Origin of the sequence: Flavobacterium tagetis, assembly GCF_016735615.1 — a bacterium.
Lineage (GTDB): Bacteria > Bacteroidota > Bacteroidia > Flavobacteriales > Flavobacteriaceae > Flavobacterium > Flavobacterium tagetis.
Genome location: NZ_JAERSF010000005.1, coordinates 1 through 57671 on the forward strand (window position 1 = coordinate 1; position 57671 = coordinate 57671).

The window sequence follows — 57671 nt, forward strand, 5'->3', positions numbered from 1 at the left end:
CCTTTTTCCGCTTCTGCAATACTTTTTATCCGCTTTTTTAAATCTTTTTTCAAGTTATTTCTTAACGCACTGATAACGGATGCTTTACATTTTAAGATTTTTCAGTCTTGCGTAAGGTTTTTCCTTGCATGTCCGCATTTTTGATATTTTCCTAAGGCTTGAGCTTTCCGTTTTTAGGGAATTTTCAGCTCTTCCCTCTTCTTTCTGCCGATTTTCCATTCTTTTTAAGAGGCCTCTCTGTGAAAAATTTCTTCCGAAAACCGAGGCCATAGCCCCGATAGGAGCGGAAATCCTTTTGGGGCCGGGGTTCGGCCCTAAAAGATTGGAGCGCATAGCGGGATTAAGCTCCTTATTAATATTAAAACTGCAATGCTGGAATTCCAGATCCCAAAACTGGATCCGCTTAATTCCGATCAGCTTCACATTTTCAATTACACATCAACCATACATATATAAGTATATCTATATATACTAAATGTACTTATATATTATTATGTAATAACAAAACCCAACCAATTAGAAACCTTTCACACGAGATACATATTATATATGTCAATATAAATCGAATTTCTAAATCTTCTCTAGCGTACATTCTATATCAAACATGATATCTATCTAAATCCAAATTAAAAAGATAATGCCCGACGGATATTAATATCTGTCGGGCATTATCTTTTACAAAATTAGCTAGACTAATTTATGAGCGAAATCTAAACTTATAATTTTGTTTCAAGATTCCGACATGAAGTTTGCCATTATTATTTATATGTGCTGTCATCATAATATATTTTTCCTCGGGGTACTTTACTTCAAAAGTAAAGATTTCATCTTTTGCTTTAACCTGAAGCAGGTGTAATCCATCATCTGATACTGGCAACCCTATCGTTTGATACGTAGGCAATACTTCTGTTGCCTTTAAATTAATTTCCTGAACTTTTTCTTTATCCAAATACACTTCTAGTTTTAAGTCATTCAGTTTCATGTTTGTTGGCTGTTCGATCGAAACAACATACTTTTTACAACCGACAACGCATAAAACAATTAAGAGCAATAAAAGTTTTTTCATAAATAATGTTTTTTGCAATAGGCATTAATAGATTCGAGCTTTTTTTTAATTTTTATAAATATAGATAATTTTATTTCAATTCAGCCACAAGAAGGTCGTTTGGCAAATAGTAAAATTTAGTGAATTGATGGGTCGGAGAATTAAAAAAAAACATTTTTTTTTACTAAAAAAAAGCATAATTATGCTGATTTTATTAGGTTTAACACTTATTTTTTCTTATCTTTATAGTGTAAACATCAGTGAATATATGCCAAAAAACAAACTCTTTAAATACCAAAATTACACTTCAAAAAATCATTCTTTTTATCACTTCAGGCATTTTATGCTTCAAAACACAACCGAATTTCATTTTGAAATTATTCCTTCTAATCTTTTTTCTGCACCAAATATAAACATGCCGAAGACACCAGAGCAATTGCTCCAACTCCAATCGTAATTATTTTGCGAGGGTATATTTTCTGAACCATTTTTTTAGAAAATAGATCTTTAAAATTCAGCATAAGATTTCTCTTTTTGGGAACTTCTTTCAACCCTTCATTTTCATTTTTCAACAAAACAGTTTTTTCTATGCTAGTATTATCAATTTCGGCAGTTATGTTCTTAACGTTGTTTTTAATTTGTTTTGCTTCTTCAATTCTACATTTTTCATTGAACTTTTTAAAAGGACGTGGCTGAAAATCGACTATCACTGCGGCTAGATTTATGGCATCAATATTTGTTGGGTCTGTTTCACCTTTAAAGAAAGTTTCAATAGGCCTAAACTTATCTTTCTGATTCTTGAACCTATTCTTCTGAGTATAGTCAAAATCTACGCAAAGTAAATTTCTAAAAACTTTTAAATCATCTTGAGTCGGGTTGTCTTCAAAGATAAGCCAACATAAATCGCGGAGTTTTCCGCGGGAAGGGTGATACAGAAAGTCAAAGTACTCTCCCTCTTTTTCGATCTCATATTTAATTTTAATTGCCTTTTTATATTCTTCTAATGTATTGTTCATCTTGCTTTTTTAGAAAATTCTTTTGACTCCTTTTATTTCCATTTTTAACCAAAACTTTTTTATATGCCTTTATTTTCAACCTCTAAATTTTATCATTACAAGCAATTCAATTTCTGTTCCAAATCTATACTATTTCTATATTTTTTTTTAATAGTCCCCAACCAACTTTTTACAAACAATTTACATCTATTATAATAAGAGATTTGTTTAAAATTAAATAATTCAAACTAGACTTTTAAGCTTTTTTCTGGGAATTTCTGGGAATCTCAGGAAAACGCAGGAATTCCGGGAATCCCTTACCAGTTAAGGCCTAGAAGCTCCTTTACTTTGCATCAAGAAATTAGTTCAGGTTTTGTCTGCAGACTAAAACAATAATGAAAACCAGTTCTAATTAAGAGTGTAAAAAAACTGTAAGACCGAGTTTATTCGGGAAGTATAAATAACGTCTTACTGTTCTACACACTTCACTTCCCAAAACCAATGTTGGTATTGTCCCAAAGCCTCTGGATCATTCCGGACAGCAATACCTATGTCTAATTTCTTAAAAATAAACAAAATGAAAAAACTAATACTATTTATCGCTTTTGCGCTATTGTTCACGATATTTTCTTGCACTCCAGATGAGTATGAGACACAACCAGTTAAGAAAACTGAAAAAACTACCCAGCCTTCATACGCTGGAGATGCTAATCCAGATGGTCCTGGTGATTCAAAACCACCAACAAAACCATAAACTAAAAATATAATTTTAGTATCAAATTAATTACTATTTTCGGGGAAAGTAAATTTATATGTTACGGTCCCCGTTTTTTTATTTTATTCTACTTCTCTCACTTTTTTCCTGCAAGAAAGAAGGTCCTACTTCTTCTAAAACTGAATTGATTCGAAAAGAAGCACTTAGTCTACGAGACAGAGCAGCTAAAAATTATAAAAAAGAAAACTTTAACACCGCTTTTTATGAATTTAACAAATCAAAGGCTCTTTTTGAAACCTTAAAAGATAGTTCCAAGATTCCCTATATACTTATTGAAATGGCGTCTATCCAACAGGTTAATGGTGACTATTACGGAAGTAAAGAAACTGTAACAGAAGGACTCATTTATGCTAAGGATAAAGATCATTTAGCCTCTATAAATATTATCTTAGGCATAGCAGACAAAGAACTTTCTCTTTATGATGATGCCATTTATTACTATAAAAAAGCAGCAGATCAATATACAGATTCTCTTTATAAACAATATCCAGTACAAAATATTGCAGCTGTTTATATTCAGCAAAAAAAGTATGATAAAGCAATTGCTCTTCTAGAATCTATTTTAAAAATGAATTTTTCAAACGATGCTTCCAATAATCAATTTAAAGCTACAATAAAAGACAATTTAGGTTACGCTTATTTTAAAAAGGGAGCAGAAGATAAAGGATTTCATTTAATGAACGAAGCACTCCAAATCAAAATTGACACTAAAGATACCTACGGAAGTATTGAAAGCTATCTACACCTTGCCGATTATTACTCTAAAAAGGACATAAAAAAATCAGATGAAAACGCTCTTGCAGCGTATACTATTTCAACAAAACTTAATAGTGTCGATGAAAGATTAGAAGCCCTGCAAATATTAATCTCAAATGATAACAGTTCTAATACCGCAAAATACACCCAAAAGTACTTTACTCTAAACGACAGCATTATTAAAGTTCGAAATAATTTTAAAAATAAGTCCGCTAAAATTAAGTACGACGCCAAAAAGGAAAAAGACGAAAACGAAAAACTTCGTTTAGAAAAGGCAGAGAATCAATTGTCGCTTCAAAGAGCCAAATATCTAAAAATCGTATCGGTAATTGTTTTTGCTTTTTTAGTCATTTTAATATTCATTTTAATACGTTATTACAAGAATAAAAACAAAGCCATCGAATTTAAAACTTCATACAACACCGAAACTCGAATTGCAAAAAAAATCCATGATGAGCTGGCAAACGACGTTTTTCAAGTTATTGCTTTTGCTGAATCCCAGCCACTATCTGTAGAAAGCACCAAAGAAAATCTGTTGCAAAAACTGGATGATATATATAGTCGCGTACGGGGAATTTCAAGAGAAAACAATAGCATCGATACTGGTGCAAATTTTACCCACAGCATAAAAGAAATGCTTTCTGCCTATAATACGCGAGAGAGAAATATCATGATTACCAATTTAGAAAACATAAATTGGGAAAATATTGATGATATTAAAAAAATCACCATCAGCCGAATTTTACAGGAACTAATGGTAAACATGAAAAAACACAGCGGAGCAAGTATTGTTGTAATACGATTTGAAAGTGACCAAAAATCAATTTCAATAAATTATAGGGATAATGGTAAAGGTTGCGAAAAAAGTATGGTTGTGAAAAATGGTCTTCAAAACATGTCAAATCGTGTTCTAGCTGTTAACGGTACATTTGATATTGAAACAGAACCTGACAAAGGATTTAAAGTAAAAATATCGATGCCAGAACAAACCCAGATTAAGGTAAAAGAAAAATTCGCGTATTAAAAAAACCTTTCAGTATTTATCTGAAAGGCTTTTCTCTTCAAAAACGATAGTATTATAACCTTTACTAGCTTATAATGTTTCGTTTAAAACAGCCACCGCTTCTTTCCAGTTGTTTACTCTTAAATGGTGTGTTTTGTTTATATTATGAAAGGCAGTAAACATAATAGGCTTGCCCATACAGTAATCTAGATTTTTACAATGGTCGTCTATCAAGTAATCTGTATTGATAATTCTTTTGCTACCGCATAAAACTATATTTTCCCATTTTATAAAAGGAAAATGTTCTGCAAGCCATTCTACTTTTTCGGCAAGGGAAATTGGAAATTCTGTTGCTGCTGAAACAATAAATATTTCAAAATTCTTTTGGAGTTCCTGTAGACTTTCAACTGCATCTGGCATTACAGGTAGGTTTCTAAAAAAATTTCCTTTATTTAAAATTCCGTGCAAAAGCGCTCTTTCTTTAAAAGCTTCTTCTTCGCTTAATCCCTGAATTCCCTCTTTCGAAAGGTTCATTCCGTATTCTTTATTGTATTCTTCAATCAATTGGGATTCTATATCGGCTAGTACCCCATCCATATCGACTGCAATTGTTTTCTTTCTCATGATAATTTTATTTTGCAGTAAAATTATGCAAAAATTGCAAAATATTGCAATTTTTAACTTATTTTTGCAATATAAAACCGCAAGTAAAATGAAAAAGGAAGAACGTCAAAAAGCAATTTTAGAATATCTATCTAAAGAACACCGTGTTAGCTCTGTAGAATTAAGCGAATATCTGAGCGTTTCAGAAGATACGATCCGACGCGATTTAAAAGAACTTTCAGATCAAGGACTTTTGAAAGCGGTTCGCGGTGGTGCGGTGGCTCCTTCTCCTATTCCGCTTCACTATAGAAAAAGAGAAAAACACGATATCGAAAACAAAAAGATTATTGCTCAGAAAGCAATTTCTTATTTGAAAGATGGACAAGTTGTTTTTATTGATGGCGGAACCACTTCATTGGCTTTGGTGGCCAGCTTTCCTTATGATTTAAAATTGACGGTTATTACCAATAGTTTTCCCATTGCTTCATTAGTTGAAGATTTACCAAATATTGATCTAATTTTTGCAGGCGGTAAAATGTGCAAAACTTCTTTTGCAACTTCGAGTATTGAAACTATTGATTTCTTTAGGAATTTCAGAGCAGACATCTTCATTTTAGGAATCTGTAGCATTCATCATGAACGCGGTATTACGGGAATCTTATACGACGATTCTGTGCTGAAAAAAAATATGATCAAAAATTCCAACTTTGTCATTGCCCTAAGTTCTATTGAAAAAGTTGAAACTGCCGAATCTTATTTTGTGTGCCCAATAAAAGATATTGATGTTTTGGTGACCAATGTTTCTCCCGAAGATGAAATTTTAAAACCGTATAAAAATACTGGTTTGACTATTCTTTAATTTCATAACTTTGACCTAGACAATGATTTAACATTAATCTAGTGCAATGGAATTCCAATATTTTCTACCATCAGAAATTCTTAAACCTTATATAAAACATTATTATATTTTTGAATCAGATTCTGATATAGAATTTCAAGATACTGTTTTTCCGAGTGGCGAAATGGAAATGATTTTTAACCTTGGCGATGGTATTTGGGAATCATTGATTGATGAAAAATTTCATAAAACTCCAAAAATTGAATTGTGGGGACAAATAACAAAACCGCTTGCCATAAAATCAAAAGGCAGACACACTATGCTTGGAATTCGGTTTTATACTCATTCTGCAGCTTATTTTTTTAATGACGAAATCGGAATCTTTAATGATCAGATTTTAAATTTAGAAGATGTAATTGGCAAACCCATAACAACACTCCATTTACATCTTTTGGAAACTCCAGAAATACAAAAGCGAATTGAACTTATCGAATCATTTTTAATCAAGAAACTGATAACAAATGATAATAAGTCGCAAAAAATTCAAAAAGTGGCTCATATTCTCTCTAGTTTAGTCCAAAATCCATCAGGAAACGACATCAACACTATTGCAGCCAAATACGGAATGACTCCTCGTTATCTTCATAAACTGGTTTTTCAGCATACAGGACTTGCCCCAAAATCCTTTAACAAAATTGTGCGTTTTCAGCGCAGTTTAAAACTTATTTCCAATAACGATTCGCCATTAACTTCTGTTGCTTACGATTCTGGCTACTTTGATCAATCACATTTTATAAGAGATTTTAAAGCTTTTACAGGAACTACTCCTACTTCTTATTTAGAAAATCTTTCTCCAATAAATAATTTGATTATTTAAATCAATATTTAGCACTACTTCTTAGCAACTTAGAGCCTCAGAATCTTAGAATCTCAAAAAATAAAATCAGTTCCGATTTGTACAATTTAAAAGTTTTTAGTCGCAATACCTTTAATTAAAATAATATCAATCTATTCTTTTAATTAAAAACTAAAAATTTCAATTATGAAAAATTATGCTCTTGGTACGATCTTAAAACTAATTGTATTTACCATATTATTAAACAGCTGTAATTCGGCATCAAAAAAAGAAACAGCCAATTTAGACGAAGCAAAAAAAGCAATTCAGGAAAGTAATGCTATTTATTTTGATTCATTTAAAAACAATGACCCGTCAATTTTTATAGAACGTTACGCCGATGATGCTTCAATATTACTTCCAAATGCGCCTCAAATTTATGGAAAAGAAGGTGCTGCTAAATTTTTTAGAAAAGCCTATGATGAATACGACTTAAGAGGCGGCAAATTTATTACTACAGCGGTATATGGCGATGGCGTAGAATATGTCACCGAAGAAGGTTTGTGGCAGTCTTTAAATGCCAAAGGCGAACTTATGGATGATGGCAAATTTCTTGTTCTTTGGAAAAAAACTCCTAAAGGCTGGAAAATGTTTAGAGATTCTTTTAGCAGTAATCGCGAAGCCAAATAAAATTACTTTATTAATAACCGAAAAAGCCTTTCAGAATTTTACTTCCAAAAGGCTTTTTCTCTACAAATTAATTGGCAATATTATTTCCATCCGCCGCCCAAGTCTCTATAAACATGAACTGCAGCATTTAATTGTTCTTTTTTAGTATCGATTAATTCTAGTTTTGCTTCTAATGCGTCTCTCTGCGTCATTAAAACTTCGAAATAATCTACTCTAGCCGATTTAAACAAATCGTTTGAAACATCAATAGAAGTATTTAAAGCATCTACTTGTTTCGATTTAAGATCGTATCCTTTTTGAAGATTCTCGATCTTAGACATTTGATTTGAAACTTCTAAATAAGCATTTAAAACCGTACGATCGTAGTTATACAATGCCTGAAGCTGTCTTGCATTCGCACTTGCAAACTCCGCTTTAATTGCATTTCTGTTAATCAAAGGCGCTACAAGGTCTCCTACCAACGAATATAAAAGCGATTCTGGCATGGTGAACAAATAAGAAGGTTTGAAAGCCTGCACTCCAATTGCAGCTGTGATATCTAAAGAAGGATAAAACTCTGCACGAGCCACTTTTACATCTAATTTTGCTGCAACCAATTCCAATTCTGCTTGTTTTACATCTGGACGATTCTGTAACAATTGAGATGGAATTCCAGAACTTACTTGTGCTGGCAATAAGCTTAAGAAGTTAGTGCTGCTTGTTCTTTTAATTTCTTGAGGATATCTCCCTAGCAAAAAGTTGATTTTATTTTCGTTTTCTTTTATTTTTTGTAAAATATCGAACTCTAAACTTTGTGAAGTTAAAACCTCTGCTTCAAATTTCTTAACTCCCAATTCTGTTGCTCTTGCCGCTTGTTTTTGAACTTTTACAATTTCTAAAGCGTTAGTCTGCAATTTGATAGTTTGTTTTACAATATCCAATTGATTGTCTAATGCCAATAATTCATAATAAGAATCAGCGACTTCTGCGATCAGATTGGTAATGACAAAGTTTTTCCCTTCTACCGTAGCCAAATATCTGTTTAATGCTGCTTTTTTAGAATTACGCAATTTTTTCCAGATATCCACTTCCCAGTTTGCATACGCAGCAATGGTAAAATCTCCTAACGGATCTGGAGTTTCAACACCCGGTTTAATCTCCGTTGTAGCATCACCCGCACCTTGACTGGTATATCTACCCACTTTCTCTACACCAGCTCCGGCACGTATACCTGCTGTTGGCAATAAAAGTCCTTTTTTTACGCGAATATCATTTTTTGCAATTTCAATTTCCTGCAAAGTGATATTCAGTTCCTGATTGTTTTTTAATGCAGCATCGATTAAATCTACTAGATTCTGATCTTTAAAATAATCTTTCCAGTTTAATGCTGCTGTATTATTGTTTGCATCCTGAGTCTGTGCTGTTGCACCAAACGATTCAGGAACAGGTGTACTTGTAGTAACTGCTGCCTCAGGTGCAGGGGTTTTACACCCTGCAACTGCTAGACATACAGCCAATGCAATACTATATTGATATGATTTAACTTTATACATGATTGTTATCAATTTCTTCTGTTAATGGATTCTCTTCTTCATGTTTTACCAATTTGTATTTTTCTGCAATTTTGGCAAAAATGAAATACAAGCCTGGAATTACAAATACACCGCAAATGGTTCCAATAAGCATACCTCCAGCGGCTGCAGTACCAATTGTTCGGTTACCAATTTTACCTGGACCAGTTGCAAAAGCAAGCGGTAATAAACCTGCAATAAAAGCAAATGAAGTCATCAAAATTGGACGGAACCTTGCTTTTGCTCCTTCCATCGCAGATTGTAAAACGGATAATCCTGCAGCATGTCTCTGAATAGCAAACTCTACAATCAGAACGGCATTTTTACCTAATAATCCAATAAGCATTACCATGGCAACCTGAGCGTAAATATTGTTTTCTAATCCTGTTAATTTCAATAAAAGGAAAGCTCCAAAAATACCCGCTGGTAACGAAAGAATTACTGATAACGGCAGAATGAAACTTTCATATTGTGCAGCTAATACTAAGTAAACGAATCCTAAACAGATTAAGAATACCCAAATTGCTTGATTTCCTTGGGCAACCTCATCGGCAGAAATACCCGCCCAGTCAATGTCATATCCTCTTGGCAGTTTTTCAGCGGCAATTCTCTGAATCACTTTAATTGCTGTACCAGAACTATAACCCGCAGCTGGAGAACCACTGATCTGTGTTGAGGTATACATGTTGTGACGTGTAATTTCTGAAAGTCCATACACTTTTTCTAATTTCATAAAAGCAGAATATGGCACCATTTCATCTCGATCGTTTTTCACATACAATTTCAAGATATCATCTGGCTGTGCGCGATATTCTGGTGAAGCCTGAACGATTACTTTGTAGTTAATACCAAATTTGATGAAACTGATTTCGTAGTTACTTCCCACAAGAGTTGACAACGTATTCATCGCATTTTCGATAGAAACCCCTTTTTGCTGTGCCAAGTCATTGTCTACTTTCATCATGTATTGAGGGAAACTAGAGCTATAAAAACTAAATACGTTTGATAATTCTGGCTGTTTGTTTAATTCAGCAACAAAATCATTATTAACCTGTTCCATTCTCTTATAATCAACAGAACCAGTTTTATCTAACAAACGAAGCTCAAATCCTCCTGCAGCTCCATATCCTGGTACAGCTGGCGGTTGGAAGAACTCGATATTAGCACCTGCAATATCTTTACATTTTTCCTCCATTTCGTGCATGATCTCCAAAACAGATTCTTTTCTGTCGCTCCAGTCTTTCAAGTTCACCAAACAAGTTCCTGAGTTGGCTCCCGTACCTTCTGAAAGAATCTCATAACCTGCCAATGAAGAAACCGATTTTACTCCGTCAATCTCTTCAGCAATTTTCTGAACTCTTTCTGCAATATTATTTGTTCTTTCTAAAGATGAACCTGGAGGTGTCTGAATAACAGCATAAAACATTCCCTGATCCTCATTCGGAATAAATCCTGAAGGAACCGAACTGCTTATTAAAAATGTTCCGATACAGAAACCTACAAGCGCTACAATGGTAACCACTCTTCTATCAACAATTTTACCTAGCAGATTTTGGTATTTCCCTTGAGCTAAATTGAATTTTTCGTTAAAAGCATCAATAAATCTATTAGCAGGCGTTGGCTTTTTAGGCTGTCCGTGATTATTTTTTAACATCATCGCACAAAGTGCTGGTGTCAAGGTCAAAGCCACAATACCAGAAAGAATAATCGCCGTTGCCATAGTTACAGAGAACTGTCTGTAAAATACTCCAACGGGACCAGACATAAACGCAACCGGAATAAATACCGCCGCCATTAAGAATGTAATAGCGATAATTGCCCCCGCAATTTCATGCATAGCTTGTTTAGTTGCTTTAAATGGGGAGAGATGCTCCTCTTCCATCTTGGCGTGAACGGCCTCGATAACCACAATCGCGTCATCGACGACGACTCCAATTGCCAATACTAAAGCAAATAATGTAATTAAGTTCAATGAAATATCAAAGAATGTCATGAACACAAAAGTTCCTACCAGCGATACAGGTACCGCAATTGCCGGAATAACCGTAGATCGCCAGTCTCCTAAGAAAAGGAATACTACTAAACCTACCAGAATAAATGCTTCAACAAGCGTGTGGATTACTTTTTCGATAGAAGCGTCGAGGAATTTAGAAACGTCATACGAAATTTCATAATCCATTCCTTTTGGAAATCTTTGCTTTATTTTTTCCAATTTAGCTTTAACCTCTTCAATAACCTGATTCGCATTACTTCCAAAAGATTGTTTCAATACAATCGCAGCAGATGGTCTACCATTCAAATTAGAATAGATATCATACATCGAGCTTCCAAATTCTACTTTGGCAACATCTTTCAATCTCAAAAGTTCTCCGTTCGGATTTGCTTTTACTACAATATTCTCATACTGTTCTTTTGTTGTAAAACGTCCAGAATATTTCAATACATATTCAAATGCTTGAGAACGTTTACCAGAACTTTCTCCCGTTTTACCTGGAGAAGCCTCTAAACTCTGACTAGATAATGCTTCCATTATTTCATCAGCAGAAATTTTATAAGCCAACATACGATCTGGTTTCAACCAAATACGCATTGCATATTCACGTGTTCCTAATATATCTCCAGAACCAATACCGTTTACCCTTTTCAATTCAGAAAGTACGTTGATATCGGCATAGTTATACAAGAACTTCATGTCTGTATTTTTGTCTGTACTATAAAGGTTTACGTACATCAACATACTCGGCACTTCTCGTGTAATTTTAATACCTTCACGAATTACCAAAGGAGGAAGCTTATTAGTAACCGAAGCCACACGGTTCTGAACGTTAATTGCAGCTTGGTTAGGATCTGTACCTAAGTTAAATACTACTTTAATTGTAGCTTCACCATCGTTTCCGGCATCAGAAGCCATATATTTCATCCCAGGAACCCCATTTAAGGCTCTTTCTAAAGGAATAACAACTGCCTTAACCATCAATTCACCGTTAGATCCCGGATAATCTGCGGTAACATTCACCATTGGAGGCGAAATTGTAGGGAATTGTGTAATTGGTAAATTTAAAACCGACAACACCCCTAAAAAGACAATAATCAACGATATTACTATCGACAGAACAGGTCTTTGAATAAATTTATTAAACATTTTAATATTTTTTAAATGATTAAATTAAATAGAAATCAATATGCAGTTAGAATCATTTTTTTTTTCAGCACTTAATTGACTGAACACTAAAAACTGATTAACTGAATACTTCATTTATTCTGCTTTTAAGCGTAAATGATTGATTACTTCTTTAGGAGATTCGTAATCGAATTTAATCTTGTCGTTTTCTTTTACTTTCTGAACACCTTCAAGTAAGATTCTATCGTTCTCTGTAATACCGCTTTTGATCACGTATAAATCAGGGATTTCACCCGTTATGGTGATTTCTCTAGAACTAACTTTGTTGTCCTTACCAACTACAAAAACATATTTTTTATCTTGAATTTCGTAAGTCGCTTTTTGCGGAATTACAATAGCATTTTTAAGAGGAACATTCATTTGAACTTGTCCTGTTTCGCCATTTCTAAGTAATTTTCCAGAATTAGGGAATCTTGCTCTGAAAGCAATATTTCCGGTTTCATTGTTGAATTCACTTTCAATTACCTCAACATTTCCTTTATCCTTAAAAAGTTCTCCGTTAGCCAAAACTAAATTTACTTTGTTATCCGCACGGTCTTTAATATGCGTTTCATAACTGATGTATTCTGGCTCAGAAACATTGAAATAAGCAAACATCTGACTGTTGTCTGAAAGACTTGTCAATAATTCTCCTTCGTCAATTAAACTTCCTAGTTTTAAAGGAATACGGTCGATTGTTCCGTCAAACGGAGCTCTGATTTCTGTGAATGATAAATGAAGTTTTGCCAGTGCAACCTCAGCTTTTGCAGATTGTAATTTTGCTTGAGCAACACTTAATTCGTTTTTAGAAACGATGTTTTTATCCGCTAACAATTTTGAATTTTGCAATTCAATCTCTACTGATTTTTGTTCTGACTGAGCTTTTAATAATTCTGCCTGATACATGTTTGGCATAATTTTAAATAACAGCTGTCCTTTTTTTACAAACTGCCCCTCGTCAACATATATATTTTGCAAAAACCCTTTTTCTTGGGCACGAAGCTCGATATTTCGAACTGATTTTATTTGTGAAACGTATTCTTTAGTGAATGAAGTGTCAATTCTAACGGGATTAGTAACCGTGAATTTTTCAACTTCTTCTTTTTCTTCTTTTTTAGATGTACAGCTCGTTAAGCACACCAAGGCCATTAAGCCTGTGAAAACAATGATTTTTTTCATGATTTAGTTTGGAAATTAAGCGATTGAATGCTTTTGGAATGAAAATTCCTTTTGGATGTTAAAATGCATCAGCCAGCCTTAGTCCAGACCTTAACTTTATATAAGCAGAAGTAGAAAAATATACAACAGCAAGATACTCAGAGATCAAAACTCAGGTAACCGATGTATACTATAAAATCAAATTCTTAATACTCGTTGAGTAATATAGATAGGATTTGAATGCCCAAAAACAGGCGTAGAAATTTTAAAACGATTAGAATCATTCGCTGCAGACTGATCTGAAAGTGCCAGATACAAAGCGTCTACCAAACTATACGAAGCAGTAAAATATTTGTTCGCAAGTAAATCAACATCTTCTCCTCCAACAAGATCTTCTTCTAAATCAATATCTGTAGCTTCTTCAATTGTTGAAGTTCCACGATCCTGATTAGTAAACTTAACCCTGTGTTTTTGTAGATGATGGTGATTATGAGGACCAAAAGTATTTGCATTCAAATATTGGCCTCCACCAAACAGAAGCATATTCATGAATACTAAAAATACTATTAACTTTCTCATTTCGGTGCGAAAGTAATAAAAGAATTAAAACAAAAAAAGATTTTTTAACAAGCTTTAACAGTTACATAAAATGAAAACGTTTTCGGTAACTTTTTATATGAAGATTAGATGAAGAAAATCATCATTCCATGAAAAAAACACAAGATAAACAACTACAATGCAACTATTTACCCAAAGTAAAAAAATACATTTTAAAGTTTAACTTCCATTATTGTAAACTTCTGGCCAGCTTTTATAAATGTTTTATTAGTATCTGTAAGTCCTATTTTTTCATAAAAAGACTTTTTATTGCTTCTGGCATTACACCAAACCCTTTCTATTTTTTCACTTTTTGCGAATTCCAAAATGTGATTTAAAAGATAAGAAGCAATTCCTTTTCCTTGATATTCTTCTAAAGTAGCCAGTTTTCTAAATTGCATTTCTTTTCCTTCAATAAAACAAGAAGCTATAGAAACTAATTTATCATCTTCAAAAACTCCAAAATGAAATCCTGAATCGTCTTCTTCTAATTGTACAAATTCAAACGGTTGGTCAGGCCACATTACTTCATGACGTATCTGCCAAGTATCGGATGCTTTTATTGTTTTAATTTCCATAACTATTTATTAATCTTCTCAAAAATAATTCATTTTGATTTGATTATAAAAAACAAAACCAAAATACAGATACAACTAGCTATCAAAACTTTACATAAAAATAAATCAGACAAATCATTCAATTTTAATCTATTATCATTATTTTTATAGTACCAAAATCAAATAGATTCCGTTATGAGAAAATTCTTTTTAGCAGTATTTTTATGTATTTGTGCTAATGGATTTGCACAATTAATACAAATTGGCCCGCAGTTTTCAACTAATATTACTTCTGTCAATGCCAAAAGTTTCAGCTCCGACCATACAAATACAGGAATTGGCGCAGGTGCTTTTGCTCGATTAAACCTTGCGCTTTTTTATGCTCAGGGTGAATTTGGATATGGGCAAACTAATTTCAGCGTATATCAAGACGGAATTGGAGAAACTAAATTTAAACTGGCGGGAACAGATGCGTCATTAATTGCTGGATTTAAAATTATTCCCCTTGGAAAAGCTGGAAACGTAAGACTTTTTGTTGGTTACAACTGGAAAAATTATTCAGACATAAGCTCAAGCAATAATCTTAATTCTATCGCGCTAGAAAGAAACAATCATAGTATCCTTGGAGGCGTTGGAGTCGATGTCTGGAGACTAACGTTTGATCTTAGATATCTTGCTGGACTGAGTGATATAGATGCTTCTAATAGTGAAATTAAAACTGGTGTAACAAATCTATCACTCGGTTTTAAATTTTTATAAAACATCAAATTATAAAAAAAAGGGAATCAAATTGATTCCCTTTTTTATGATTCTTTTTAGATTTTAACGTAATAACTCTCTTCATTATCACTCTTTATCTTCTGTACTCCTTCTTCTGTTTTAACAGCTACATTTATAACATGCAGTATGTTTGACTTTTCATTCAAACTGCAGTTCCAAATTGTCCCGTCGGAAAGGATAATCTCTGAGAATACAGATACATTACAGTTATTATCATTATAAACTAATTTTTCTGTTTTAAGGAGTTTCTTTACGTTAGTTTTTTTGTCTACTTCGTAAAATAAAATCTCGTTTTCCTTAATTTCGACTAATTCATCAAAAGCAGATTGATTTGTACTTGTATTATTAGAAGACCAAACTGGCTGGTTTCCTATTCTTTTCCAAGTTCCTGTTACTTGTTTTAAAATTTCCTTTCTCAAAAGCTCTCGTAAGGTATCTACCTTTTTAACAGCATCTTTTCCAATCTCATTTTCAGGTTTAATCTTAGCTGCTAAAGAAAATAAATCGATAGCCTTTACAAAATCGGCTTTTTTATAGTAAGAAATAGCCAATTCATACTTGTTTTTCTGAAATGCAGTCTTTTGATCGTTCTGCCCAAAAAACTGTAGGGTAGTTAGCAAAACAATCAGAACAAAAGTTTTCTTCATGTGGTATTTGGAGATATTTTTAATATTTCGCAAACGTAATATTTTCCTAACAAATATCTTTACGGTTTTCCGTAATTTTGAGTATTTTTAATTTATTTTAAATAAAAACCGTCACTTTGCAAAAAACAAGTGACGGTTTTAAACATTTTATTACAGTTAATTCAATTATTTAACATGTAATATATTATTTTCTGGAGTTGCATCCATAAAAATTCCTCCCTCAAGTTCAATTTTTTCGATTTTTTTTGCGCTTTTCAAAATTATTTTAGCTGTTTTTTGATTTTTCTCCCAAATTGCAGGTGTTTGATGTAATGTAGTTTTGGATTTATCAGCATAAGTAATCACAACATCAAACGGAATTGCAAAACCTCCAATATTTTCTACAGTTATAATTTTCTTATCGGCAGAAATCCCTTTTACAGCAATATCTAAATAATTGTTAGTAAAGAACCAATTATTAAAAAACCAATTTAAATTCTTACCTGTAGCAGTATTAAATGAATTAAAATAATCCCACGGAATTGGGTGTTTTCCATTCCAAGTGTCCATGTAAAAATGAAGCGCCTTTTCGAATAAGTCATCTCCTAACATATCTTTTAAAGCCAAATAAGAAAGAGAAGCTTTCCCATAAGAATTATTTCCATAACCTGCACCAGAAACCTGTGTAGACATTGTGATAATAGGCTGATCTTGTTCTGCAGCACGATCTTTAATATAATTTTTTACTCTAAACTCTTTATAAAACTTATCTGCAGCTTCTTTACCATGTTCAGCAATTCCGATTAAATACTCGAAAGTTGTTGCCCAGCCTTCATCCATAAAAGCATAACGCGTTTCATTAATTCCCATATAAAAAGGAAAATAAGTGTGGGCCACTTCATGATCTTGCACTAACTGTGCAAAAATCGGATCTCCCATTTCTGAATCGTTGCACATCATTGGATATTCCATATCGGCAAAACCTTGAAAAGCCGTCATTTTAGAAAACGGATACGGAACTCCAGGCCAATTGTTAGAAAACCAATCTAAAGCATATTGATTATTTTTTACTGAATTTACAAAATCTGTTCCTTTAATATCGTAAGCTGCCTGAACACTTGCACGGCGATTTGTTTTTTTGTCAACTATAACACTACTGGCATCCCACAAATAGTGATCGCTCAAACCAAAACATACATCTGTTATATTTTTGGCCTCAAATTTCCATACATTCCAATCGTATTGTTTGGTTACGATTCCGCTTTTCATTTCTTCTTCGTTAGCGATATGCAGAATTTCATCTGTTGTATATGATTTTTTCAAACGCGATGCAAATTCAGGCTGTAAAACCTCATCAGGATTTAATAAATCTCCTGTTGCATAAACCACATAATTTTTTGGCGCTTTTACCGAAAAAACATAGTCATTGAAGTCATTATAGAATTCTTGGCGATCTGTGTGTGGTATTCTGTCCCAGCCATTATAATCGTCATAAACTGAAACACGAGGATAACTGTACGCAACAAAAAATGTTGTTTCGTCAATCTGCCCTTCTCTACCACTTTCTTTAGACAAAGGATAATTCCATTGGATATTTATAATGGTTTTAGAATGAGGTGAAATTGGTTTTACCAATTTTACGTTTCCAACCGTTCCCCAATTTCTGGCGTCTTCTTTGTACACTTCATTTTCTATTTTTAATGAAGTAATCGTTAATCCATCGCTTAAAAAATCGTTATTTACTTCACCGCCTCTTGGAGAAGATGGTTTATGAAGATTATTTACAAAACGGATAACCAAGTTTCTTAACGTATCCTTACTATTGTTTTCGTAAATGATGGTTTCAGTTCCGGTAACAACTCTTGTTTTTGGGTCAACTGAAATTTCCATATTATATTTTCCGCGGTTCTGCCAGTAGTTTGCACCAGGTTTTCCGTCTTTAGAACGTGTTCCATTCTCATAAGCTTTTTTTATGTTTCTAGGCATATAAAGCTCTTGGGCAAAATTATCTTGGGCAAAAAGAACGAATGCTATTAATGCAAATTGCAAAAACTTCTTTTTCATAAATGATTCTTAGGACTTTAAATTGTTTACTATATAAGACTGCTGTTTTAAAGCAATGTTACAAATTTAATTATTAATTGTTAATGGAGAGATCTGAATTATGAATTATGAATTGTAAAATGTTGGATATAAAAACTACTTTTCATTTTTCACTTTCACTTTTCACAAAAAAAGAAAAACCGTCTGTCACCAAAAGCAACAGACGGTATCTACAATTAATATATAACCTTGATGACTACAAAATATAATCTGTATTAATAAAATTCGATTCTTTGCTGTTAAGCAATTCCTGCAGAATCTCATTATTATAATCGATATCTTTTGAAGCTACAAACGTACGGATTGAGAAAGAACGTAAAGCATCTGGAATACTTAAAGTTCCTACTGCAGAATCTTTTCTTCCTGTGAAAGGGAAAGCGTCTGGCCCTCTTTGGCAAGAGCTGTTTAAGTTTACTCTGCAAACTAAGTTTACCAAAGCATCAATAAGCGGTGCCAATGTTTTTATGTCTTTACCAAATAAACTTACCTGCTGTCCGTAGTTTGATTCTGCCATATCTTTCAATGGTTCTTTGATATCTTTGAAAGAAAGCACTGGAACAACTGGCCCAAACTGTTCTTCGTGATAAACGCGCATTTCTTTGTTTACTGGATAAAGAACTGCTGGGAAAATATAATTCTCAGTATGTTTTCCTCCTTTTTCATTGATTACTTTAGCACCTTTATGAACAGCGTCATCAATTAAACCTTGAATATACTTTGGTTTATCTGTTTCTGGAAGCGGTGTCAAAGAAACTCCTTTTTCCCACGGATTTCCAAAAACCAAACTATCTACTTTCTCAGCAAAACGTTTATTGAACTCTTCTCTAATAGATTCGTGAACATATAATACTTTTAAAGCTGTACAACGCTGTCCGTTAAAAGACAAACTTCCTGTAATACATTCTTGAATAGCCAAATCTAAATCGGCATCTGGAAGAATAATCGCCGGATTTTTTGCTTCTAAACCTAAAATCAAACGCAGTCTGTTTTTGTTTGGATGCTGATCTTGTAAAGCAATCGCCGATTTACTATTTCCGATTAAGGCTAAAACATCAATTTTTCCAGATTTCATAATCGGAGAAGCTACTTCACGTCCTCTTCCGTAAACGATATTGATTACCCCTTTTGGAAAACTGCTTCTGAACGCTTCTAATAATGGAGAAATACATAACACTCCATGCTTAGCAGGTTTGAAAATTACAGTATTTCCCATAATCAAAGCTGGAATCAGCAATGAGAAAGTTTCGTTTAAAGGATAATTATATGGTCCAAGACATAATACAACTCCAAGAGGCCCACGACGGATCATGGCGTTTACTCCTTGCACTTTTTCGAAGTGCGAACTGCGTCCGTTTAATTCTTTATAACTTGCAATAGTATCGTAAATATATTCTACTGTTCTGTCGAATTCTTTTTGTGAATCTCCTAATGATTTTCCGATTTCCCACATCAAGTATTTCACTACTTCTTCGCGGGTTTCTTTCATTTGTTTCACAAATTTTTCCATGCATTTAATACGATCCACTACTTTCATAGTCGGCCATAAACCTTGTCCCATATCGTATGCATTGGTAGCAGATTCGACAACTTCTGCTGCTTCTTTTTCTCCCATAAAAGGAATAGATCCTAATAAAGTCGGCGAATACTTTTCTGTTGAAGAAATAGTAGAAAACACAGGTGTGGTTTGCCCTGTCCATTGTTTCAATTCTCCATTTACAAGATAGGTATCTTGATTTATCAGACTATTAATCTGATATTCTTCTGGTATAAAACTCATAATTTGGTTTGTTTAATGGTCTGGTAATTTATTTTCAAAAGAAAAAAGAGGCTTTTTTATTGCCTCTTCTTCTTTTATGGTTGTACTGTTTCACCTTCCCAATCTAGGATTCCTCCAAGCAGATTGTAGGCGTTTTCTATACCCAACTCGTTCATAATCTGGCATGCTTTTGCACTTCTAGCCCCAGAACGACAGTATACGTAATAGTTTTTATTTTTGTCTAATTCTTCGATTTCATAGATAAATGCCTGCCCTTTATTGATATCAATATTAAGAGCATTCTCAATGTAGCCGTCATTAAATTCGTCTTCAGTTCTTACATCAAGTATAACTGCATTTTCGTCAGCCTCTAACTGAGCAACCCAATCTTCTTGTGATAAATTCATAATAAAATGTGTTTTTGTAAAATTACGACGTTTCTATATATAAAAAACGTACCAAATGCGATTTCGATTATTATTCTCAGAAAACGTTTTAGAGAAAGTATTATAATCAGTGAATTACAAATTTAGTTACTATTTTTAAAAATTCAGCCTACAAAATCGATAGAAAATAGGATTTTTTCATTTATATAAAATACCATCCAAATCTTGTTTTCTTTCAATTAATACCATTTGAATCCATTATCTTTGTAAAAAATCATATTATTTAATATCTTTTTGATAAAAACCAAGACATCAAATAGAGACCTCTGTCAGTTCGAGCGTAGTCGAGAACCTAAGACATCTCGACTCCGCTCGATGTGACAAAATCATTAAAACGATGCTACATTCATTAAAAACCATATTTCCTAATTTCTCCAATGAACTTATTGCTACAATTGAAGAAAACGGAAGCCTTCAAGATTTTGAAGCCGGAACCATTTTAATGCGTACTGGTCAGTATATTAAAAATACAGTTTTAATAACTAAAGGTAAAATCAAAATCTATCGCGAAGGTGAAGACGGCGGAGAGTTTTTAATGTATTATTTACAGCCTGGACAAGCTTGTGCGATATCAATGATTTGTACAGCAAAAAGCGAAAAAAGCCAGATTATGGCAAAAGTAGTCGAAGATGTAACCGTGATGATGATTCCGTTGCAATTGATGGACAAATGGATGATGGAACATAGAAGCTGGTACGAATTTGTAATTGAAACCTACCGAAGCCGTTTTGAAGAAGTTCTCGAAGTAGTCGATAATATCGCTTTCCGTTCTATGGATGAAAGACTAGAGTTTTACTTAAAACGTCATTCTGATGCCTGTGGCTGTTCTGAAGTGAATTTATCACATCAGGAAATCGCAACCGAATTAAATACTTCACGTGAAGTTGTTTCAAGATTATTAAAAAAAATGGAACAGCGTGGTTTGGTCAAACTCAATCGAAACCAGATTGAATTATTAAACACGAATTTCACGAATTAACACGAATATTTTTAACACATAGAAACATAGTTCTTGCAAACCCAAAAAGACGTTTCACTTGTTTAAATTCTCATAGTTATGAGCAAGCTTAAAAGAAAATGAGTACAGAAAGAAATCTAATGATAAGTTCATTAAATAAACTTTTCGTCCCTGAATTAAGAAAATTAAATTTCAAAGGAAGTTTTCCTCATTTTAGAAGAATCGAAAATGATGTTACGAACTTAATAACCTTCCAATTTGATAGAGACGGAGGTGGATTTGTCATTGAACTTGCAAATCATAAAGGCAAAGAATATGTTTCCTCTTGGGGTAAAATTACAGAACTTAAAAAGCTAACTGCTCATCACCTAAATCAAAGAAAGAGAATATATCCAAATTCAGAAAATGAAGATAACGGCAAAAAAAGCTGGTTTAGATACGATGAAAAATCTTTTTTCCCTTTTGGGAATATATACGATAAGAACGCAAAAAAAGCAACAGAAAGAATTCCGTTGATGGAAAAATATTGGAGAGAACTAAAATAAAAAAGTCTGCTCATAACACACGCTATGTATGGAAACTAGTTTCTTCCATAGTCTTTAATTTTGGCAAAAAACCTATGTTTCTATGTGTTTAAATTTTCTTTTTACTTCTGTGATAAATGTTACTGTAGGTTTCTAATTTCCGAAGCAACTTTGCATTAAAACAAATGCAATGGAATATTTAGGATTTTTTGCCTCAATCATAATCGGAATTTCGCTTGGCTTAATTGGCGGCGGAGGTTCTATTCTTACTATTCCTATTTTAGTTTATTTATTTAAAGTAAGTCCCGATCAAGCCACTTCTTATTCTTTATTTATTGTTGGGTTAACCGCTTTATTTGGAAGTTACAGCCATTATAAAATGGGAAATCTAAAACTAAAATCGGCTTTGTATTTTGCTGTTCCATCCGTTATTTCGATTCTAATAATCCGTGAAGTGATATTTCCGCAAATTGCATCGACTTTATTTTCTGTCGCTTCTTATACCGTTTCAAAAGATTTTCTAATTATGATCATCTTTTCTATCCTAATGATTACAGCGGCCATTTCTATGATTAAAAAAAATCAGTCCGAAATTAAATCAGTAGACACTAATTATTCGCAATTGAGTTTTATAGGTTTTTTGGTCGGAATCGTAACCGGATTTCTAGGTGCAGGCGGCGGATTCTTAATTATTCCTGCCTTACTTTTTTTTGCCAATCTGCCCATGAAACAAGCCGTTGGAACTTCATTATTAATCATCACTATTAATTCGTCGATAGGTTTTGCTGGCGATCTATACATTGGGACACCAATAAACTATAGTTTCTTATTAAGCGTTTCTGCAATGGCTCTAATCGGAATGTTTATTGGTAGCCAGCTTTCTAAAAAAATGGACGGAGCGAAATTAAAACCTCTTTTTGGATGGTTTGTGCTCGTAATGGGATTTTATATCATTGCCAAAGAAGTTTTATTCTAAAAGCAATTTCAACACTTTATTTAGTTTCACTTGTAGAGTAATCTTTGTCAAAGTTTTAAACTTTGACAAAGATGAAACTAAAACCTTCAAATTTCTCCAAATTTATCTTTATATCTTTCAAGCTCTATTTCAGTTCTCGAAAGCAGTTTTTCAAGCAATTGAATTTTATCTTCATAAAGCTCCTTCAAAACTGAAGAATTATCGGCATTGATTAAAATACTACCGTTATTGTTTCCTGTTATTTTATTGAAACTGTTGAAATATTTATCGTAGTCAAAACTAATTATATCCTCTACGCTGACATCTAAAATTCTTCCTATTTCAACCAATTTTTCGTAACTCAAAGAAGTCTTTCCTTTTTCAATTTTACTATAACCTGCTTGGGTTACGCCTAATCTTTCTGCCATGTATTCCTGAGTATAATTTTTTAACTCTCTAATATTTTTGATTTTACTTTTAATTGTTGTGGCCATATTATTTCTGATTTGTGGTCATGTATAGTCAAAACAGCCAGCCGTTAGAATGTAACGGCACGACTATACTATTATTTTTATTGGGAAATTATAAAACTACTTCATAACTAAAGACTTATGTCGCAGCGTTTTGTTAATTTTTTCTTTGTGTAATGATAAAATAACCGTACATCAAAGTTGCCATTATGAAAAATGCAATCATAACGGGAAATACTGAATATAAACATCTCTGATTTTTTTAAGCAGTTCTTTTTATACTTCTTTCAAACTGAAGATCTAAGTAAGAATCGATCTGCTTGCCAACCAATATGCGGTCTTTGGCGGCAATTTTAGTCCTTATTTTGTTCTGGTAAATATCTTTTACAAAAACAAAATAGGCAAATTCGGCCTTGTTCCCGAATCTCATAGCTAAAATAAACGAATAGCACAAAATTGCAGGAATAATGTAATACAAGTCCATTAAGTTGGAAAATAGCATACAATAATATGCTACAGCAGTTACGGCCAAAAAAGCACCGTTTTCAAGAAAATATTTCTTCTTTTTTTTAAGCAGTCCAAGTTCTTTAATTTCATCAAACTGATACTGCCAATTCTTAGATTTGTAACGAAATCTAACCTTGTCGGAAAAAACTGTTAAAGGCATAATAATTTAGTAGGTAAAAATAGATTTAAGCTTCTAGTGAAAAATCAATTTCTAAAAATTCTTAGGGGGAAAAAATTCTTAGATACGCAATATTAAGCATTAACACTTTTTTTTTCTTACAATTAACATTATAGAATATAACTATCGGTTGTAATTAAATCTTTCGTAAAAGTTATCTTATACTTTATTTACAAAAAAAATCTCAAGTAAGAAGATTCTTTTGGGCGTTGCCTCCGGCCGGGCTATCCGCTTTATTCCCGATTAACAAAAACTACGGCTAAAAAGCCTTGTTTTTCTAAATCGGGAGATACCGCTTCTATCCCTAACGCAAACTCAGGTAAAATGACGTCTTGTCTTTAATATTTTCAATCAATTGCCTCCAGCTTTAGCTGGAGGTAAACAAATGTATATATAAAAAGGGCTTTAGCCAAAACTGGAAAGTTTGGCTAAAGCCCAATTCAAATTAAAACAAAAAAACTCCAGTTAAAACTGGAGGCAATTGATTTTTATCTTTTTGTTTTCTATTATTTTTTTAGCAGTTTTTCTAAATATTCTACTTTTTCTTTTTCTGCTTGAACTAAAGCTTTTTCAGCCTGAACCAAACGTTCATAAAGTTCAACCATTTTATCTAGAGGATTAAAAGTAAAGATTGGTCCAGATGCACCTTGACCATTACTTGCACTATTATCGTAAAAATTATTAAAGAAGTTAAAAACAGATTCTTCTGAAAAATTTTCAATTGCTTCAACTGTTACACCAAGTGCTTTTGCAATTTCTGTCAGCTTTTCACTATCAACCTTTTCGCTCGATTCAATATTAGAAACAGTTTGCAGGCTTAGACCAATTGCAATTGCCAAAGCTTCTTGTTTCATTCCTTTAAGCTCTCTAATTCGGCTTATGTTTCTTCCTATATGTTTTGGTTTTGCTGTTGTGCTCATAATTCAAAGATATTTAAAATTCTTGAAAAATTATTTGATTCGTAAAAATACATATTTTTCTCACTATAAATTAAATTGCCTCCAGCTTTAGCTGGAGGTAAACAAATATATACAAAAAGGCTTTAGCCAAAATTGCAAAGTTTGGCGAAAGCCCAATTCAAATTCAAACAAAAAACCTCCAGCTGAAGCTGGAGGCAATTCATTTATTTTTTCTTTCGCAAGAGTTGTTCATTTTGGGCATGAATCTTTTTCAAAAGTGTCTTTAATTCATTGTCTTCTTTATTACCAGAAATTGCATCTTTTACCTTGTCCATCGTCAATACTACTATTCCAATCGCATAAAATATTAATGTCCATAAGTGAATTTTATCAATAGCTTTATTCTCTTCTTTTATTTTTCCATTAATAGCAAATTGATCATTTTTAGACATTTCATAAAAATTAATTCTTTCTTTTATTAACATCTTTTCAATTTCCTCATAATTATTTTCGTCTTGCAATTTATTTATCGAGGTAATATAATTATCATAATTAATATTTATATTATTTTGTTCTTCTTCTTCAAGTGTAGCCAATCCTAGACCTGCATATTTCATATAACCAATCATTCTTAACTCTGCAGCATATGCATCGATAAGAGAATGTAAAGGCAGAATCTTATCATGTTTGTAATTATAAGAAGTTACCTCTGAAACAAAAGTACTAAACTTATGAGACTGACTTTGTATCACATAATGCAACCTATTTTCTTTAAAATCTGATATTGCATTTTCATGTTTTGCTGTTAACACTTTTTCAAAATACCATGATAAAACTAAAATTAATGATCCAATTATCGTTAACAAATATTTCTTAAAAGCAATCTTTAATAAACTCATTTAATTATTTTTAGATTAATTTAAACAAACAAAATCAATGTTCCCCATACCCAATATCATCCATTTTCCCACTAAAAACTCGATATTGAATAATAAAATAAATAATCACCAGAAACAAAGCTATAAAAAACCAGCTCAAACCAGCGTTTAATCCGTATTCGTGAGCGGCAGTATTGTAAATGGTTAATGACGGATTTACTTTATTGGTTGAAGGCAAAACATTCGGAAAAATTGAAACTGCTGTAGAAGCAAATCCTCCAACTAAAAACAAAGTCGAAAACAGAAATCCGTGACCATCTTTTTTAAAGGAACGAACTTTGAATAATCCAGCAATTCCAACAAAAGTCATTAAAGGAAAAAACCAAAGAATCGGATTTTCAACGAAATTATGAAATGGCTTTGGCTCGATAAAATGCCAAATTCCCAAAGAAATAAAGACTAAAACAAGCAAAATAAAGTTCAGCCTAAAAACCACATTTTTCAATTTCGGATTTAAAGCAGAATTTGTTTTATAAATAATCCAGTTTGCGCCGTGAATTGTCAAAGCGACAACACTCACAATTCCTAAAAAAAGCGTAAACCAATCGATAATTCCCAATTCATTTGCCTGCGGACTAAAAGTCGGATTCCATAAAGGCAGAAAGAAATAATGCGCTTCTTGTGTAGAAACTCCATTTTGAACCATTCCAAGATTTACACCTCGAACAATATTTCCTAAAGCAATTCCGAAGAAAAGAGCCAAAAGCAAACTCGCAATTCCGAAAGCTTTATCCCAAATTGCTTCCCACATATGATTATGAATCTGTCCGCGCATTTCAAGTCCGATCGCACGAAAAATCAGAAGCCATAAAATCATAATCAAAGGCAGATAAAATCCGCTGAAAGATGATGCATATAAAGTTGGAAAAGCAAAAAACAAAACACCGCCGGCAGCGATTAACCAAACTTCATTGGCATCCCAAAACGGACCAATTGCATTTGTAATTGCCTTTTTATCTTTTTCTGTATCAGCAAAAAATAAATGAATAATTCCTGCACCAAAATCGTAACCGTCTAAAACCAGATAAACAGCCAGAATTCCCATTAAAACTACGTACCAAAAAAATTCCATACTTATATTTTTTCTGTTGAAAGTTCCACATGGTGCGGTCCTTTATTGATAATTTTTCCAACTAAAAGCAAAAACAGCATTCCTAGCAAAAGGTACAAACCAATAAAACCAAGAAGAGTAAACAAGGTATTTCCTGATGAAACTGTTGGTGAAGCTCCAGCCGCTGTTCGCATTAAATTATAAACCAGCCAAGGCTGTCTTCCTAATTCTGCCGTGTACCAACCTGTTGTATTGGCGATGTACGGAAATGGCATCATAAACATCAAAGACCATAAAAGCCATTTGGTTTCAAAAAGTTTCCCTCTTATTAATTGAAAAAGAGAAATTACCATCAAACCGATAAACACAGTTCCGAGCCCAACCATAATATGGTAGGCATAATACAATCCTGAAATATTGGTCGGATGCAAATCTTCTTCAAACTGATCTAAACCTTGAATTTCCTGATCCCAATTTCCGTAAGTCAGGAAACTCAGAATATTTGGAACGGCAATTTTATTGTCCAGTTTTTTATCTTTTACGTCTGGCTGTCCGATTAAGACAATCTCTGAACCTTTCTTTTCGGTATGAAAAATCCCTTCCATTGCAGCAAAAGTCACAGGCTGATATTTCACCACATTTTTAGCTGCTAAATCTCCCGTCGGAACCGCCACAATAATACTCGAAATCAATCCGAAGATTACTCCTGTTTTCAAGAACAATTTCCCGAAAGAAACATTCTTTTTGCTTAAAATATAGAAAGCTCCAATTCCGGCCACAACAAAAGAACTTGTCACCAACGAAGCGGCTTGATTGTGTAAATAAGAAGGCCAAAGCCAAGGATTCAAGAATAATGCTTGAAAGTTATTCAATACAAATTTTCCGTTTTCCAGAATCTCATAACCCACAGGATTCTGCATCCACGAATGTGTAGCAATGATTAAAAATCCGCTCGCCCAAGAACCGATCATAATTAGTAATCCAGTTACAAAATGCCATTTATGTCCGAGAAGTTTTTCTCCGAATAAAAATAATCCAAGAAAAGAAGATTCAAGAAAAAAAGAAAACATTCCTTCCATTGCCAATGTTTGACCGATGATTCCTCCTGTCAATTCGGAGAATTTTGCCCAGTTGGTTCCAAACTGAAACTCCATCGGGATTCCCGTCACAACGCCCATTGCAAAATTGAGGGCAAAAATCTTCATCCAGAAATGGGTGGCGTGATTGTATTGTTCGTCTTGAGTTTTTAGATATTTCCACTTGAAGTAAACAATGATGAGCGAAAGACCCATTGTAAGTTGTGGAAAGAGATAATGAAAAGTAATCGTGAAGGCAAATTGCATTCGATCATAAAAGAGCATTTCTTCCATAATGGTAATTTGTTTATGAAGTTCCACAAATTTAACCATTAGAACCCGAATTAACGCCCTTTAAAAAAAGTTTATCTCCCGATATTTGTTAAACTTTTCAACAATTTAAAGGGTAGAAATGACACTTGTTGTTTTTCGATTAACGTACAGTTCGTCATTTCGACCGAAGGAAGAAATCTCTGCAAAGATTGGCTTCTCGTTGCGGAGTTACTTGCGGAGATTTCTTCCTTCGGACGAAATAACAAGATTGTGTATAATAATTTCTAAAAGCAAAAACTATTATTTCTCTAAAATTCCTTTTTCAACACTTTCTTTAATCAAACCTTCAGCATAATCCCATATCGATTGTGAACCATTTTTAATAACGCTTTTCTTTTCATAAACTTTATCGTATTTCACGCCAAACTCTTTCCAAGTTCCGCCATTGTTAGATGTGTTTTGCAATAATGGTTCAAGTCTGTCCATAGATTTTGCAAATTTGGCTTCGTTGGTTTCTCCTGCTTCAAATTCTTCCCAAATCGAAATAAACTCTTCAGCTTGCTTTTCTGGCAGCAAACCAAAAATTCTATTTGCCGCTAAACGTTCTTCATCTGTATTATCATGACTTTTTACGGTATCATAAATAAAAACATCACCAGCATCTATTTCTACAATATCGTGTATCAAAACCATTTTCACGACTTTCAAAATATCAATTGGTTCATTTGAATGTTCTGCCAAAACAATTGCCATCAAAGCGAGATGCCAGCTGTGTTCTGCATCATTTTCGCATCTATCACTGTTGAATAATTTTGTCTTGCGCTGAATGTATTTTACCTTATCAATTTCTTTTATAAAAGCAATCTGATCCAATAAGTCTTGTGTCTTCATTTTCTTTTTTGTTTTGAAATGACATTCGTCATATGCAAAATTAAAGCTTAAAGCGTAATTGCTCAACTTTAAATTTAATTTATCTCAATCGGATATGACAAACGGTACATTTTTTTACACAAAAACCTAATTTCTGTAACATTAGTCACCTATTTTTTTAAAAAACAAAGTTACCTTTGTCTTCCATTATTTTTATTATTGAATCATGAAAATAGAACAAATTTACACCGGATGCCTTGCTCAAGGTGCATATTATATTACTTCAAATGGCGAAGCGGCCATTATTGATCCGCTTAGAGAAATCCAACCTTATTTGGATCGTTTAGAACGCGACGGAGTGAAACTGAAATATATTTTTGAAACGCATTTCCATGCCGATTTCGTTTCTGGACACGTTGATTTAAGCAAAGAAACTGGAGCTCCAATTGTTTACGGACCAAATGCTGCTTGCGAATTTGACTGCATTTCTGCAAAAGACGGACAGGAATTTAAAATTGGAAACATTACTATTAAAGTTTTGCATACTCCAGGCCATACTATGGAAAGCGCTACTTTTTTATTAATTGATGAAAACGGAAAAGACCACGCCATTTTCTCTGGAGACACTTTATTTATTGGAGATGTCGGACGTCCAGATTTAGCTCAAAAAGCAGCGGGAATGACTCAAGATCAATTGGCTGGAATTTTATTTCATTCGTTGAGAGATAAAATCATGACTTTGGCAGATGATGTAATCGTTTATCCTGCGCACGGTGCGGGAAGCGCCTGCGGAAAAAACATGAGCAAAGAAACCGTTTCGACTATTGGGAATCAAAAAGCCACCAATTATGCTTTGCGTGCTAATATGACCGAAAAAGAATTTATCAAAGAAGTTACAGACGGTTTATTGCCTCCTCCAGCTTATTTCAGCATGAACGTGGCTATGAACAAAGGTGGATACGAAAGCTTTGAAACTGTTTTGCACAACGGAATGAGAGCTATAAATGTAAAAGATTTTGAAGCGGTTGCAGAAGAAACAGGCGCTTTAATTCTAGATACAAGAAGTGCGGCCGATTTCAGTAAAGGATTTATTCCGCAGTCTATCAATATCGGAATCAACGGTGATTTTGCTCCGTGGGTCGGAACTTTAATTGCCGATGTAAAACAGCCAATTATACTGGTTACTGCCGCGGGCATGGAAGAAGAAACGGTAACTCGTTTAAGCCGTGTTGGTTTTGACACGATTATCGGACATCTAGAAGGTGGTTTTGAAGCTTGGCAAAATGCAGGTTTTGAAGTTGATACTGTAAACAGAATTACTGCCGAACAATTTGCTAACGAATTTAAATTCGGAGAAGATAAAGTAGTTGATATTCGTAAAGAAACAGAATACGCAGCAGAACATATAGATGACGCTTACAGCAAACCTTTGGCTTATATTAATGACTGGGTAAAAGACATTAATCCAAATGAACATTTTTATCTGCATTGTGCTGGTGGTTACAGAAGTATGATTGCAGCTTCTATCCTTCAAGCAAGAGGTTTCAGAAATTTCTCTGAAGTTGAAGGCGGTTTTGGAGCGATTTCAAAAACCAATGTTCCAAAATCAGATTTCGTCTGCCAAAGCAAGGTTTTGAAAGCATAAACATTGAACATAATTTTTTACCATGTAAGTGATATAAGTTCATTTTAGTTTGGGGTGATTTTAAGCCCACTTCTTATATTTACTTAACTTTTATAAGTTATATAAGAAACTCCAACTTATAATTTCTTATATAACTTATATGGTGAAAAAAAAATACTTAATCTTTAAATTATTTATGAATTTACTAGAAATTTTGAGAGAACCATGGCCTTGGTACGTAGCAGGCCCGCTGATTGGATTAACTGTTCCAATTTTATTAATTATTGGAAATAAATCTTTCGGGATTAGTTCTTCACTTCGTCACATTTGTGCGGCTTGTATTCCTGCAAATATTTCATTTTTTAAATACGACTGGAAAAAAGAAAGCTGGAATTTATTCTTTGTTCTTGGAATATTCTTCGGAGGTTTTATTGCTGCGCATTTTCTTTCGAATCCAAATCCGGTGGAAATTGCTCCTGAATTATCAGAGAAATTAGCGACTTACGGAATCACAGATCACAGCGGTTTGGTTCCTGCACAATTATTTTCTTGGGAAAGTTTATTAACGCTTCGCGGATTTATCATGATTGTGGTTGGCGGATTTTTAGTTGGTTTCGGAACTCGTTATGCTGGCGGATGCACAAGCGGACACGCGATTATGGGATTATCAAACTTACAATGGCCTTCATTAGTAGCTACAATCTGTTTTATGATTGGCGGTTTTGTAATGGCCCTTTTGATTTTACCTTATATTCTTTCACTTTAAAATTTCAAAAATGAGTTTAGAAAATAAAAATATAGACGGCGAAGGAATCAACGCAAGTCAGAAAAAAGAAACTGCATTAGCAAACCTTAAATATTTAATCGTTGGAATCTTTTTCGGAATTGTATTCGTAAAAGCTGAAATTATCAGCTGGTTTCGTATTCAGGAAATGTTCAATCTAGAGTCATTTCACATGTATGGCGTAATTGGATGCGCTGTTGCAGTTGGATTAATATCGGTACAATTGATTAAAAAATTCAACATTAAAACCCTTGACGGAGAAAAAATAGAAATCCAACCAAAGACTTTCAATAAAGGACAAATCTACGGCGGATTATTATTCGGTTTCGGATGGGCCATTACTGGAGCTTGTCCAGGTCCGCTTTTTGCTCAAATTGGCACTGGCGCAACTGTAATTGTAGTTACTTTAGTTAGTGCAATTGCTGGAACTTGGGTTTATGGTTTGATTAAAGATAAATTGCCTCATTAAAAAATGAATACAACAGAAAAGCTATCTCTAAGAAAAGCAAATCTTTCAGAAATACCTCAAATCTGGCAAATCCTGCAAGATGCCATCGAACAAAGAAGATTAGACGGAAGCTCACAATGGCAAGATGGATATCCGAACGAACTTTCTATTAAAAGCGATATCGAAAAGGATTACGGATACGTTTTTACAGAAGACGATTCGATTCTGGCTTATGCCGCGATTATTTTTGACAAAGAGCCTGCTTACGAAAATATCGAAGGCAAATGGCTTACTCATGGCGATTATACTGTCGTGCATCGTGTAGCGGTTTCGAAATTAGCAAAGGGGAAAGGAGTTGCAACCAAGCTATTTGAAAGCATTGAAGGTTTGTCTGTCGAAAATAATATTTATAGTATAAAAGTAGACACAAACTTCGATAATACTCCGATGTTAAAAATTTTAGACCGATTAAAATATACGTATTGCGGAGAAGTCTATTTTAGAGGCTCTGCAAGAAAAGCATTTGAAAAACGATTGGTATAAATACACAATCCATAAAATTGATAACCCGACAGATTTTAAAAAACTGTCGGGTTTATTTTTATTTCAAGTTTCAGGTTTAAAGTTGCCTACCAAAAACCTGAAACTTGAAACCTGAAACTTTTTCTTCATCAATTTTTAATTTCATTTCGTTAAGTTTGCTTTAAACAACATTTCCCAAAAATAAATCAATAAACATGAATCGTTCAGAGCAGTTACCAAAACTACAAAATACCGAAAAATGGGACGTAATAATTATTGGCGGAGGTGCAAGTGGTCTCGGAACGGCAGTTGATGCAGCAAGTCGTGGTTATAAAACCGTTTTATTTGAAGCTGTAGATTTTGCAAAAGGAACTTCAAGCCGAAGCACTAAACTGGTTCATGGTGGTGTGCGCTATTTGGCGCAGGGGGATGTCCATTTGGTAAGAGAAGCATTAAAAGAGAGAGGTTTATTGGCACAAAATGCAAATCATTTAGTCAAAAACCAATCGTTTGTCATACCAAATTATCATTGGTTTAGCGGTTATTTTTATACAATCGGATTAAAAATTTACGATCTATTGTCTGGTTGTTTGAGTTTAGGAAGTTCTAAATATCTTTCAAAAAAGAAAACTATCGAACTGCTTCCAAATGTAGAAGAAAATGGTTTGGTAAATGGCGTTATTTATCACGATGGACAATTTGATGATTCTCGTTTAGCAATTAACCTTGCTCAAACAGCTGTCGAAAATGGAGCTTGTATTTTAAATTATACAAAAGTTGTCAATTTATTAAAAGACGATAAAAATCAACTTATTGGTATTCAAGTTCAAGATCAAGAAAGCGGAATTAAATATGATATAAAAGGTTCTGCCATAATTAATGCGACAGGAGTTTTTACAAACGCGATCATGAAATTAAATGATAACGTTTATAAAAAATACATTGTTCCTAGTCAGGGAATTCATTTGGTTTTTGATAAATCTTTTCTTCCTGGCGAAAATGCTTTAATGATTCCGAAAACAAAAGACGGAAGAGTTTTATTTGCAGTTCCGTGGCATAATCGCGTGGTGGTTGGCACAACCGATACTTTAATCAAGAAACAAAGCTTAGAACCAATTGCTTTGGAGAGTGAAATCCAATTTGTATTGGAAACCGCTCAACGCTTCTTAACCAAAAAACCAACAAGAGCCGATGTGCTTTCTGTTTTTGCAGGATTACGCCCATTAGCAGCCCCAAAAGAAGAAGGCAAAAGCACCAAAGAAGTTTCTAGAAGCCATAAAATTATTGTTTCAGAAACCGGATTAATTACAATTACTGGCGGAAAATGGACAACGTACCGAAAAATGGCCGAAGAAATAATCGACAAAGCTATATTAAAAGGAAAGCTTCCTAAAAAAGAATGCGGTACAGAACATCTTTCCATTCATGGAAACACACCTACTACTTCTTTTGACAGAGAAAATCACTTATATATATATGGCTCTGATATTCCGAAAATAATTGAATTACAAGAAAGAGAACCTGAGTTACAAGAAAGACTGCATCCTAATTATGAATTTACAATGGCAGAAGTCGTTTGGGCTATTCGATACGAAATGGCAAGAACAGTCGATGATATTCTAGCCAGACGTGTTCGTTTGTTATTTTTAGATGCCAGAGCTGCAATAGAAGTTTCAGAAAAAACGGCAAGAACAATTGCTAAAGAACTTGGACATAATGAAGCATGGATAAACACAGAAATCGCCAATTTTAAGCAAATTGCTAAAGGTTTTCTATTATCTGAGTTCCAACAAATCGCAAATTCAGCTGATTTTGAGGATCTTTCAGCTTAAAACAATCTTACAAAAAAGTGATTGATATTTTTTTTACCATTAAAATTAACTTTCGACTTTAAAAAATAGCTAAACATAACAATATCAGTTAATTATAATAAAAATTTACTTTAATTTTATCCTCTAAAAACCATCTATTTTGTTCTTTTAGGTAAAGCTTTTACATGAATTAACAAAAAATTAACACAACACTTGTATATACAAATATTAAAAGTTATACATTTGTATATACAAATTATACACTTACGACTATGACAATTGAAGAGGTTATTAAGAGTACGGTTAAGATGGATAATGCGAAAAAAGTTATTCTGAATATCATGTACACGCAAAATGTGATTCAGGATCATTTCAACGAGTTGATCAAACCGTATGATTTATCTGGAGAACAGTATAATGTGTTACGTATATTAAGAGGACAAAAAGGAAAGCCTGCTAATATGTGCGTGATACAAGAACGAATGCTTGCTAAAACAAGCAATACAACACGTTTGGTAGACAAATTATTATTGAAGGATTTTGTAACTCGAAATGTTTGTCCTGATAATCGAAGAAAAATTGAAGTTTCGATTACGCAAAAAGGATTGGATGTTTTAAAAGAATTAGATCCGAAAGTTGACGAACACGAACAAACGTTTGCAAACAATCTAAAACCAGAAGAACTAGTTTTCCTGAACCAATTATTAGAAAAATATAGAACCAACAAATAAAAATAATATAAACTATGAGCAATTTCTTAGATAATCAAAATTGGAGATACGCAACCAAACAATTTGATGCTTCAAAAAAGATATCAAATGCTGATTTAAATACATTAAAAGAAGCGGTTAGATTAAGCGCTTCTTCATACGGATTACAACCTTATAAAGTAGTTATTGTTGAAAATCCAGAATTAAGAGAAAAATTAAAAGGTGCTGCTTGGGGACAAACTCAAATTACAGATGCTTCTCACCTGTTCATTTTTGCAAACGACTTAAGCCTTGATGCAGGTTCGGTTGACAAATATATCAGCAATATCAGCGAAGTAAGAGGCGTTCCAACAGAAGCTTTAGGCGGATTCAGCGACATGATGAAAAATGTAATTGCAAATTTATCTGAAGATGCAAAACATATCTGGACTGCAAAACAAACGTATTTAGCTTTAGGAAACTTGTTAAATGCAGCTGCTGATTTAAAAATTGATGCTACTCCTATGGAAGGTTTTAACGCAGCTCAATTTAATGAAATCTTAGGTTTCGACAAATTAGGTCTAAACGCTTCAGTTATTGCAACTGTAGGTTACAGACACGATGACGACAAATCTCAGCACCAGAAAAAAGTTAGAAAATCACACGAGGAATTATTTATCACACTATAATTATTTATTAATCAAATTCAAATTTAATTTTAAAAACATGAAAAATTTAAAAACTATTGCAATAGCATTATTCGTAGCAGCAGCTGGAATCTCAGTAAACGCTCAAACTAAAAAAATCGACGTAAAAGCATCTACTATTAAATGGGTAGGTAAAAAAGTAACTGGAGAACACTCTGGAACTGTAAACTTCAAAGAAGGAGCTGTAGTTTTCAAAGGAAAAAAATTAGTTGGTGGTAGCTTCACTGTAGATATGACTTCATTAACTTCTACAGATTTAACTGGAGAATACCAAGGTAAATTAAACGGTCACTTAAAAGCTGACGATTTCTTTGGAACTGAAAAATTCCCTACTTCAAAATTAGTTTTCAAAACTATCGGAGCTAAATCTACTGACGTTTACACTGTAACTGCAGATTTAACTATTAAAGGAATCACTAAACCAGTAACTTTTGATATTACTGTAAAAGGAAACACTGCTACAACTGCTTTCAAAGTTGACAGAACTAAATACGATATTAAATACGGTTCAGGTAGCTTCTTCGAAGGTTTAGGAGACAAAACTATCAACGACGAATTTGAATTGGCTGTAGCATTAAAATTCTAATATTTCAAGCTTACTAATTCAGAAATACAATAAACCCCCAACAGTTTTGCTGTTGGGGGTTTTCTTTTATTAGCTTTTCATAAACTTAACATTCTTAATAATATAGTAACTCTTTCGTAATAACTATCAGGACTTTGATTAACATACGGCTTCTATTTTTGGGACAATTAAAAAAATCAAAAACTAGAAATTAAAATCATAGTTATGAAAACAAAATTACATATTGCATGCATAACCTTCATTATCAGCTTTTTCGCACAGGCTCAGCAACAGCCAAAAGGAATTATTGGCACTTCGAACTGGATGACCAACTGGACGAGTTTTAAACCTGCTGGCAATGACTATGGGGAAGCAACAAACATAATTGCTGGAACAATAGATAAAGACACAAGATTAACGAAACGCAACATCTACCATTTAGTTGGCGTTGTGTATGTTACTAATAATGCTACTTTAACTATCGAACCTGGAACCGTTATCCGTGGTGATGATAAAACTTGCGGAACTCTTGTCATCACTAATGGCGCAAAAATTATGGCAGAAGGTCTTGAAACTGACCCGATTATCTTCACTTCTGAAAACGAAATAAATAACAGAAAACCAGGTGACTGGGGTGGAATTATAGTTCTAGGAAAAGCTCCTATAAATTCTTTAGGAGGAATTCACACTTTGCCTTTCGATTTAGATCCAACTTTAAATCATTACGGAGGTCAAGATCCTGAAGATAATTCTGGAATTATGAAATATGTGAGAATAGAATATGCTGGAAGAAAATTAAGTGCTTCTAAAGAATTAAACGGTCTTTCTCTTGCTGGTGTTGGAAGAAAAACAACTATCAGCCATGTTCAAATCAGTTATTCAAATGATGATTCTTTTGAGTGTTATGGCGGAGATTTGAATCTAAGCAATTTAGTTTCGTACAGAACAACTGATGATGATTTTGATTTTACGCAAGGTGCTCAAATTAATATCTCAAACAGTATTGCAATTCGCCACCCGTTTTCTTCAGACATTTCGGGTTCTAGATGTTTTGAGGTTGACTCTTACGAAAAAATTGCTTCTACAGACATGACCAAAAAGATGACCAAAATTAATGCAAGCAACATCACATTGGTTAACTTAGAAGAAAACAATCAAGGTTTGGTTAGAGAATCTGCTTACATTAAAGAAAATACCTTTTTCAATTTAACTAATAGTGTCGTTTCTGGGTTTGCTCCTTTTATTTTATTGGAAGGAAATATCGGAAACGGTGAAGCCAATCTATCAAAAATCACTTTTAAAAACGTTGTGGCAAATAATTGCCAAGGTGAAATTGAAAGCGAATCTGGAAGCAATATTCCGGGCATAAAAAGCTATTATGGAAACCCAGCTTACGGAATAGAATATACAAAAATGAAACTTAACGAGTTATTTGCACTACCAAATATCAAAGGGAATCCAGATTTTAGATTAAACGTAAACAATACGATAGCAAGTGGAAACTAAGGAGTTATAGAAGCATTCGGAATCAAAATTTAACAAATTTTACAAATTCGAAAAGTTTTTTTTCAAATTTTATATACTCTAATTAAAATTACATTTATATCTTTGTCACATCAAAATAAAGAAATGAGAACAATTTTAAACAATACTTGGTGGTGGAGCAATTTACGTCAGACGTCGTGAACGAAGCTTCCTATGGTATTGTAAGAAATATAAAAATATAAAGGGCTTGTCATCACGACAAGCCCTTTTTTTTGATCAAAACCGAAATATAAATTAACAACACATAAAAACTATATATTTTGAAACCTTTTATTCTTAATACACATTACAAACAAATTCTCGCAGATACGGTTACACCAGTAAGCATTTATTTCAAAATCAGAGATAAATTTCCAAACAGCTTATTATTGGAAAGTAGTGATTATCATGGAAATGATAATAGTTTCTCTTACATCTGCTGCAATCCGATTGCTACTATAAAAATCGAAAATGAAGTTATCTCTAAAACTTTTCCTGACGGAACTTCTGAGAAAACTGTAATCGATGCTTCAACAAATATTCCTCAGGTAATTCAGGAATTTTCAAGTCAGTTTCAATCAGAGAAAAACGATTTTAAATTCATTAATAATGGCTTATTCGGATATATCTCTTACGATTCAGTTCGCTATTTTGAGAAAGTTTCAATTGCAAAAAAAGACAATGCCACTTCAATTCCTGATGTTTTTTATGCTGTTTATCAAAATATTATTGCAATCAATCACTTCAAAAATGAAGCTTACATTTTCTGCCATAGTGTAGATAATAAAAATAATATTGCTGAAATCGAGCAATTACTTCAATCTAGAAACATTGCCTCTTATAAATTTTCTAAAGAAGGAGAAGGTTTCTCTAACTTAACTGATGAAGAATTTAAAGCAAATGTGGCTTTAGCAAAAAAACACTGCTACCGCGGAGATGTTTTTCAATTGGTTCTTTCTCGCCGATTTACTCAAGGTTTTAAAGGCGACGAATTTAATGTCTACCGAGCTTTAAGAAGCATCAACCCTTCTCCATATTTATTCTTTTTTGATTATGGCGATTTCAAAATATTTGGTTCTTCTCCAGAAGCTCAAATTATCGTAAAAAACAGAAAAGCTGAAATTCACCCAATTGCTGGAACTTTCAAAAGAACAGGAAATGATGAACGTGATGCTCTTTTAGCAAAAGAACTTTCTGAAGATAAAAAAGAGAACAGCGAACACGTTATGTTGGTTGACTTGGCAAGAAATGATTTGAGCCGAAACGGTCACGATGTAAATGTAGAAAAATATAGAGAAGTTCAGTTTTTCTCTCACGTAATTCACTTAGTTTCTAAAGTGACAGGGCATTTACACGATAAAGCAACTACAATGCAAGTTGTAGCGGATACATTTCCAGCAGGAACTTTAAGCGGTGCACCAAAACACAGAGCGATGCAATTAATTGAAGAATGCGAAAAAACAAATCGTAACTTCTACGGAGGTGCAATCGGTGTTATGGACTTTGATGGAAATTTTAATCACGCCATTATGATTCGAACTTTCCTTTCTAAAAATCATCAATTGCACTGTCAAGCAGGAGCAGGAATTGTAGCAAGTTCTGATGAAGAAAGCGAAATGCAGGAAGTTTACAATAAATTAAGAGCATTAAACACAGCCTTAGAAATGGCAGAACAAATTTAGTTTCAAGTTTATTGAAACGTGAAACTTAAAACCTTAAACAATTAAAAAACAAACCATAAAAACCACAAACTATGAAAAAAGCAGTATCAATTTTAGTTTTAATCGTTACACTGACTTCTTGCAATTCAGAAAAAAAACAAAATCCGATTGAGGGAACTTGGCGTCTTATATCAGCTGAAACAACTGAGAAAGATTCAACTTTTTCAACTTTCAATTCAAAAACAAAAATGATTAAGATTATCAACGATACACATTTTGCTTTTTTTAATCATGATTTAAAACACGGAAAAGATACAACAGCAGCATTATTCTTTGGCGGAGGCGGAAAATATACTTTAAAAGACAGTATTTATACAGAACATTTAGAGTTTTTCAACAACCGCGATTGGGAAGACAACAAATTTGAATTTGTGGTGAAAGTTCAAAACGACACTCTAATTCAAAAAGGAGTAGAAAAAGTAGAAAAATTAGGGGTAGATCGTGTTATCGTAGAAAAATACGTTCGAGAAAAATAAGAAAATTTGGTTTCAGGTTTAAAGTTTCAAGTTTCACGTTCCAACCAACTTGAAACCTGAAACAAAACTGAAACAAAAAACACAACACAATGAAAAAGATTTTAGTTATAGACAATTACGATAGTTTCACTTACAATTTAGTGCACTATTTAGAAGATTTAAACTGCGAAGTTACTGTTTACAGAAACGATGAATTTGATATTGATGAAATTGCATCTTTCGAGAAAATATTACTTTCTCCAGGGCCTGGAATTCCTGATGAAGCTGGTTTATTAAAAGCAGTAATCGAAAAATACAGTCCAACAAAAAGTATTCTTGGCGTTTGTTTAGGACAACAGGCAATCGGAGAAGTTTTTGGCGGAACGCTTTCAAACCTTGACAAAGTATATCACGGCGTTGCAACAAACGTAAAAACTTTAGTAGACGACGAAATTTTATTTGAAGGATTAGGAAACGAATTTGAAGTAGGAAGATACCACTCTTGGGTTGTTGACAGCAATTTACCCGAAGATTTAGAAGCGACTTCTGTTGATGAAAACGGACAAATTATGTCTTTACGTCACAAAAATTATGATGTAAGAGGCGTTCAGTTTCACCCAGAAAGTGTTTTAACACCAAACGGAAAAAGGATTTTAGAGAATTGGATTAACAGTTAATAGTAAACTTTTTAAATAGCAATTCCATTATCCAAATTAATCCAAATATTATATTTTTACTTGCAAGGATTAACTAACACCAAAATATTATCCTTGTAAGTAATTAATTTAATTAAACCCATATGAAAAAAATTCTACTTCTTTTAATTCTTCTTATTTCTGCTTCTTCATTCGCAGCTAATGTAACTGGTAAAGTCTTTTTAGACAATGGCGCAACTTATGAAAATTGCACCATAACCTTTACACCTGTTTCACCAAGTGCTGTTTTAGCTCAGACTACATCCCAATTGGATGGAAGTTTTACTGCTAATATTGCAAACGGTGTTTACAACATTAAATATGAAAAAAATGGTTATCAAATTTATGAACTGTTAAATTACTTTATAAATGATACTGTGATTTTAAACGATGTTACTTTATCCTCAAATATTTTAGTTTTAGTAAATGGTAATGTTAGTGGAGCATGGACAAAAGGACATACCTATAGAGTTACAGGAAATATAATTGTTCCTGCTGGACAAACATTAACAATTGAAGAAGGTGTAGAGGTAAAATTTGATGGATACTATTCATTAATCGTAAATGGAACTTTATTAGCAAACGGTTCAGCTGATAAATACGTTCAATTTACATCAAACAAAACCTCTCCAACAAATAAAGACTGGGATCAAATAGTAGTAAACGGTATTTCAAAAATGGATTATTGTATTATAGAATATGGAAAAGCAAAGAATGATGACAACATTGGTCTCTTGAATGTAACTGGAAATCTGACTCTAACAAACAGTAAAATTAGAAACTCTGAACAAAGTGCAATAAGTATTAGAAATGCAGGTATTATAACTGTTCAAAATAATAAAATATACAATTGTGCATATGGATTCTCTGTATATACCACTGGAAAAGTTACAATTGAAGACAATGAAATATACAATCATGTTTGGATAGGTATAAATATATATCAGGCGTCAACAGCATCAACGTTTAAAAATAATATTATTTATGATTGTATTTACCAAGGAATACAATCTATTCGATTTAACTATAAAATTGAAAGAAACATAATTTTCAATACTGGCACTGCAATATTTGTTACTTACGGTCAACCTACTATTATAAATAATACGTTAATATATAATGAACATGGTATTGGTCTATATGATAATCCATCGACTACACCAAATCCTATTATCAATTCTAATATCATAAGCAACAATTCAAAATACGCTATTTATTCTGACGGAACATACAAACCACATTCTGTTTCATATAATTTATTCTATAATAATGGCTACGGAACAGGAAATATGCTTCCTATTGGTGTTGGGACTATAATCACAACAAATAAAAACAACACCCCTGCAGATGCCTATTATAATATATTCGAAAATCCGGATTTTGAATCGATTACTTTGGCAGATGAAACTTTTTGCATATTAAAAAGTAATTCTCCTGCTGTAGATGCAGGGGATCCATCAATAATTGCATCCAAAAATGGGACAATTGTAGATATTGGAGCAAGAGAAATAGGCGGTGTTTTATCTAATGAAAAGTTTACAAATTCTAAATTAAGCACTATAAAGGTCTTTCCTAATCCAACCACTAATTATTTATCATTTGAAACAAATCAAGATACAACTTTCGACTCAATTAAGTTTTTTGATATTAATGGAAAAACAGTGGATCAAATAAAATTGACCAATTCTGTTTCTGAGTATCAATGGAAAGTTTCTCAACATCTAGCAAAAGGAGTATACTTATATTCAATTATGAATGGTAATAAGACTATCGATTCAGGAAAGTTTATAAAAAAGTAAAATTTAACCTTGAAATTCGAAATGGAAATAACAATTTTAGAAACACGAGACATCAGCATTGCCGACATCTTAGTTTTGTACAAAGCAAACGAATGGAGTTCTGCAAGTAAGCCAAATGAATTATATAATGGTTTATTAAATTCTGAAACCTTAATAACCGCTTGGGAAGAAAAAAAGCTCGTTGGACTTGGAAATGCAATTTCGGACGGATTTCTAACAGTCTATTATCCACATTTATTGGTGCTTCCAGAATATCAAGGAAAAGGAATCGGGAAATTGATTTTGGATAAAATGCAGAAGAAATACAGTCACTTTCATATGCAGATGCTCACTGCCGACGAAAAATCAGTCGAATTTTATAAAAAAAATGGTTTTGAAAGAGCTGGAAAAACGGAGCCAATGTGGATTTATCAAGGAAATGAACATTAAAGCAGTCACAGTAAAAAACTTAGAACCTTAGCATCTCAGCAACTTAGAATCTTAAATAAATGAAAACTATATTAAACAAATTAATCAACCACGAAGTGCTTTCTAAAGAAGAAGCAAAACAAGTATTGATTAATATTTCGAGTGGTCAATACAATCCAAGTCAGATTTCGGCATTTTTGACTGTTTTTATGATGCGAAGCATTACAATTGATGAACTTTCTGGCTTTCGTGAAGCTTTATTAGATCTTTGCGTTCGTGTAGATTTATCAGCTTATAATACCATCGATTTATGCGGAACGGGTGGCGACGGAAAAGACACTTTCAACATTTCGACTTTAGCTTCATTTGTATCGGCTGGAGCAGGAATAAAAGTAGCAAAACACGGAAATTACGGAGTTTCTTCTATTTCTGGTTCAAGCAACGTGATGGAAAAAATGGGAATTAAATTTAGCAACGATCCTTCGTTTTTAGAAAAATGCATCGATCAGGCTGGAATTTGCGTTTTGCATGCTCCCCTATTTCACCCAGCAATGAAAAACGTTGGACCAATTAGAAAAGAATTGGCAGTAAAAACATTCTTTAATATGTTAGGACCAATGGTAAATCCTGCATTTCCACAAAATCAATTGGTTGGAGTTTTCAACTTAGAATTGGCAAGAATGTATGCTTATTTATATCAAAATACAGATACCAATTTTACGATCTTACATTCGCTTGACGGATATGATGAAATTTCATTAACTGGTCCAACCAAAACAATTTCCAACCATATGGAGGGAATGTTGAATCCAGAAGATTTTGGTGTTCGTCTTCTTTCTCAAACCGAAATTGAAGGAGGAAAAACAATTGAAGAATCTGCAGAAATTTTTACGAATATCATTTCTGGAAAAGGAAATGAAGCACAGAATAATGTAGTTTGTGCCAATGCTGCAATGGCAATTTCGACCGTTACGAAATGCTCTCCAAAAGAAGGATTTGAACTGGCTAAAGAAAGTTTATTGTCTGGAAAAGGGTTAAAAGCATTACAGAAATTACAAGAATTAAGTAGGTAAAAAATTGTTTCAAGTTTCAGGTTTCAAGTTGTTGGAACGAACCTGAAACTTGAAACCTGAAACAAACAAAATAATGAACATTTTAGATAAAATAATAATAGACAAAAAACAAGAAGTGATTTTGAAGAAATCGATCATTCCGGTTTCTCAGTTAGAAGCTTCAGTGTTTTTTGGAAAACAGACGATTTCTCTTAGTCAGAAATTAAAAGAAAGCAATTCTGGAATTATTGCAGAACACAAACGCCGTTCTCCTTCAAAATCAATCATCAACAATAATTTTACAGTTGAAGAAGTAGTTAAAGGTTATGAGAATGCCGGCGCATGCGGAATTTCAGTTTTAACCGACGGTAAATATTTTGGCGGATCTTTAGACGATTTGCTTTTAGCAAGAGCTTCAGTCAATATTCCGCTTTTGCGAAAAGAATTTATTGTGGACGAATACCAGATCTTAGAAGCAAAAGCGCACGGTGCCGATTTAATTTTGTTAATCGCAGCAGTTTTAACGCGAGAAGAAATCAAATCATTATCTGAATTTGCAAAAAGTTTAGGTTTAGAAGTTTTGTTGGAAGTTCACAATCAAGAAGAGTTAGAAAAATCAATTATGCCAACCTTAGATATGATCGGCGTAAACAACAGAAATTTAAAAACATTCGAAGTAAGCTTAGATTTCAGTAAAGAATTGGCTTCACAAATTCCTAATGATTTTGTAAAAGTATCCGAAAGCGGTATTTCATCAATTGAAGCCATTCAAGAACTTAAACCTTACGGTTACAAAGGTTTCTTAATTGGAGAAAACTTCATGAAAACCGACAATGCTGGTCAAGCGGCAACAGAATTTATTAAACAGCTATAGGCTTTAAGCTGTAAGCAATAAGCCTTCTTAACATTACTAATTTAGCCTAAAGCCTAAAGCTTAAAGCTTAAAGCATTTAAAAAAAATGAAACTCAAAATATGCGGTATGAAATATCCTGAAAATATTCTCGAAGTAGGCGCTCTTTTGCCTGACTATATGGGATTTATTTTCTGGGAAAAATCCGCTAGATATTGCAATGGGAATGTTCCCGAATTGATAAAAACAATCAAAAAAGTGGGCGTTTTTGTTAATCAAAGTCAGGAAGAAATTCTGGAAAAAGTCGAAAGATACAACTTACAAGCAGTTCAATTACACGGGGAAGAATCAGTTGAATTTTGCTCAACATTAAAAGAAAAACTTCCAAAAAAAATTGAAATTATTAAAGTCTTTTCGGCCGATGAGAATTTTGATTTTGAAATCATAAAACCTTTTGAAAATGTCTGCGATTATTTTCTATTTGACACTAAAGGAAAACTTCCAGGCGGAAACGGAACAACTTTCGACTGGAGCATATTAAAAAAATACAATTCGAAAAAGCCTTTCTTTTTAAGTGGCGGAATTGGAATGAATGAATTAAAAGCCATTGAAGAAATTTCAAAAACCAAATTACCTATTTATGCTGTCGATGTAAATAGTAAATTTGAAATCGAACCAGGGCTGAAAAATAAAAATTTATTAAGCATCTTCAAACGAAAATTTGATGTTGCCAACTTTTAAAATTTAAATAAAATGAGTTTTAACGTTAACGAAAAAGGATATTACGGAGAATTTGGCGGTGCTTATATTCCCGAAATGTTATATCCAAATGTAGAAGAACTACGTCTGAAATACTTAAGTATAATGGATGAACCTGATTTTAAAGCAGAGTTCAACCAATTGTTGAAAGATTACGTTGGACGCCCTAGTCCGTTGTATTTTGCAAAACGTCTATCTGAGAAATACAATACCAAAGTTTATCTAAAAAGAGAAGACTTAAACCATACTGGAGCACACAAAGTAAACAATACAATTGGGCAAATTCTGCTAGCAAAACGTTTGGGTAAAAAAAGAATTATTGCCGAAACTGGAGCTGGGCAACACGGTGTAGCAACAGCTACAGTTTGTGCTTTAATGGGAATTGAATGTATCGTTTACATGGGCGAAATTGACATCGCCCGTCAGGCTCCAAACGTAGCGCGAATGAAAATGTTAGGCGCAGAAGTTCGTCCAGCACTTTCAGGTTCAAGAACTTTAAAAGACGCTACAAACGAAGCAATCCGCGATTGGATTAATAATCCTGTTGATACACATTATATTATTGGATCAGCAATTGGGCCTCATCCTTATCCAGACATGGTAACACGTTTTCAAAGCATTATTTCTGAAGAAATTAAATGGCAGTTAAAAGAAAAAGAAGGTCGTGAAAATCCTGATTATGTAGTAGCTTGTATTGGCGGAGGAAGTAACGCTGCAGGAACTTACTACCACTTTTTACACGAACCACAAGTTGGAATTATTGCTGTAGAAGCTGCTGGAAAAGGTGTTGACAGCGGACACAGCGCCGCAACTAGTAAATTAGGAAAAGTTGGGGTTATTCATGGTTGCAAAACACTTTTAATGCAAACTCCAGATGGGCAAATTACAGAACCTTATTCTATTTCTGCAGGTCTAGATTATCCTGGAGTTGGGCCTTTGCACGCCCATTTAGCACAAACAGGAAGAGGAGAATTTTTCTCAGTTACCGATGATGATGCAATGAATGCCGGTCTTCAATTAACAAAATTAGAAGGAATTATTCCAGCAATTGAAAGTGCACACGCTTTTGCAGTTTTAGATCAGAAGAAATTCAAGCCTACAGATGTTGTTGTAATAAGTCTTTCTGGTCGTGGCGACAAAGATTTAGATAATTATATAGATTACTTTAAATTGTAATAAAAATTGTAATTTGGGCATTCAAATCCCGAAAGTTATCGGGAGTCTGTACGCTAACAAATAAAGAGAAAATTATAATTATGGAACTATTATTCTCATACGGAACATTAAGATCTAAACAAATTCAGATGCAGATTTTTAATAAAGTTTTAAGCGGCAGTCCAGATCAAATACTGGGCTTCAAACTTAAAAGTTTACAAATTGAAGAAGAGTTTGGAATGGCAGATTATGTTGTGGCTGTACCAAGTGAAAGCTTGGAAGACATTATACACGGTGTTGCTTTTGAAGTTTCTAATCAAGAATTGTTAAAAGTAGATCAATTCGAGTCTAATTCATACAAAAGAGTTCAGGTCAAACTTCAATCAGGAAGAGTAGCTTGGGTTTATACAGAAAATAAATAATATAAAATGATTTTAGCGGCTGCGCAGACCAAACCAAAACGTGGAGATATATCTTCTAATTTACTGAATCATTATCATCTTATTGAATTGGCTGCTCAAAATGGCGCTAATTTAATTGCGTTTCCTGAATTATCTATTACGGGTTACGAAAGAGAAAATGCAGAAGCTTTAGTTTTTACAGAAGATGATTATAGAATTGATCACTTAAAAGAATTGTCGGTTAGAAATAACATTGTCATTATAGCTGGAGCGCCAATTCGAATAGATTCAAAACTATTTATTGGCGAATTTATTATTGCTCCAGACGATTCTGTTTCTATTTATACGAAACAATTTTTACATGAAGGAGAAGGTGATTTTTTCGATTCTTCGTTTGATTACAATCCTATGTTAACGATTGAGGATCAAAATATTTCTTTTGCAATTTGCGCTGACATTGACAATCCGCTACATCCTGAAAACGCAGCTAAAAATGATACCGATATTTATATCGCAAGTATTTTCTTTTCGCCAAACGGAATTCCGAATGCGTACAGCCATTTACAAAATTATGCTGAAAAACATAAAATGAATGTTTTGATGTCGAATTTCAGTGGAGAATCTTGGGGATCGCCATCAGCAGGCCAAAGTGCTTTTTGGAATAATAAAGGAGAATTAGTCGCCCAAATGAATGATTCGGATTCTGGATTATTATTGGTTGAAAAAAAAGGTAATGATTGGGAAAGCCAAATCGTAAAATTTTAAAATATATTGCCACAGATTTCACAGATTAGAAAAGATTTTCTCTCGCAGATCTAGCAGATTAATAGAGATTTTATTAAAAGCATCTAAAAAAATCTGCGCAGATCAGCTTAAATCAATATAAATCTGCGTGAAATAAACTTTTAATCTTTGGCAAAAAAGAAAATATAAACATACCTACAAGGTTTTGAAAACCTTGCAGGAGAAAAAATATAAAAATGAACAGAATAACTCAAAAATTACAAGAAGATAAAAAGATCCTTTCGATCTATTTTTCTGCCGGATATCCGAATTTAAATGATACGGTGCAGATTATTCAGGATTTAGAAAAAAATGGAGTTGATTTAATTGAAATTGGTCTTCCTTTTAGTGATCCTTTAGCAGACGGACCAACGATTCAGGCGAGTTCTACACAAGCGCTTCATAACGGAATGACAACGCAAATTCTTTTTGATCAACTGAAGAACATCCGCGAAAGCGTAAAAATTCCGTTGATTATCATGGGATACTTTAATCCGATGTTACAATACGGAGTTGAAGCTTTTTGCCAGAAATGTGCCGAAATTGGAATTGACGGTTTAATTATTCCAGATCTTCCAGTTGATGTTTATGCAGATGAATACAAAGCAATTTTCGAAAAATACGGATTAATAAACGTGTTTTTGATTACGCCTCAAACTTCAGACGAACGCATTCGTTTTATTGATAGCGTTTCCAACGGATTTATCTATATGGTAAGTTCTGCAAGTGTTACTGGTTCTCAATCTGGATTTGGAGGTGTTCAGGAAAGTTATTTTGAAAGAATCGCTAATCTAAATTTGAAAAATCCTCAAATTGTTGGTTTCGGAATTTCGAATAAAGAAACTTTTAATCAGGCAACAAAGTATGCAAAAGGCGCTATTATTGGAAGTGCCTTTATCAAACATTTGAGTGAAAAAGGAAGCGGAAAAATTGAAGAATTTGTTGGAGAGATTCGATAGATACATCTGATTAAAAATATAATATCCGTTTAGTTTGTCATTTCGACGAAGGAGAAATCTTCGTTACAAAATCGACAAAGATTGGATTTCACTTTACGGAGCTACTTGTGGAGATTTCTCCTTCGTCGAAATGACAAGATTGCGAAAAAAAGCCTGAAAAATAGAGTTTTCAGGCTTTTTTATTTTAACTAATTAAGGCACGATTTAACATAAATTATCAATAACGCTTTATGTTAATATTGTGTTAAAACAAAATTAAACAAGCGTTTAAATTAAACAAGTGTTTAATTTTGCATCCGATTAGAAACAATACCATGTCACACATCGAATTGAACGATAAAAAAATTCAGATTCTTAATGTTGCAGAAAGGCTATTTTCTGAGAAAGGATTTGAGGGTACATCGATACGGGATATCTCCAAAGAGGCCAAAATTAATATTGCTATGGTCTCTTATTATTTTGGTTCAAAAGAAAGGCTACTGGAAGCTCTTATTTTTCACAAGACCGTTGATTTAAAACTACAACTCGAAAATTTATTACAAGAAGATCTAGAACCTCTTGAAAAAGTCAATAAATTAATCGAAATTTACATCAACAGAATTTGCCTTAACAAAGGGATTTACAGGGTTTTACACTTTGAACTTTATAACAAAAAGAGAGAAAAAAGCCTTCAAGCTTTTACTGAGCTCAAAAAAGGAAATTTAAAATCGGTTGAAAGCATTATTAAGCAAGGCCAGGCTCTTGGGGTTTTTAGAAAAGATGTAAATATCCAGCTCATTACACCAACAATTATCGGAACCTTTTTTCACTTTCACATGAATCGCTCTTTCTTCGAAGAAATATTTGATTTAAAAACCGAAGAAATGTTTAACAATTACATTAAAAACGATCTTACAAAGCACATTCAACAAACTATAAAAGCGCTACTTGTTTATGAAAATTAGTCAATTAATGCTCTTTGGAGTTTTCTTTATCGGAATATCTTCAATAGAAGCACAAGAGAAAACAAGTTTAACCTTGGGCGAGGCCGTACAAATGGCTTGGGAAAAGAGTAACGAAGTTACACTTGCCAATACTAAGGTAAACACAAAAAAATACGAATTAAAAACCGTAAAAAATAATCAATACCCAGATCTTAAAATTTCCGGTCAATATCAGCGTCTTACAAAAGCATCGATTGATTTGCCTAATCAGGGTGAAAGTGCTTCATTAGCTTCTCCAGATAGAGCAATGCTTGGAATGGCAAATTTAAGTCTTCCTATTTTTGCTGGATTTAAAATTCAAAACAGCATTGATGCATATGAAGGGATGTACGAAGCAGAAACTGCTAATGCTGAAAAAACTAAAGAAGATGTTGCATTAAAAGCAATCACTTATTACACAGCATTATACAAGGCTCAAAAAACTTTAGATGTTTTAAACGAAAATCAAAAAAGCGCCAAACAGCGTGTTACTGATTTTACCGAGTTGGAGAAAAACGGAATTATTCCGAGAAATGATTTATTGAAAGCGCAATTATTAGTTTCTAAAACGCAATTATCTATTGATGAAGCTAATAACAACATCAATAATATCAATTTCTATTTGACTACTTTGCTGAAATTAGATCCTAATGTAAAAATTCAGGTAAATGAAGAAGATTTCTTTAATCTTAAAACAAGCAATTCTATAACATCTGATGCCGTTGCACTTGAAAGCAGAAAAGATTTAGAAGCAATAAGATTACAAGGTAAAGCTTCAGAAGCTAATGTCAAAATTGCAAAAGCTGGATATTATCCTTCAATTTCACTTTTAGGTGGTTACACTGCATTTGATCTTAAAGACATTGTAACAGTAAAATATGCGATGAACTTTGGAATCGGATTATCTTATGATTTATCAGGTATTCTAAAAAATAATGTTCACGTAAAAGAAGCAGAAAGCAGAGCTTTGGAAGTAAAAAATACTGAAGCAATTATGACAGACCGCATTAAAGTAGAGGTTCAAAAATCTATTGAAGATTATGACCTAGCAATTAATCAAAGTGTGGTGTATGAAGAAGCTTTACAGCAAGCAGCAGAAAACTACAGATTAGTAAAAGATAAATTTGACAACGGTTTATCTGACACTAATGATTTAGTAGAAGCAGATGTAGAGCATTTAAATGCTAAAATTCAAACTGCTTTATCTAAAGCAACCATTATTCAAAAATATTACGAATTACTTTCAGTATCAGGACAATTATCACAATCATTCAATCTTTCTAAAATATAATCGATAGCTCTCATGGAAAAGAAAAAAACAAATAAAAAATTCATCATCATACTTGCAGTTCTGATTTTAGGAGGCGGAACTTATGGAATATCTAAATACCTACACGGTCAAGCTCACGAAGAAACGGATGATGCTCAAATCGAGAAAAAAATGAACCCGATTATCCCTAGAGTTTCAGGATATATCAGCAAAGTTTATGTGAAAGATAATGATTATGTAAAAAAAGGAGATACTTTATTTACTATTGACAAGAGAGATTATCAATTAAAGATTGATGAAGCTAATGCTGCTTTATTAGGTGCTGAAGGTCAGTACGAAGCTGCAAAAGCTGATATCGGAAGTGCTTATGCAAGCATCTCAGTATCTGATGCTCAAATGAGATCTGCAAGTGGTTCTATCGAAAGCGCAAGAATTAGATTGAGACAGCTTACAAACGATTACAACCGTTACAACAACTTGTACAAAACTCATACTATTACAAAACAACAATATGAGCAAGCTTTAACAGCAAAAGAAGAAGCAGAAAACCAAGTACGTGTTTTAGAGCAACAACAAAAAGCTACTTCTTACCAAAAATCTGTTATTCAGTCAAAATCTAAAGTTTCAGACAAACAAACAGAAGTTGCTGCAGCAAACATCAAAAAAGCAAAAACAATGCTAGATGTGGCTCACTTAAACCTTTCTTATACCGTAGTAACTGCTGCAATTGATGGTCAGGTTTCTAAAGTTGATATTCAGCCAGGACAATTGGTTCAGCCAGGACAATCTTTATTCTACATCATTAACAACAACGAAGCTTGGGTTGTAGCTAACTTCAAAGAAACACAATTGAACAAAATGGTTGTGGGACAAAAAGTAAGCTTAAAAGTAGATGCTTATCCAAACTATGAGTTTAAAGGAACTGTATCTTCTTTCTCTCCTGCAACAGGATCTCGTTTTTCATTATTACCTCCTGATAACGCAACAGGAAACTTCGTAAAAACAATTCAGAGATTACCAGTAAAAATTACCATAGACGAATCAAACGATCCTGAAAAAGTAAAACTTTTAAGACCAGGTATGAACGTTGACGTAGATGTACATTTGAAATAAAATAAATGGCAACAGCAGTACAAGACGACGATTTAGTAGAATACGGTTTCAGACGCGTTATCATTACAATTACAGCAGTACTTTGTGCACTGCTGGAAATTGTAGATACGACGATTGTAAACGTAGCGCTGACTGACATGCGCGGAAGTCTTGGTGCTACCTTGACTGATGTGGCATGGGTAATTACAGCATACGCAATTGCGAATGTTATTGTAATTCCGATGACGAGCTGGCTATCACAGCAATTTGGAAGACGTAACTATTTTGTGGCTTCCATTATAATATTTACGGTCTGTTCTTTTTTGTGTGGTAATGCCACCAATATTTGGGAACTTGTAGCCTTCCGATTCGTACAAGGTATGGGCGGTGGAGCACTACTAGTAACAGCCCAAACGATTATTACAGAGAGCTATCCCGTAGCAAAACGTGGAATGGCACAGGCTATTTACGGAATGGGTGTAATTGTTGGTCCAACATTAGGTCCGCCTTTGGGAGGATATTTAGTAGATAACTATTCTTGGCCATATATTTTCTATATCAATATTCCGTTAGGAATTATCGCTACTATTTTGGCTTTAACATTTGTTAGAAGTCCGAAATATGGAGAAAAATTAAAAGCCAATCAGGTTGACTGGTGGGGAATTATATTGTTGACTGCATTTATCGGTTCTTTACAGTTCGTATTAGAACACGGACAGCAAGACGACTGGTTTAATGACTCTACAATTGTGACCTTAAGTGTTGTAACTGTTCTTGGATTGGTTCTTTTTATTTGGAGAGAGCTTACCTATGAATATCCAATTGTAAACCTAAGCGTTTTAAAAGATGGAAATCTTAGAATTGGAACCATTATGTGTTTTATTCTTGGTTTCGGTTTGTATGGTTCAACATTGATTATCCCAATTTACACGCAATCTATTTTAGGATGGACAGCAACTGATGCAGGATTATTATTGATTCCGGGATCTATTACAACGGCTATTATGATGCCATTTGTGGGTAATATGATTCAGAAAGGTGTGCCTCAAGGCTATATGGTTGGAGTAGGATTTTTAATTTTCTTCTTCTTTACCTTTATGATGTACAGCCGAATGACACCTGACACAGGAGTTGAACATATGTACTGGCCTTTAATTTTGAGAGGAATTGGTTTAGGATTGCTTTTCGTTCCTATTACAACACTTTCGCTTTCGACTTTAAAAGGAAAACAAATTGGTGAAGGAGCTGCATTTACTGGAATGATGCGTCAATTAGGCGGATCTTTTGGTATCGCGATTATTACCACTTTCATCACACGTTTTAGTCAATCTCATAGAGTAGATTTAATTAATAACCTAGATCCTGCCAAATTTGATGTGCAGCAGCGTATTGCAGGAATGCAGCACGCCTTCATGGCAAAAGGATATAGTGCAGATGTTGCTTTGAAAAAAGCGTATCAAGCTATCGAAATGTCCGTAATGAAACAAAGCACTGTAATGGCTTATATGGATATTTTCCTTTATCTAGGAATTATGTTTTTATGTTGCATACCGATTATTCTCTTTATCAAAAAAGGGAAGAACAAAATTAGTGCAGCCGACGCAATGCATTAATGATAATAGATTTATAATACGCAGAAACGCCGAATTCATCATTTAGAATTCGGCGTTTATTTTTTCTATTTAACCGCAAAGACGCAAAGATTTTATTTCTAAGAGTCGATAAAAACGCAAAGTTCGCAAAGCTTTGTGTAAAACCTTTGCGAACTTTGCGTAAACCTTGCGCCTTTGCGGTTAAAAAACTTAGTCCCTTAAAAAGTCACCTTGTAAAAACCAAATGATTCCCTTTTGAAAGATTGGCATCAAACTGATATCCTTCATAATTAAAACCTTTTAAGTCATCTATAGTTTCAGCATTCGTATCAATAATATAACGCACCATCATGCCTCTCGCCTTTTTGGCAAAGAAACTGATCATTTTTAATTTTCCGTCTTTGTAATCTTTAAAGTCCGGAGTGATTACAGGAACTTTCAAAGCTTTTACATCAACAGCAGAAAAATATTCATTACTCGCCAAATTCACGAATAACTCATTTTTTTTCAATTCTTTGTTTAAAGCTTTCGTTACAACAGGTTTCCAGAATTCATGAAGGTTTTTAGATTCGCCAACTGGCATTTTAGTTCCCATTTCCAAACGATACGCCTGCATTAAATCTAATGGTTTCAAAAGTCCGTAAAGGCCAGATAAAATTCTAAGTTTATCTTGCAAAACATCTAATTTCTCTAACGGAATGGTATAAGCATCTAAACCTGTATACACATCGCCATCAAAAGTATAAACTGCTGGGCGCGCATTTTCGGGCGTGAAAGGAGTTTTCCAATCCTGATTACGTTTCCAGTTTAAATCGGCTAATTTGTCTGAGATAGACATTAGTTCTGATAATTCAGATGGCTTTTTTGTTTTTACTACTTTATGAACCACTCTTGCTTCTTTTAAGAATGAAGGTTCTGTATATTGAGATGTTGGTAATTTTTTTTCGAAATTCAATGATTTCGCTGGAGATATAACAATTTTCATGTGCGCTTTTTTCTATGATTCAAAAATACAAATTGAATTTTTAAAAACAGATTATCGCAATTGATTTGTTTTATGGGTCCATATTTTTTTTCGCCACGAATTCACGAATTTATTTTTAAAATCTTTGAGCAAAATTTCGAATGAATTTGTGTAATTCACTATCCTGTTTTTTTTAATCAATTAAAATTAATTCGTGAATTCGTGGCGGAAAAATTTAAATCATGTCGAAATTCACGAATTATTTTTTAAAATCTGAACACTCGATTTGTATTAATTCATGCAATTTACTTCCACCTTTTTTTATTTTCATAAAATTGAATTGAAAAATTGTGAATTTACTCAAAAAATTAGGCTGTAGATTATAAAAGGCATTTTCTATGTTGTAAATTTGCATCCATAAAATTCCGAAAACATTTTCAATACAAAAATTGAAAGTTGTATTCTAAATAATAGCCACGAATTGACGAATTAACTTTTTAAAAAATTAATTAAAAAAATTTGTGAATTCGTGGCAGAAAAAAATTTAGATCATGACGAAAATATTGTATCAACAAGAAAGCTATCAGATAATGGGAATTTTATTTGATGTTCATAGAAATTTAGGTGGGGGCTTTTCTGAAATCGTATATAAAGATGCTTTAGAATATGAATTTAAGAAAGCTAATATTCCATTTGAAAGAGAAAAAGAATATTTGGTAAATTATAAAGACATAATTTTAGATCACAAATTTTATGCTGATTTTGTTTTGTTTGATCAAATTATACTTGAAATAAAATCAAGCGATTTTTTACATCCAAAATACATTTCACAATGTCTTAATTATCTAAAAGTTTCCAAAAATAAATTAGCGATTTTAGCAAACTTTAATTCTACCTCACTTGAACATAAACGTATTATTTTATAAAAATTAGTGAATTCGTGGCGATACAAACAAACTATAAAACTGCTTTACAAAACAAAATCTTCGATGTTATTTCGAAAGCTTCTCAGGAATTAAAAGTCGACTCTTATGTGATCGGCGGATTTGTTCGTGATTTGCTTTTAAACCGAGGTTCTAAAAAAGACATTGATGTTGTTGCAGTTGGAAGCGGCATCGAATTGGCTCTTAAAGTTTCCGATTTACTTCCGAACAAACCAAAAGTTCAGGTTTTTAAAACTTACGGAACTGCAATGCTTCGTTTTGAAGATACCGATATCGAATTTGTTGGTGCACGAAAAGAATCTTATACCCGAGACAGTCGAAATCCGATTGTTGAAAATGGAACTTTGCAAGATGATCAAAATCGTCGTGATTTTACGATCAATGCATTGGCTTTATCATTGAATTCAACTAATTTCGGAGATCTTCTAGATCCGTTTGACGGATTAACCGATTTAGAAAACAAAACGATCAAAACGCCTTTGGATCCAGATATTACCTATTCTGATGATCCTTTGCGAATGTTGCGCGCCATTCGTTTTGCAAATCAATTGAATTTTGAAATTGAAGAAAATTCATTAAACGCCATCACCAAAAATGCTGATCGCATTAAAATAATTTCTGGGGAGAGAATCGTTGATGAGTTAAACAAAATTCTCATGACCGATAAACCTTCAATAGGATTTTTACTTTTATACAAAACCGGACTTTTAGATATTATTTTACCTGAATTGACCGCTTTGAATCAGGTGGAAGAAATTGAAGGGCATACACATAAAAACAATTTCTATCATACGTTGGAAGTTGTTGACAACATCTGCCCAAATACAGATGATGTTTGGTTGCGATGGTCAGCATTACTTCATGATATTGGAAAAGCGCCAACAAAACGTTTTACAAAAAAACAAGGATGGACTTTTCACGGACATGAGTTTCTGGGCGGAAAAATGGCTAAGAAAATCTTTGAACGTTTGCACATGCCTTTGAACCATAAAATGAAGTTCGTTCAGAAAATGGTTATTATGAGTTCACGTCCGATTGTTTTGGCGCAAGATATTGTGACTGATAGCGCAGTACGTCGTTTGGTCTTTGATGCTGGTGAAGATGTAGAAAACTTAATGACTTTGTGCGAAGCGGATATTACAACCAAAAATCCGTCAAAATTCAAGAAATATCATAAAAATTTTGAACTCGTACGCAAGAAGATTGTTGAAGTAGAAGAACGCGATCATGTACGTAATTTTCAACCGCCAATTACGGGAGAAGAAATTATGGAAATGTTCGATTTAAAACCTTCACGAGAAATCGGAATTTTAAAAGAAGCCGTAAAAGAGGCCATTTTAGAAGGCGATATTCCGAATGAATATCAAGCCGCTTATGATTTCGTGATAAAACGAGCTGAAAAATTAGGCTTAAAAAAAGTTGAGAAATAAGTAGTATTTAATAAAATGAAAAAAGAGAATAAATCAGTAATCATTTGGTTACTATCGGGCTGTGTTTTATTATTTTTAATGGTCGTCGTGGGCGGAATCACACGTTTGACCAATTCAGGTTTATCTATGACTGATTGGCATTTGGTAACCGATACCTTTCCACCTTTAACAGAAGCAAAATGGCAGGCTGCTTTTGACGAATACAAAAAATTTCCTGAGTATCAGAAAATCAATATTCACAATGATTTTCAGTTAGCCGATTATAAATTCATTTATTTCTGGGAATGGTTTCACCGTTTTATCGGCCGTATTATTGGTTTGGTTTTCTTTGTGCCGTTTGTTTACTTTTTAGCCAAAAAGAAATTAGATACTCCAACCATCAAAAAATGTATCGTTCTTTTGGCAATGGGAGCTTTCCAAGGATTTTTAGGTTGGTTTATGGTAAGAAGTGGATTAATTGACAATCCAGATGTAAGCCACTTTAGACTTTCATTACACTTAACTTTTGCTTTTATCACATTTGCGTATACGCTTTGGGTTGCACTAGATCTGATTTATCCTGAAAGAAATATCAACAAGATTTTACCTCTTAGAAATATTGCGCGTTATGCTTTAGCAGCTCTTCTTATCCAGATTATTTACGGCGGATTCGTAGCGGGATTAAATGCCGGATTAATTCACAATCATTGGCCTTTAATGAGCGACGGAGAATTTATTCACGAATCGGTTTTTA

At 33.3% G+C, this 57671-nt stretch carries 57 protein-coding genes (1 of these 57 running past the window's edge); 37 read left to right on the top strand and 20 right to left on the bottom strand.

Translation table 11 applies throughout. The features are described from left to right. Positions 1–697: 697 nt before the first annotated feature. Together JI750_RS19905 and JI750_RS19910 are read right to left on the bottom strand one after the other, a co-directional pair. The gene (locus JI750_RS19905) at positions 698–1066 is read right to left on the bottom strand and encodes a hypothetical protein (protein ID WP_202006183.1); all 369 of its coding nucleotides are present in this window, start codon (positions 1064–1066) and stop codon (positions 698–700) included. A 365-nt stretch (positions 1067–1431) separates the two neighbouring features. Beyond that, the gene (locus JI750_RS19910; protein ID WP_202006184.1) at positions 1432–2061 is read right to left on the bottom strand and encodes a hypothetical protein; all 630 of its coding nucleotides are present in this window, start codon (positions 2059–2061) and stop codon (positions 1432–1434) included. 556 nt (positions 2062–2617) lie between these two features. Between JI750_RS19910 and JI750_RS19915 the strand changes: the two genes are divergently transcribed. Both JI750_RS19915 and JI750_RS19920 read left to right on the top strand, forming a co-directional pair. Beyond that, positions 2618–2794 (top strand): hypothetical protein, encoded by a 177-nt coding sequence (locus tag JI750_RS19915; protein WP_202006185.1) that lies wholly within the window; start codon positions 2618–2620, stop codon positions 2792–2794. 298 nt (positions 2795–3092) lie between these two features. Beyond that, positions 3093–4595 (top strand): tetratricopeptide repeat-containing sensor histidine kinase, encoded by a 1503-nt coding sequence (locus JI750_RS19920; protein ID WP_369410040.1) that lies wholly within the window; start codon positions 3093–3095, stop codon positions 4593–4595. Between the two features lie 69 nt (positions 4596–4664). Here the strand turns inward: JI750_RS19920 and JI750_RS19925 are convergent, their stop codons facing one another. Continuing rightward, positions 4665–5198 carry a 5' nucleotidase, NT5C type gene (locus JI750_RS19925; protein ID WP_202006187.1) on the bottom strand — a complete coding sequence of 178 codons (534 nt, stop codon included), beginning with the start codon at positions 5196–5198 and terminating at the stop codon, positions 4665–4667. 88 nt (positions 5199–5286) lie between these two features. Here JI750_RS19925 and JI750_RS19930 point away from each other — a divergent pair, with 88 nt between their 5' ends. The 3 genes from JI750_RS19930 to JI750_RS19940 all read left to right on the top strand — a co-directional run bounded on the left by JI750_RS19930 (position 5287) and on the right by JI750_RS19940 (position 7540). Further along, positions 5287–6036 (top strand): DeoR/GlpR family DNA-binding transcription regulator, encoded by a 750-nt coding sequence (locus JI750_RS19930; RefSeq protein ID WP_236673114.1) that lies wholly within the window; start codon positions 5287–5289, stop codon positions 6034–6036. Between the two features lie 46 nt (positions 6037–6082). After that, on the top strand, positions 6083–6892 hold the full coding sequence (locus JI750_RS19935) for a helix-turn-helix transcriptional regulator (protein ID WP_202006189.1): 810 nt from the start codon (positions 6083–6085) through the stop codon (positions 6890–6892). 165 nt (positions 6893–7057) lie between these two features. Beyond that, entirely contained in the window at positions 7058–7540 is a 483-nt protein-coding gene (locus JI750_RS19940; protein WP_202006190.1) for a YybH family protein, read from the top strand. A gap of 80 nt (positions 7541–7620) precedes the next feature. On the opposite strand, the gene JI750_RS19945 is transcribed toward JI750_RS19940, so the two are convergent. From JI750_RS19945 to JI750_RS19965, 5 genes are all read right to left on the bottom strand, one after another. Next, positions 7621–9072: a TolC family protein gene (locus JI750_RS19945; RefSeq protein ID WP_202006191.1), complete on the bottom strand. Its 1452-nt coding sequence runs from the start codon at positions 9070–9072 to the stop codon at positions 7621–7623. Next, entirely contained in the window at positions 9065–12232 is a 3168-nt protein-coding gene (locus JI750_RS19950; protein WP_202006192.1) for an efflux RND transporter permease subunit, read from the bottom strand. The genes JI750_RS19945 and JI750_RS19950 overlap by 8 nt, the downstream gene beginning before the upstream one ends. A gap of 114 nt (positions 12233–12346) precedes the next feature. After that, positions 12347–13429 carry an efflux RND transporter periplasmic adaptor subunit gene (locus tag JI750_RS19955; RefSeq protein WP_202006193.1) on the bottom strand — a complete coding sequence of 361 codons (1083 nt, stop codon included), beginning with the start codon at positions 13427–13429 and terminating at the stop codon, positions 12347–12349. Positions 13430–13606: 177 nt separating this feature from the next. Beyond that, a complete protein-coding gene (locus tag JI750_RS19960; protein WP_202006194.1) occupies positions 13607–13987 on the bottom strand; it encodes a hypothetical protein in 381 nt (126 codons plus the stop codon). Between the two features lie 191 nt (positions 13988–14178). Then, a complete protein-coding gene (locus JI750_RS19965; protein ID WP_202006195.1) occupies positions 14179–14583 on the bottom strand; it encodes a GNAT family N-acetyltransferase in 405 nt (134 codons plus the stop codon). Positions 14584–14757: 174 nt separating this feature from the next. On the opposite strand from JI750_RS19965, the gene JI750_RS19970 reads away from it, so the two are divergent. Beyond that, positions 14758–15321: an outer membrane beta-barrel protein gene (locus tag JI750_RS19970; protein WP_202006196.1), complete on the top strand. Its 564-nt coding sequence runs from the start codon at positions 14758–14760 to the stop codon at positions 15319–15321. 56 nt (positions 15322–15377) lie between these two features. On the opposite strand, the gene JI750_RS19975 is transcribed toward JI750_RS19970, so the two are convergent. From JI750_RS19975 to JI750_RS19990, 4 genes are all read right to left on the bottom strand, one after another. Then, positions 15378–15989 carry a tetratricopeptide repeat protein gene (locus JI750_RS19975; RefSeq protein WP_202006197.1) on the bottom strand — a complete coding sequence of 204 codons (612 nt, stop codon included), beginning with the start codon at positions 15987–15989 and terminating at the stop codon, positions 15378–15380. 165 nt (positions 15990–16154) lie between these two features. After that, positions 16155–18032: a M1 family metallopeptidase gene (locus JI750_RS19980; RefSeq protein ID WP_202006198.1), complete on the bottom strand. Its 1878-nt coding sequence runs from the start codon at positions 18030–18032 to the stop codon at positions 16155–16157. A 235-nt stretch (positions 18033–18267) separates the two neighbouring features. Next, positions 18268–19848 carry an NADP-dependent glyceraldehyde-3-phosphate dehydrogenase gene (locus JI750_RS19985; RefSeq protein ID WP_202006199.1) on the bottom strand — a complete coding sequence of 527 codons (1581 nt, stop codon included), beginning with the start codon at positions 19846–19848 and terminating at the stop codon, positions 18268–18270. 74 nt (positions 19849–19922) lie between these two features. Continuing rightward, positions 19923–20234, bottom strand: a complete 312-nt coding sequence (locus JI750_RS19990; RefSeq protein ID WP_095929060.1) for a rhodanese-like domain-containing protein — start codon at positions 20232–20234, stop codon at positions 19923–19925. Positions 20235–20610: 376 nt separating this feature from the next. Between JI750_RS19990 and JI750_RS19995 the strand changes: the two genes are divergently transcribed. From JI750_RS19995 to JI750_RS20005, 3 genes are all read left to right on the top strand, one after another. Beyond that, entirely contained in the window at positions 20611–21252 is a 642-nt protein-coding gene (locus JI750_RS19995) for a Crp/Fnr family transcriptional regulator (RefSeq protein WP_202006200.1), read from the top strand. Positions 21253–21350: 98 nt separating this feature from the next. Beyond that, the gene (locus tag JI750_RS20000) at positions 21351–21776 is read left to right on the top strand and encodes a DUF4304 domain-containing protein (protein ID WP_202006201.1); all 426 of its coding nucleotides are present in this window, start codon (positions 21351–21353) and stop codon (positions 21774–21776) included. A gap of 169 nt (positions 21777–21945) precedes the next feature. Next, positions 21946–22731: a sulfite exporter TauE/SafE family protein gene (locus JI750_RS20005; RefSeq protein WP_202006202.1), complete on the top strand. Its 786-nt coding sequence runs from the start codon at positions 21946–21948 to the stop codon at positions 22729–22731. A gap of 86 nt (positions 22732–22817) precedes the next feature. Here JI750_RS20005 and JI750_RS20010 read toward each other — a convergent pair whose 3' ends face one another. The 7 genes from JI750_RS20010 to JI750_RS20040 form a co-directional block, all read right to left on the bottom strand. Beyond that, positions 22818–23204 carry a helix-turn-helix transcriptional regulator gene (locus tag JI750_RS20010; protein WP_202006203.1) on the bottom strand — a complete coding sequence of 129 codons (387 nt, stop codon included), beginning with the start codon at positions 23202–23204 and terminating at the stop codon, positions 22818–22820. A 238-nt stretch (positions 23205–23442) separates the two neighbouring features. After that, a complete protein-coding gene (locus JI750_RS20015) occupies positions 23443–23847 on the bottom strand; it encodes a hypothetical protein (RefSeq protein WP_202006204.1) in 405 nt (134 codons plus the stop codon). A gap of 524 nt (positions 23848–24371) precedes the next feature. Continuing rightward, positions 24372–24785 (bottom strand): helix-turn-helix domain-containing protein, encoded by a 414-nt coding sequence (locus JI750_RS20020; protein WP_202006205.1) that lies wholly within the window; start codon positions 24783–24785, stop codon positions 24372–24374. 203 nt (positions 24786–24988) lie between these two features. Then, on the bottom strand, positions 24989–25663 hold the full coding sequence (locus JI750_RS20025) for a hypothetical protein (RefSeq protein WP_202006206.1): 675 nt from the start codon (positions 25661–25663) through the stop codon (positions 24989–24991). Between the two features lie 34 nt (positions 25664–25697). Then, entirely contained in the window at positions 25698–26774 is a 1077-nt protein-coding gene (cydB, locus tag JI750_RS20030; protein WP_202006207.1) for a cytochrome d ubiquinol oxidase subunit II, read from the bottom strand. A gap of 2 nt (positions 26775–26776) precedes the next feature. Next, positions 26777–28123, bottom strand: coding sequence for a cytochrome ubiquinol oxidase subunit I (locus tag JI750_RS20035; protein ID WP_202006383.1), 1347 nt, complete (start codon positions 28121–28123; stop codon positions 26777–26779). Between the two features lie 279 nt (positions 28124–28402). After that, entirely contained in the window at positions 28403–28993 is a 591-nt protein-coding gene (locus JI750_RS20040; RefSeq protein ID WP_202006208.1) for an HD domain-containing protein, read from the bottom strand. A 205-nt stretch (positions 28994–29198) separates the two neighbouring features. Between JI750_RS20040 and JI750_RS20045 the strand changes: the two genes are divergently transcribed. The 25 genes from JI750_RS20045 (at position 29199) to JI750_RS20165 (ending at position 53621) form a co-directional block, all read left to right on the top strand. Further along, positions 29199–30617, top strand: coding sequence for an MBL fold metallo-hydrolase (locus JI750_RS20045; protein WP_202006209.1), 1419 nt, complete (start codon positions 29199–29201; stop codon positions 30615–30617). Between the two features lie 175 nt (positions 30618–30792). Then, entirely contained in the window at positions 30793–31362 is a 570-nt protein-coding gene (locus JI750_RS20050) for a YeeE/YedE family protein (protein ID WP_202006210.1), read from the top strand. 10 nt (positions 31363–31372) lie between these two features. Continuing rightward, positions 31373–31849: a DUF6691 family protein gene (locus JI750_RS20055; protein WP_111363391.1), complete on the top strand. Its 477-nt coding sequence runs from the start codon at positions 31373–31375 to the stop codon at positions 31847–31849. A 3-nt stretch (positions 31850–31852) separates the two neighbouring features. Then, positions 31853–32371 carry a GNAT family N-acetyltransferase gene (locus tag JI750_RS20060; protein WP_202006211.1) on the top strand — a complete coding sequence of 173 codons (519 nt, stop codon included), beginning with the start codon at positions 31853–31855 and terminating at the stop codon, positions 32369–32371. 194 nt (positions 32372–32565) lie between these two features. Then, positions 32566–34182, top strand: a complete 1617-nt coding sequence (locus tag JI750_RS20065; protein ID WP_202006212.1) for a glycerol-3-phosphate dehydrogenase/oxidase — start codon at positions 32566–32568, stop codon at positions 34180–34182. Between the two features lie 251 nt (positions 34183–34433). Beyond that, entirely contained in the window at positions 34434–34892 is a 459-nt protein-coding gene (locus JI750_RS20070) for a MarR family winged helix-turn-helix transcriptional regulator (protein ID WP_198856630.1), read from the top strand. A 14-nt stretch (positions 34893–34906) separates the two neighbouring features. Then, the gene (locus JI750_RS20075; protein WP_202006213.1) at positions 34907–35539 is read left to right on the top strand and encodes an NAD(P)H-dependent oxidoreductase; all 633 of its coding nucleotides are present in this window, start codon (positions 34907–34909) and stop codon (positions 35537–35539) included. Positions 35540–35576: 37 nt separating this feature from the next. Next, the gene (locus JI750_RS20080; protein ID WP_202006214.1) at positions 35577–36143 is read left to right on the top strand and encodes a YceI family protein; all 567 of its coding nucleotides are present in this window, start codon (positions 35577–35579) and stop codon (positions 36141–36143) included. 204 nt (positions 36144–36347) lie between these two features. Then, on the top strand, positions 36348–37628 hold the full coding sequence (locus JI750_RS20085; RefSeq protein ID WP_202006215.1) for a beta-helix domain-containing protein: 1281 nt from the start codon (positions 36348–36350) through the stop codon (positions 37626–37628). A gap of 299 nt (positions 37629–37927) precedes the next feature. Further along, positions 37928–39328, top strand: coding sequence for an anthranilate synthase component I family protein (locus tag JI750_RS20090; RefSeq protein WP_202006216.1), 1401 nt, complete (start codon positions 37928–37930; stop codon positions 39326–39328). 71 nt (positions 39329–39399) lie between these two features. Next, on the top strand, positions 39400–39843 hold the full coding sequence (locus tag JI750_RS20095) for a hypothetical protein (protein ID WP_202006217.1): 444 nt from the start codon (positions 39400–39402) through the stop codon (positions 39841–39843). A gap of 89 nt (positions 39844–39932) precedes the next feature. Beyond that, the gene (locus JI750_RS20100) at positions 39933–40499 is read left to right on the top strand and encodes an anthranilate synthase component II (protein ID WP_202006218.1); all 567 of its coding nucleotides are present in this window, start codon (positions 39933–39935) and stop codon (positions 40497–40499) included. Positions 40500–40621: 122 nt separating this feature from the next. Further along, positions 40622–42316: a right-handed parallel beta-helix repeat-containing protein gene (locus JI750_RS20105; RefSeq protein WP_202006219.1), complete on the top strand. Its 1695-nt coding sequence runs from the start codon at positions 40622–40624 to the stop codon at positions 42314–42316. Between the two features lie 21 nt (positions 42317–42337). Next, entirely contained in the window at positions 42338–42745 is a 408-nt protein-coding gene (locus JI750_RS20110) for a GNAT family N-acetyltransferase (protein WP_202006220.1), read from the top strand. Positions 42746–42804: 59 nt separating this feature from the next. After that, positions 42805–43797: an anthranilate phosphoribosyltransferase gene (gene trpD / locus JI750_RS20115; RefSeq protein ID WP_202006221.1), complete on the top strand. Its 993-nt coding sequence runs from the start codon at positions 42805–42807 to the stop codon at positions 43795–43797. Positions 43798–43870: 73 nt separating this feature from the next. Then, positions 43871–44650, top strand: coding sequence for an indole-3-glycerol phosphate synthase TrpC (gene trpC, locus JI750_RS20120; RefSeq protein WP_202006222.1), 780 nt, complete (start codon positions 43871–43873; stop codon positions 44648–44650). Between the two features lie 85 nt (positions 44651–44735). Continuing rightward, on the top strand, positions 44736–45368 hold the full coding sequence (locus JI750_RS20125) for a phosphoribosylanthranilate isomerase (RefSeq protein ID WP_202006223.1): 633 nt from the start codon (positions 44736–44738) through the stop codon (positions 45366–45368). Between the two features lie 12 nt (positions 45369–45380). Beyond that, positions 45381–46562, top strand: coding sequence for a tryptophan synthase subunit beta (gene trpB, locus JI750_RS20130; RefSeq protein WP_202006224.1), 1182 nt, complete (start codon positions 45381–45383; stop codon positions 46560–46562). Positions 46563–46642: 80 nt separating this feature from the next. Continuing rightward, the gene (locus tag JI750_RS20135; RefSeq protein ID WP_202006225.1) at positions 46643–46963 is read left to right on the top strand and encodes a gamma-glutamylcyclotransferase family protein; all 321 of its coding nucleotides are present in this window, start codon (positions 46643–46645) and stop codon (positions 46961–46963) included. Positions 46964–46969: 6 nt separating this feature from the next. Further along, positions 46970–47707, top strand: a complete 738-nt coding sequence (locus tag JI750_RS20140; protein ID WP_202006226.1) for a carbon-nitrogen hydrolase family protein — start codon at positions 46970–46972, stop codon at positions 47705–47707. Between the two features lie 215 nt (positions 47708–47922). Beyond that, positions 47923–48684 (top strand): tryptophan synthase subunit alpha, encoded by a 762-nt coding sequence (gene trpA, locus JI750_RS20145; protein ID WP_202006227.1) that lies wholly within the window; start codon positions 47923–47925, stop codon positions 48682–48684. Between the two features lie 314 nt (positions 48685–48998). Then, positions 48999–49628 (top strand): TetR/AcrR family transcriptional regulator, encoded by a 630-nt coding sequence (locus JI750_RS20150; RefSeq protein WP_202006228.1) that lies wholly within the window; start codon positions 48999–49001, stop codon positions 49626–49628. Next, positions 49618–50937, top strand: a complete 1320-nt coding sequence (locus JI750_RS20155) for a TolC family protein (RefSeq protein WP_202006229.1) — start codon at positions 49618–49620, stop codon at positions 50935–50937. The genes JI750_RS20150 and JI750_RS20155 overlap by 11 nt, the downstream gene beginning before the upstream one ends. A gap of 12 nt (positions 50938–50949) precedes the next feature. Beyond that, positions 50950–52029: an HlyD family secretion protein gene (locus JI750_RS20160; protein WP_202006230.1), complete on the top strand. Its 1080-nt coding sequence runs from the start codon at positions 50950–50952 to the stop codon at positions 52027–52029. 5 nt (positions 52030–52034) lie between these two features. Beyond that, positions 52035–53621, top strand: coding sequence for an MDR family MFS transporter (locus JI750_RS20165; RefSeq protein ID WP_202006231.1), 1587 nt, complete (start codon positions 52035–52037; stop codon positions 53619–53621). A gap of 205 nt (positions 53622–53826) precedes the next feature. Here JI750_RS20165 and yaaA read toward each other — a convergent pair whose 3' ends face one another. Further along, positions 53827–54585 (bottom strand): peroxide stress protein YaaA, encoded by a 759-nt coding sequence (gene yaaA, locus JI750_RS20170; protein ID WP_202006232.1) that lies wholly within the window; start codon positions 54583–54585, stop codon positions 53827–53829. A 530-nt stretch (positions 54586–55115) separates the two neighbouring features. On the opposite strand from yaaA, the gene JI750_RS20175 reads away from it, so the two are divergent. The 3 genes in view from JI750_RS20175 to JI750_RS20185 are tightly spaced (at most 15 nt apart) and all read left to right on the top strand, a layout consistent with a single transcriptional unit that may run on beyond the window. Then, complete coding sequence (locus JI750_RS20175; RefSeq protein WP_144218521.1) at positions 55116–55490, top strand: GxxExxY protein; 375 nt, start codon at positions 55116–55118, stop codon at positions 55488–55490. A gap of 14 nt (positions 55491–55504) precedes the next feature. Next, positions 55505–56938, top strand: coding sequence for a CCA tRNA nucleotidyltransferase (locus JI750_RS20180; protein ID WP_202006233.1), 1434 nt, complete (start codon positions 55505–55507; stop codon positions 56936–56938). A 15-nt stretch (positions 56939–56953) separates the two neighbouring features. After that, positions 56954–57671 carry the 5' portion of a COX15/CtaA family protein gene (locus JI750_RS20185; protein ID WP_202006234.1) on the top strand. Its footprint extends 308 nt past the window's final position, so 718 of the gene's 1026 nt are visible here — the first part of the coding sequence; the start codon lies at positions 56954–56956; the stop codon falls past the right edge of the window.

Coding starts and splice junctions, on each gene's coding strand:
- JI750_RS20065 (WP_202006212.1), top strand. CDS start 32,566: ATGAATCGTTCAGAGCAGTTACCAAAACTACAAAATACCGAAAAATGG.
- JI750_RS19910 (WP_202006184.1), bottom strand. CDS start 2,061: ATGAACAATACATTAGAAGAATATAAAAAGGCAATTAAAATTAAATAT.
- JI750_RS20175 (WP_144218521.1), top strand. CDS start 55,116: ATGACGAAAATATTGTATCAACAAGAAAGCTATCAGATAATGGGAATT.
- JI750_RS20060 (WP_202006211.1), top strand. CDS start 31,853: ATGAATACAACAGAAAAGCTATCTCTAAGAAAAGCAAATCTTTCAGAA.
- JI750_RS19950 (WP_202006192.1), bottom strand. CDS start 12,232: ATGTTTAATAAATTTATTCAAAGACCTGTTCTGTCGATAGTAATATCG.
- JI750_RS20110 (WP_202006220.1), top strand. CDS start 42,338: ATGGAAATAACAATTTTAGAAACACGAGACATCAGCATTGCCGACATC.
- JI750_RS20045 (WP_202006209.1), top strand. CDS start 29,199: ATGAAAATAGAACAAATTTACACCGGATGCCTTGCTCAAGGTGCATAT.
- JI750_RS19965 (WP_202006195.1), bottom strand. CDS start 14,583: ATGGAAATTAAAACAATAAAAGCATCCGATACTTGGCAGATACGTCAT.
- JI750_RS19935 (WP_202006189.1), top strand. CDS start 6,083: ATGGAATTCCAATATTTTCTACCATCAGAAATTCTTAAACCTTATATA.
- JI750_RS19945 (WP_202006191.1), bottom strand. CDS start 9,072: ATGTATAAAGTTAAATCATATCAATATAGTATTGCATTGGCTGTATGT.
- JI750_RS20020 (WP_202006205.1), bottom strand. CDS start 24,785: ATGAGCACAACAGCAAAACCAAAACATATAGGAAGAAACATAAGCCGA.
- trpC (WP_202006222.1), top strand. CDS start 43,871: ATGAACATTTTAGATAAAATAATAATAGACAAAAAACAAGAAGTGATT.
- JI750_RS20070 (WP_198856630.1), top strand. CDS start 34,434: ATGACAATTGAAGAGGTTATTAAGAGTACGGTTAAGATGGATAATGCG.
- JI750_RS19985 (WP_202006199.1), bottom strand. CDS start 19,848: ATGAGTTTTATACCAGAAGAATATCAGATTAATAGTCTGATAAATCAA.
- trpB (WP_202006224.1), top strand. CDS start 45,381: ATGAGTTTTAACGTTAACGAAAAAGGATATTACGGAGAATTTGGCGGT.
- JI750_RS19925 (WP_202006187.1), bottom strand. CDS start 5,198: ATGAGAAAGAAAACAATTGCAGTCGATATGGATGGGGTACTAGCCGAT.
- JI750_RS20135 (WP_202006225.1), top strand. CDS start 46,643: ATGGAACTATTATTCTCATACGGAACATTAAGATCTAAACAAATTCAG.
- JI750_RS20055 (WP_111363391.1), top strand. CDS start 31,373: ATGAGTTTAGAAAATAAAAATATAGACGGCGAAGGAATCAACGCAAGT.
- JI750_RS20085 (WP_202006215.1), top strand. CDS start 36,348: ATGAAAACAAAATTACATATTGCATGCATAACCTTCATTATCAGCTTT.
- JI750_RS20015 (WP_202006204.1), bottom strand. CDS start 23,847: ATGCCTTTAACAGTTTTTTCCGACAAGGTTAGATTTCGTTACAAATCT.
- JI750_RS20005 (WP_202006202.1), top strand. CDS start 21,946: ATGGAATATTTAGGATTTTTTGCCTCAATCATAATCGGAATTTCGCTT.
- JI750_RS19940 (WP_202006190.1), top strand. CDS start 7,058: ATGAAAAATTATGCTCTTGGTACGATCTTAAAACTAATTGTATTTACC.
- JI750_RS19975 (WP_202006197.1), bottom strand. CDS start 15,989: ATGAAGAAAACTTTTGTTCTGATTGTTTTGCTAACTACCCTACAGTTT.
- JI750_RS19915 (WP_202006185.1), top strand. CDS start 2,618: ATGAAAAAACTAATACTATTTATCGCTTTTGCGCTATTGTTCACGATA.
- JI750_RS20150 (WP_202006228.1), top strand. CDS start 48,999: ATGTCACACATCGAATTGAACGATAAAAAAATTCAGATTCTTAATGTT.
- JI750_RS19905 (WP_202006183.1), bottom strand. CDS start 1,066: ATGAAAAAACTTTTATTGCTCTTAATTGTTTTATGCGTTGTCGGTTGT.
- JI750_RS20155 (WP_202006229.1), top strand. CDS start 49,618: ATGAAAATTAGTCAATTAATGCTCTTTGGAGTTTTCTTTATCGGAATA.
- JI750_RS20100 (WP_202006218.1), top strand. CDS start 39,933: ATGAAAAAGATTTTAGTTATAGACAATTACGATAGTTTCACTTACAAT.
- JI750_RS20075 (WP_202006213.1), top strand. CDS start 34,907: ATGAGCAATTTCTTAGATAATCAAAATTGGAGATACGCAACCAAACAA.
- JI750_RS20010 (WP_202006203.1), bottom strand. CDS start 23,204: ATGGCCACAACAATTAAAAGTAAAATCAAAAATATTAGAGAGTTAAAA.
- JI750_RS19995 (WP_202006200.1), top strand. CDS start 20,611: ATGCTACATTCATTAAAAACCATATTTCCTAATTTCTCCAATGAACTT.
- cydB (WP_202006207.1), bottom strand. CDS start 26,774: ATGGAATTTTTTTGGTACGTAGTTTTAATGGGAATTCTGGCTGTTTAT.
- yaaA (WP_202006232.1), bottom strand. CDS start 54,585: ATGAAAATTGTTATATCTCCAGCGAAATCATTGAATTTCGAAAAAAAA.
- JI750_RS19920 (WP_369410040.1), top strand. CDS start 3,093: ATGGCGTCTATCCAACAGGTTAATGGTGACTATTACGGAAGTAAAGAA.
- JI750_RS19970 (WP_202006196.1), top strand. CDS start 14,758: ATGAGAAAATTCTTTTTAGCAGTATTTTTATGTATTTGTGCTAATGGA.
- trpD (WP_202006221.1), top strand. CDS start 42,805: ATGAAAACTATATTAAACAAATTAATCAACCACGAAGTGCTTTCTAAA.
- JI750_RS20025 (WP_202006206.1), bottom strand. CDS start 25,663: ATGAGTTTATTAAAGATTGCTTTTAAGAAATATTTGTTAACGATAATT.
- JI750_RS20165 (WP_202006231.1), top strand. CDS start 52,035: ATGGCAACAGCAGTACAAGACGACGATTTAGTAGAATACGGTTTCAGA.
- JI750_RS19930 (WP_236673114.1), top strand. CDS start 5,287: ATGAAAAAGGAAGAACGTCAAAAAGCAATTTTAGAATATCTATCTAAA.
- JI750_RS20040 (WP_202006208.1), bottom strand. CDS start 28,993: ATGAAGACACAAGACTTATTGGATCAGATTGCTTTTATAAAAGAAATT.
- JI750_RS20080 (WP_202006214.1), top strand. CDS start 35,577: ATGAAAAATTTAAAAACTATTGCAATAGCATTATTCGTAGCAGCAGCT.
- JI750_RS20140 (WP_202006226.1), top strand. CDS start 46,970: ATGATTTTAGCGGCTGCGCAGACCAAACCAAAACGTGGAGATATATCT.
- JI750_RS20050 (WP_202006210.1), top strand. CDS start 30,793: ATGAATTTACTAGAAATTTTGAGAGAACCATGGCCTTGGTACGTAGCA.
- trpA (WP_202006227.1), top strand. CDS start 47,923: ATGAACAGAATAACTCAAAAATTACAAGAAGATAAAAAGATCCTTTCG.
- JI750_RS20000 (WP_202006201.1), top strand. CDS start 21,351: ATGAGTACAGAAAGAAATCTAATGATAAGTTCATTAAATAAACTTTTC.
- JI750_RS19980 (WP_202006198.1), bottom strand. CDS start 18,032: ATGAAAAAGAAGTTTTTGCAATTTGCATTAATAGCATTCGTTCTTTTT.
- JI750_RS20095 (WP_202006217.1), top strand. CDS start 39,400: ATGAAAAAAGCAGTATCAATTTTAGTTTTAATCGTTACACTGACTTCT.
- JI750_RS19960 (WP_202006194.1), bottom strand. CDS start 13,987: ATGAGAAAGTTAATAGTATTTTTAGTATTCATGAATATGCTTCTGTTT.
- JI750_RS19990 (WP_095929060.1), bottom strand. CDS start 20,234: ATGAATTTATCACAAGAAGATTGGGTTGCTCAGTTAGAGGCTGACGAA.
- JI750_RS20160 (WP_202006230.1), top strand. CDS start 50,950: ATGGAAAAGAAAAAAACAAATAAAAAATTCATCATCATACTTGCAGTT.
- JI750_RS19955 (WP_202006193.1), bottom strand. CDS start 13,429: ATGAAAAAAATCATTGTTTTCACAGGCTTAATGGCCTTGGTGTGCTTA.
- JI750_RS20125 (WP_202006223.1), top strand. CDS start 44,736: ATGAAACTCAAAATATGCGGTATGAAATATCCTGAAAATATTCTCGAA.
- JI750_RS20105 (WP_202006219.1), top strand. CDS start 40,622: ATGAAAAAAATTCTACTTCTTTTAATTCTTCTTATTTCTGCTTCTTCA.
- JI750_RS20035 (WP_202006383.1), bottom strand. CDS start 28,123: ATGGAAGAAATGCTCTTTTATGATCGAATGCAATTTGCCTTCACGATT.